This window comes from Actinomyces graevenitzii C83 (assembly GCF_000239695.1).
GTDB lineage: Bacteria > Actinomycetota > Actinomycetes > Actinomycetales > Actinomycetaceae > Actinomyces > Actinomyces graevenitzii.
In genome coordinates, this window is record NZ_JH470338.1 from 750,385 (window position 1) to 803,100 (window position 52,716).

Here is a 52,716-nt window from a genome sequence, read left to right on the forward strand (position 1 = left end):
ATGGTGGACCACCAGGCCCACCAGCGCCCAGCGCACCGCCGAGTGTGAGAGCTTGGCGCGTGGATCGGCCGCTTGGCTCATGTTTTGACGCCACACGTGAGCACACGTCTGGCAGCGGTAGCGGCGCACGCTCACGTGCAAGATCGTGGGGTGCCACCCGTAGGCTACGTGAGCCAAGCGCCTGATCACCGTGTCGCGTACGACGCCTTCGCCCCCACACTGTCGGCACCACCGGTCCTCACCCACTACCTTGCAGGCCAAGATGGTCCGATCGCCTCCTACACGCTGGCCCGTCACTTCCAGGCCCAGGTCATCCAGGCGTGTGAAGGTGCTCAGGTCAGGGCGATCAAAGGTAGTATTAGGCATGTCGAGGTCTTTCGGATGGACGGTGTAGGAACCCCCATCATCGGAAGACCTCGACCCCTACCCGGCCACGACACGCCGAACCCCGCATACCACCCCCACACCCTCAATTATGAAGAGCCGCTTTGCTTTGGCTGTGGTTATCTTTTACGGCATCTGGTCTTCTATTGGTTTTAACGTGATTATTCTCAGCGCAGGCTTAAAGTCGATCCCGCATGAGCTCTATGAGGCTGCTGCTATCGACGGCGCCGGGCGGGTAAAGCAGTTCACGGCTATCACTATTCCGCTACTGACTCCCTCAATTTTCCTATTAGCCATTGTCACTACTATTGGTGGCCTGCAATTATTCGATTCTCTATTTGCCATTGTGGGCACGGCTAACCCGGCTATGAAGGATACCCGTTCACTGGTGTATCTGTTCTACAACACCGCATTTGAGAATAACGATAAGGGCGGCGCCGCTGCGATTGCAGTAATTATTCTAGTTATGGTGGCCCTGGTAACCCTGTTCCAGTTCGTTATGCAAAAGAAGTGGGTGCGTTATGTCTAAGCCTCAACGCACGCCTTTAAAGCGTGTGCTACGTACACAGTTGCATTTAGCTCCAGCCCATGTGCTACTGCTGTTTTTTGGGCTATTTATGGTATTTCCGTTTGTGTGGCAGATTATTATGTCGCTGTCGACAAACGCGGAAGTGCGTTCGGTGCCGCCAACTTTTTGGCCTGAGGTTTTGCAGTGGCATAACTACGCCGATGTGTTTGCCAAGCTACCTTTTATGCAAAACTTTTGGATTTCAGTGCTGATCACGGTGATTCGCACACTGGCGCAGCTGCTGTTTTGCTCCATGGCTGGCTATGCTTTTGCGCGGATGCAGTTTAGTGGCCGGGGTATTCTTTTTGGCGCGGTGCTGCTGATTTTGATGGTTCCCAGTCAGGTTTACCTGATCCCCCAGTACCAGATTGTGCAGGGGCTTGGGCTACTGGAGACTCCCTGGGGGATTGTGCTGCCGGGTTTGTTTAGCGCCTTTGGTACTTTCTTGATGCGCCAAACTTTCCTAAGTTTGCCGCGTGAAATGGAGGAGGCTGCGCGCTTAGATGGCTGCTCGCAGTGGCAGACTTTCACCAAGGTAATGCTGCCCCTGGCGGCGCCGGGCTTATCTGCAGTGGCGATTACTACGGTGCTGTGGTCTTGGAATGATTTGCTATGGCCACTGATTGTGACTACGCGCGAAGACAAAATGCCACTAAGCGTTGGTATTGCCACTCTAGCTGGCGAGCACTCCACCGATTACAGCATGATGATGGCTGCCTCGATCATGTCTATGGCGCCGATCTTCATCTTGTTCTTCTCTATGCAACGCCGGGTAATTAGCGGCCTGGCTAGCTCTGGCTTGAAGGGCTAGGCCAGCTTTTAGGCTACTTTTAGGGGCGACGTCGAAGCGCAGCGCGCGCTTGGGCGTCGCCTAGGCGCCTTCTTTAATGGCCTCGTGGTGGCGGATAACTTCACTGACAATGAAGTTAAAGAACTTCTGGGCAAACACCGGATCTAGACCCGAGTCCTGAGCTAGTGCCTCTAGGCGGGCAATCTGCTGGGCTTCACGCTGATGGTCAGCAGCTGGCAAGTCTAGGTCGCGTTTAAGTTCACCAACCTGGCGGGTACACTTAAAACGCTCCGCCAATACATGCACCAGCACCGCATCGAGGTTATCGATAGTGGCGCGCAGCGCCACCAACTGAGGTGGTGTGGGTGCAGGTTGGGCTAAAGTGGCTTCACTAGATCTAGCCGAATTCAAGCTAGCGTCTTCATGCTGGTGAGCAGGGCTCATAAGTTCAGGCGCTCTTCGAGCGAGCTTTTTTTGGGCTCTTAAGCGTGCTGGTTAGCGCCCCCGAGCCGGCGTCGTAAGTGGGCTTAGCTAGCCCGCGCACCACGTCAGCATTAATCTGTACGCGCCCAATCTCCGGGTGTGAGGGCACCTCAAACATGACGTCTCCCAGCACCTCTTCAACAATGGCAGACAGGCCACGAGCACCGGTTTCACGCTCCAGGGCCAGCTTAGCGATCTCTGCTACCGCGTCGTCGCTAATTTCTAGCTCTACCCCATCCAAGCTCAGCAGGTACTTATACTGGCTGATCAGTGAGTTCTTAGGCTCAGTCATGACCCGCACCAGATCTTCTTGACCCAAAGCCTGCACGGTGGCAATCACCGGCAGACGGCCAATGAACTCTGGGATTAGCCCGAATTTACGCAGGTCTTCAGGGCGCACGCGCATATCGAAAGCGGCGTCGTCGCGCTCAGAGCCAACCAGTGAGGAGCCGAAACCAACCACCTGAGCGCCGGTTTCTTTACGCTGGCGAGCCCGCAAAATTTCCTCAATACCGGCAAAAGACCCAGCCGCAATAAACAGGATGTTGGAAGTGTCAATCTCCATGAACTCCTGGTGGGGGTGCTTGCGACCGCCTGAGGGCGGCACTGAAGCCACTGTGCCCTCAATGATCTTTAGCAGCGCCTGCTGTACACCTTCACCCGAAACATCGCGCGTAATTGAGGGGTTCTCGTTTTTGCGCCCGATCTTGTCGATCTCGTCAATGTAAATAATTCCGTGCTCAGCGCGTTTAATGTCACCATCAGCGGCCTGAATCAGCTTAAGCAGGATGTTTTCTACATCCTCACCCACATATCCGGCTTCAGTTAAGGCGGTGGCATCTACCAGAGCGAAGGGCACATCCAGCAGCTTAGCCAGGGTGCGGGCCAGGTGGGTTTTCCCAGTACCAGTGGGGCCCAGCAGCAAAATATTTGATTTATTTAGCTGCACCGCTTCTTGTTCAGTTAGTGAAGTTTCGCGAACCTTTACACGTTTATAGTGGTTGTAAACAGCTACCGACAATGCGCGCTTAGCTGCGTCTTGACCAATAACGTGCTGGCATAAAAAGTCGTAAATCTCTTTAGGCTTAGGAAGTTCAAAGCTGAATTCGCTTGCGTCAGCGTTGATCTCTTCTTCAATGATCTCAACACATAGCTCGATACACTCATCGCAGATGTATACGCCAGGACCAGCGATTAACTTCTTGACCTGCTTCTGACTCTTCCCACAGAATGAACACTTGAGAAGATCTACACTCTCAGCGCGAGCCACAGACGCACTCCTTTATGTCGAGCGACGCTTTTCTACGAGATAACTCTACGGCGTATTCAGATAAAAATCAGCTAAACGGGAGCGTGTCGCACCGCTCCCGTTTAAAAATTGCTGATTTTCAGGGCAATTTAAAGTGTTTTGGCCCTAAAGTCACACCGAGTGTACTGCCGGAGCAGACTTACGCGAGTTGAGCACCTGGTCGACGATGCCGTATTCCTTGGCGGCGGTGGCCGTGAGGATCTTGTCGCGTTCTAGATCGCGGTGCACTAGTTCACGGTCGCGGCCGGTGTGGAAGGCTAGGGTGTCTTCCAGCCAAGCGCGCATACGGTCAATTTCGTTGGCCACGATCTCAATGTCGCTAGCCTGCCCCTGGATACCCTCCATAGCGGGCTGGTGAATCAGCACGCGGGCGTTAGGCAGCGCTAGGCGCTTACCCTTGGCACCGGCAGCCAGTAGCACTGCGGCGGCAGAGGCAGCCTGGCCCAGGCACACCGTCTGCACCTGCGGCTTAATGTACTGCATGGTGTCATAGATGGCGGTCAGCGCGGTGAAGGAACCACCGGGGCTGTTGATGTACATGGTGATTAGGCCGTCAGGGTCCTGCGACTCTAGCACCAGCAGCTGGGCCATAATGTCGTCAGCGCTGGTGTCATCCACCTGCACCCCCATGAACACGATGCGGTCTTCAAACAGCTTGGCGTAGGGGTCTTGGCGCTTAAACCCGTAAGCGGTGCGCTCCTCAAACTGAGGTAGCACGTAGCGGGCAGAAGGCATGGCGGCACTGGCCTCTACCTGGCGGGCGATCGCATCAAAATAGGGGCGAGTGCTCATCAGTTGTCTCCGTTCTGCTTGCTGATTTCGCTAGCGGACTTAACGATGTGGTCTACGAAGCCGTATTCGAGAGCTTCCTGAGCGGTGTACCAGTGGTCACGGTCGCCGTCGGCAATAATCTGCTCAACGCTGTGACCAGTGTTAGCCGCCGTGATCTCAGCTAGCTGCTGCTTCATGGAGATAATCAGGTCCGCGTTGATACGGATTTCAGTGGCGCTACCGCCGGCGCCGCCAAGGGGCTGGTGCATCAGCACGCGGGCGTGGGGGGTGATGTAACGCTTGCCCTTGGCGCCAGAAGAGAGCAGGAACTGACCCATGGAGGCAGCCATACCGGTGGCCACAGTTACCACGTCGGGCTGTACATACTGCATGGTGTCGTAGATGGCCATGCCGGCAGTTACTGAGCCACCGGGGCTGTTGATGTAGAGGTAAATGTCTGCCTCAGGGTCTTCGGCAGCAAGTAGTAGCATCTGTGCGCAGATGGCGTTGGCGTTATCGTCACGCACCTCAGAGCCCAGCCAAATGATGCGCTCTTTAAGCAGGCGGTTGTAGATGGAATCAGTCAGCGCCATACCGTTAGCGTTATCGCCGGCTGCGCTGGGGTTGACATCGCTCACGCGCTTATCCCTCCTTGAAAGGTTTTTCTGCATCAGACAATAGCCTGTTTTAACTGCCAAGGCACGAAAATCGCTTAGTTTTCGCTTTGGGCCGCTAGTTGAGTCAACCCCGCGCAGCTATGGATTCACTTAGCTTGCGGTTTTTTAGCCACTAGCACGTAGCCGCCCATGAGGCGCCCTTGCACCTTGAAAGCTTTACGCATGGTGCGTAGACGCTCTTTAGCTCCAGGCATCTTACGGGCATTGTTCCAAAAACGCAGCGCACCTAGCAAACCCTCATCGCGGATTAAGCGGGTGGGCTCTAGTAGGCGTAGTGGCGCTTTGGCGCTGAAGACCACCTCTAGCCCGGCGTCTTCCATGAGCTGGCGCCAGCCATCCTCGGTTAGCGGGCGGGCGCCTACCTTGATGGTGCGCGAGAGTTCTTTGCGAGCCGCTTCAAACTCCTCCTGGCTATATCCGCTAGATACCGCCATTTCGTGGATGGCGTAGCGACCTCCGGGAGCTAGTAGGCGGGCAGCTTCTTTCACAATAGCGGCCTTGGCTTGGGGCGACTGGATGGTAAGCATGGCTTCACCCACCACCAGATCGGCGCTAGCCTCGGGCAGGCCGGTGCAGGCGGCGTCGGCCACCACATACTGGGCCTGAGCGTAGGGGGCGATCACCTTGGCAACGGCTTGGCGGCCTTGCGGATTTGGGTCGACGCCGGCGTAGGACTTGGGGTTTGCCTTTAGTAGCAGCCGCGCAGTGGCGCCCACGCCAGGGCCAAACTCAACAATGCGGTCTTGGCTGGTGGGGGCGGCTGCGGCGAGCATTTTGCGGGTTAGGGCAATGCCGCCGGGGCGCAAAATCTTTTTGCCTAGCGTGGCTAGCAGCCAGTGTCCTTGCATCCGGGAGGCCTCGGGGGCTTGGCGTAGGCCCTTGCGCTCCCCTTGCTCGACGGCGCCGGATTGCTTTTCGCTGTTCTCGACGGCGCCGCCTTGGTCAGCTGCGCCACTCTGGGCTGGGGCGCTCTGTAAATCCTTGCTCATGGCCTACTCCTAGACGTTAACCATGACTAGGCGCATACGGCAGGGGGTAACGGCGCGCAGCGCGTGACGCTCGCCGGGAGCCAGGTAGATCATGCCGCCGTCACTTAGTAGCGTGGTTTCGCCGGCCACATCAAATTCCATTTCACCTTCTAGCAGGGTGACTACCACTGCCTTAGGTGAGGCGTGCTCGGTTAGTAGCTGGCCGGCGTCGAAAACAAAGTCGACCACCCGCAACACATCATTGTTAACCACTACCCGCGAGGTGGTGGCTTCCTTCAAAATCGGCAGGTCAGCGCTGACACTGGCGATAGAAATGGACTGTTCGACAGCAGTTGAGGCCATTTGTTCCCCTTAAAACCGTGTTAAATGCTTGAGGCTTTAGGTTAGGCCACACTGCCTTATTTACGCAAGCAAGCGGTCACTAAATAAAATTTGCAAATCGCTTACAAAATAAACCAAGGGGCCGGCAGCTTACGCTACCGGCCCCTTTAAGTTAGAGAGCTAGGCTCACTCGTAAAGAGCTAGGCTCACTCGGCGTCTTCAGCCGGAGCGTCCTCAGCGCCCTCAGCGGCGGACTCTTCGCCCTCCTCGTTGGTGCCGATGAACTCGCTCAGGTCAACTACGTTGCCCTCAGAGTCCTTGACGGTAACCTCACGTAGGGCTACAGCCAGGGACTTGTTGCGAGCGATTTCCTGGGCGAAGGCCGGGATCTGGCCAGCCTGCTGGGCGCCCTGCAGGAACTGGCCGGGCTCCATGCCGTACTGCTGGGCAGTCTGCAGCAGGAAGTCGAACAGCTCGTCCTGGGTCACGGCCACATCCAGCTTCTCAGCCAGAACGTCTAGCAGCAGCTGCTCAACCACGGCCTTCTCAGCGTCAGGACGGATTTCCTTGGCGTGCTCTTCGTCGCCTTCCTTACCCTCAGCGGCTAGGTGCTGGCTAATCTGAGCCTCAACCACAGCCTCGGGCACCGGGAACTCCACTACAGACTTTAGGTGCTCTAGCAGCGCGTCGCGGGCGGCGATGGCCTGGTCAGCGGTCTTTCGGTCGGCTACCTGCTTGCGCAGGTCCTCGCGCAGCTCTTCGATGGTGTCGAACTCGGAAGCCATCTGAGCGAAGTCGTCGTCAGCCTCGGGCAGCTCACGCTGCTTGGCGGCGGTGACCTTAACGGTAACCTCGGCCTCTTCACCAGCGTGCTCGCCACCAGCCAGGGTGGTGGTGAAGGTGGCGCTCTCGTCGGTCTTTAGACCGCGCAGAGCGGTGTCTAGGCCCTTAAGCAGGTTTCCCTTGCCGATTTCGTAGGAAATACCGGAAACCGAGTCAACCTCCTGGCCGTCAATCTCAGCCTTTAGGTCGATGGTTAGGAAGTCACCGGTCTTGGCCTTGCGCTTGATGGGCTTTAGGGAACCGAAACGGGCGCGTAGGTTGTCCAGCTCGGCGTCAACGTCTTCATCGCTAACGGTGGTGGCGTCAACGGTCAGCTCGGTGCCTTCTAGGGAAGGAATCTCGAACTCGGGACGCACGGTTACGGTGGCGGTGAAGGAGAACTGGCCGGAGATGGGGCCATTTACAGCCGGAATCTCAACGATCTCAATTTCGGGCTGCAGCAGCGGAACGCGGCCAGAGTCAACCATGGCGTCACGGTAGAGGTCAGGCAGGGCAGCGTTGATGGCCTGCTCAATTACAGTGCCACGGCCGACGCGCTGGTCGATTACGCGGGCGGGAACGTGGCCGCGTCGGAAGCCGGGAACCTGAATCTGGGAGCCGATCTCCTTGTAGGCGGCGTCGAGCTGGCTCCCCAGCTCCTCGTGGGGAACCTCCACGGTCAGCTTGACGGAGGTGGGATCTAGAATCTCGACAGAGCTCTTCACGGGCGTGTACTCCAATAAATGGATGGTATGAGGGCACCGGCATGCCGGCGGGTGTACTTTTTTGACACCTTTAACCGTCCCAGTCTAGGGGACAAATCCTTAATTTGCACTTTGCGCCCGCCACGGCGTAGCTACTTCAGCCGGTAAGTTGGTGCTTTTTGAGCGCTTAGCAGCCTTTATATGGCCGGTCACAAAGCTTTAAGGGGGCAGTTACGCTTTAAAAATAAGCCAACAGGGTCTCTAGAGTGCGCCCAATCTCGCGCTCATAGTGTTCCTGGATCCGCTCATCGTCATGCACCTGTGCCGCATTTAGAATGTTTACACGGTATTTGCGTAGGGAAGCGCGAACCGTGCGGCGCAGGGGACCTAAACCGCTTACACCTTCATGCTCATCGAGAGCCACCGCAGCGCTTTCAAAGTGTGCGGCTAGGGCGTCTTGGGAGCAGTTGGCTAGCTGATCGGATAGGTCGAACAAAAGGCGAACCGCGCCAGCCTTGTCACCCATAAGCTTCATCGCGGTCATGGCCATAGTTTGGGAACCTTCCTGCGAAATTTCATGGCTGGGTTAATTGTATGAAATCGCGTCGAGCATACATAGCCTGTCACCTCAGTTGTCAGCAAGCACACTAATATAACGAACAGATATCTATCAGTAACTGTAGGCTATGTAAGGCTATGTCTGGACTAAGCGCTGCGACGGCAAGTTCTGCTTGGCGGCGACTAGAGATTTTACGCCCACTTGCAAGTTTAGGTGCTTAGTTGAGTAATTAAATGGCCACGGTGCCAAGTTTTTGGTCGGGGTGACAGGATTTGAACCTGCGACCCTCTGCTCCCAAAGCAGATGCGCTACCAAGCTGCGCTACACCCCGGTGGCTCACATATCGGTGTAAACCTTATGCTCGCTTCGAGCGGGTGACGGGAATCGAACCCGCGCAATCTGCTTGGAAGGCAGAGGCTCTACCATTGAGCTACACCCGCGCGGATGCGCTAAATGCACATCACTACCTGCTTAACCCGGCAGGCTCGGGACGCTACCGTAGACTTATCAGTCCTCGACTAGGCCGAGCTTGTAAGCCTTTGCTAGACGACGAGGAATCTTGACCTCGCGTCCGGCAATGCGCAAGTTGTCCAGCTGAGTCAGCTCAGCCTTCCACTGGGCGCGACGGTTGCGGGTGTTGCTACGGGACATCTTCCGCTTCGGAACTGCCATGATCCCGCTCCTCTCGTATAGAAAACAAACCTGAACCGACGTGTAACCTTACCCGGTGCACGCTGATCTAGCCAATCTATAATGCACAGATGCGGGTGTGAGTTCCATCGCCTCAAACAACTTAAGCAACTTTACTAGCCTTAGTCCCCTTAAGTCGAGGCACTAATAAATAGGCGTTACTCACAATTGACTCATGCCACAATTAGCTTATGAGTTCACTAGCACCAGCTGGCGTGCTGGTTCCGGCAGATACTAGCGCTAGCGAGATTGACTTAGAAATTAAACGCTCACACTTTCTGGGTTTAGCGGCGCGCACCACTAGTGAGGCCCAGGCCCGTGAGTTTATTGCCAGCCGACGTGCCCTCTACCCTGACGCGCGTCACCATTGCAGCGCTTTTATTATCGCTAACCCTGGCGCCACTCCCACGGAACGCTCTAACGACGACGGCGAACCCTCGGGTACCGCTGGTAAGCCCATGCTTGAGGTGTTGCGTGGCAGCCAGATTTTTGATGTAACCGTGGTGGTCACCCGCTACTTTGGTGGCACCCTGCTGGGCACGGGCGGGCTGGTGCGCGCCTATTCGCAAGCCACCGCCCAAGCTTTAGAACAGTTAAGCCTGTGTAGGCGCAGCCAACAGTATTTATGGCAGCTGCGCGCACCGGTGGCCGAGGCTGGTCGCATCGAGGCTGAGCTGCGCGCCGGCGGCGCCAATATTGTGCAAACCCGCTGGGAAAGCCAGGCAACTATCGAACTGGCCAGCGCCGTCGCCAATCCCACAGAACTAGCCGCGCTAGTAGCTAACGTGACCCGAGGCCAAGGCCAGCTAGAAGCTGCCGGCACCAAAATCCTTGAGCTGCCCCTCTAATCCCTTAATAGTCCCTAATCCGCTCACTGCGAAGCTGAGGTATTTAGCGCTTTTTAGATAGTGAAAAACTGTTGTACTTACGCCAGTTAGCGTTGTACAGTGACTGGCGGCTGGCCAACACTTGGCCAGCAAGATTTTTGAGCGCGAAAGGAGACACAGCCATGATGAATATGGCGCTGATGATGTCCTTCGCGCAGTGCATGTGTCTGTAGCACGTCAGGCCTCGAATTAGTGCGTCGCCTGCGCATGCCTGGCGTCTATTTGCCCTTGGCCAGACAGGCCCTGGCCCCAACTCAAGTTTTTCCTACCGTTTGCGTACCCATCGAAGCGCTGCGGGCCCAAAAAATTTACTTAGGGAGATTTACATGACTGACATTGCTAACTCTATTGCTGACCTGGTTGGTTCCACCCCACTGGTACGCATTAACCGCGTTATTGACGCCCCGGCCACGGTACTAGCCAAGTTTGAGGCCCTAAACCCCGGCCACTCGGTTAAAGACCGCATTGCCCTAAACATCATTCGCGCCGCTGAAGCCTCCGGCGCCCTCAAGCCCGGCGGCACCATTGTGGAAGCCACCAGCGGCAACACCGGCGTGGGCCTATCTGCTATCGGCGCGGCGCTAGGCTACCGCGTGATCATCACCATGCCTGACACCATGAGCAAGGAACGCCGCGCCATTATGCGCGCATTTGGCGCAGAGCTAGTGCTAACCAGCGTTAACGGCGTGCAGGGTGCAGCTGACAAGGCCCGTGAAATCCAGGCGGCCACCCCCAACTCGATTCTGGCCTCCCAGTTCACCAATGAGGCTAACCCTGCCGCCCACCGCGCCGGCACCGCCCTGGAAATCTGGGAACAGTCCGGCGGCCAGGTTGACGCCTTCGTAGCCGGCATCGGCACCGGCGGCACCCTCACTGGTGTAGGCCAAGTGCTGCGCGAAAAGAACCCCAACGTCAAGATTTTCGGTATCGAACCGGCTGAGTCTCCCCTGCTAAGCGAAGGTCACGCCGGCCCGCACAAGATCCAGGGTATTGGCGCCAACATTGTGCCCGAGGTGCTTGACCAGAACATTTGGGATGAGCTGCTGCACATTGAGTCTGAAGCTGCGCTAACCTACGCCCGCCGTGCCGCCGCTGAGGAAGGCCTGCTGGTAGGTATCTCCTCCGGCGCTGCCCTGGCCGCCGCCGACCAGCTAGCCCACCGCCCCGAGTTTGCCGGTAAGACCATTGTCACCCTGCTGCCCGACACCGGTGAGCGTTACCTGTCCACTCCCCTGTACTCGGCTTATTTGGACTGAAAGCAAAAGACTGTGACAGTTAAGACCACACCCGCCCCAGCTAGCCAGTTATCTGCCGCTAAGGCCGACCTGGTTATGGGCGACGTGCACAGCGAAGCCACTGAGGCGCCAGCTAGCCCATGTTGTTCTAGCCCCTCTGACCGTAAAGGCATGGGCCTGCTAGCACTGATCCGCGAGGACATTAAAACTGCCCGCGACCGTGACCCAGCAGCGCGTTCAACCGCCGAAGTGGCCCTGCTCTACCCAGGTTTACACGCGGTGTGGGCTTACCGAGTAGCCAACCGGCTGTGGTCTAAAGGCCACCATTTCTCCGCCCGGGCCCTGTCTCAGGCAGCCCGCGCAGCCACCGGCGTGGAGATTCACCCTGGCGCCACCATTGGTCGACGTTTCTTTATCGACCACGGCATGGGGGTAGTTATCGGTGAAACCACCACAGTTGGCGACGACGTCCTGCTCTTTCACGGGGTAACCCTCGGTGGGGTGTCAATGACCCCGGGCAAACGTCACCCCACCATTGGCAACCACGTCACGGTGGGGGCTGGGGCTAAGGTTTTGGGTCCGGTTACGGTTTACGACGGCGGCGTTATTGGCGCCAACGCGGTGCTGGTTAAAAACCTGCCTGAAGGGCATGTTGCCGTGGGGGTACCCTCCAAAGTTCGCGACCCACGCACCGACCCGGAGCTGATGATAGACCCGACCATCTACATCTAAGCCCTACAGCTAATAAAGCTTAAGCTGCTTTAGAAAATGGCCGGCTGTCACAGTCTTAAATGGCCTTAAGCGCTAAGAAGGGACCCCAGTGGGGTCCCTTCTTATTTCTTAGCGCTATCTAGGAGTCAGCAGATGTCAACTTAGCAGCTGCCACCTGGTGCTTACCTAGAACACCGGCTTTGCGGCAGCTGGCACTGTTAGCGCAGCACCTTACCGGTGGCCAGCTCATGCAGGCGGGCAAACACCGCTCCCCCACTGGCGCGTACCCCGTTGTGCTCATACTCGCTGGTCACCCAGGTTTGCAGGCCGGGGACCAAAGCTGCGGTTTCCAGCGAGAACTGTACGGGCACATAAGCATCACGGAAGTACACTGCCGCCGCGCCCTTAACCTGGCTGGCACGCATGGCCTGGGGCGAATACAGCTGCGGCCAGGGGTACTCAGCTAGCGCCTGGGCCACGTCAGCCCAGTCACGCAGCAGCGAGTCTTCCTCAAAGAACTTGGGGCTAACGTGCTCACCGGTTAGCAAGGTGGGGTCTGACTTAAAATCTTCCGGCAGGGTGCGCACCGCCGCCCAGTTAGTTACCTGCCCATCAGCCCAGCAAGACTCGTGGATGAAGGCATACAGCGGGTTGCGGGCACTAAAGGCCAGCTGCTCACCAATATCCCAGCGCTGACGCCAAGAACCAGGCTCCTGACTGAGCAGGTTGTGCAGCACATCCGCGCCGCCACTAGCCCCTAGCAGCATACCCAGGCTACGCAGGCGGGTAACCCCGATAACGTCACCATGCACGGTGTGTAGCTTGCCGGCGTCGGCCATTTCTAGCAGGTTAGACATGCGCTCGCGGTCGCCAGGGAAACGGGCATAGAACTGCTCGGACTTTTCGCGCATAGCCGCGTAGGTGGCCGTGTAAACCTCATCCAAGCTGTGGCCCACTGCCGGCAGGCCACCGGTGAGGTAGACGTGGTGCAGGCTTTCGCTGTGTGCGCTGACGTAGCGGGTTACGCAAAAACCACCAAAAGACTGGCCTATTAGGCTCCAGCGTTCAATACCCAGGGCCTGGCGCAAAGCCTCGGCGTCTTCCACAATGGAATCTGAACGCAGGTGGGTTAGGTACTCCACCATGGTCTGCGTGTCAGCCCAGGGCCGGCCCACCGGAGTGGAGTTACCGGTGCCGCGCTGGTCTAGCAAAATCAGGCGGTAGTGCTTAAGCGGCTCAGCTAGCCAACCCAGGCCGCCGTCGACATAGGGGTAGGGAGCCTCAAAGCCGGGCCCCCCTTGCAGATAAACCAGGGCCTCACGATCGGTTGCCCCAGCCATGGCTACTTCGCGCGCATACACCGTAATGGTGCGCTTGTCGCTGGCGTCGCCGTGAACTAGCGGCACCTGTAGGCGGTGCTCGCGGGTAAGCACCCCGCTAGCGTCTTTAGTCCAAGTAGTTGATTGCAGCTTAGCCATTTATGCTCCTTTGTTGCGCTTAAATTTGCATTGATTTTTGTACTGATTTTGGAGCCTTGGTTAGCTCCCTTAGCGCTTTTAAGGCCGTCTAGCCTTTAAGTGCACTCATTGCTGCCGAGCCTAATGCCACAGCGGCGCACCCATTAGCGCCCCTGGCAGCGCGGACACCAAAACAGGGTACGACCCTGCATCATGTCGCCAGCAATTGGGGTGCCGCAGCGTAGGCAGGGCCGCCCGGTGCGGTGGTAGACATACCAGCGTCCAGCCTCAGGGTCATCGGGGGGTAAGGGTTCAGGCACGTCATCGGAGTTAACGGTGGTAATTAGACCGGTAGCTACCCCGTGCGCCATTAGCGCAGCGTTGTCATCCCATAGTTTGCTCAGGCGCTGCGCACTGATATTGACGCCTTGGCGGCGTGGACTGATGCCAGCCCGGAAAAGCGATTCGGCCCGGTAAATGTTGCCCACCCCGGCTATTACCGACTGGTCCATCAGTAGCTCTCCAATGGCCCGACGGCGCCGGCGTACGTTAGCGATAAAGGTTGTTTTCCCTTCGGCTGTTTCTCCCGGGGCTAGCGGGTCTGGACCCAGGCGTGCCTCAACCGCTTTAACGCCCTCTAAATCCAACAGTTCGCAGGTGGTGGGGCCCGATAGATCAGCCACCCCATGCTTACTAACTAGACGTAGACGCACCGCACCTTTAGGGGGCGCAGGTTGCCACTGTCCAGGAGCTAGTTTGCCCTCGGGGAGCTTCAAATCTGGGCGTGGTTTGCCAGAGCCAACGGTGGCGGCAACCCCTTCGGGCTGACTTAAAGCCTCACGGGTAGACACTGTCAGGCCCGCGAGCGCGCTGCCGCCAGAGTGTCCACCTAGTTCTTTAATGCCTGGCAGGCCGCTGCGTGAACCTACTTCTAAGGCAGGGGCGTCGAAGACTTTGGGCACAACGAAGGTAGTGTCGCCGTCGAAGTTCCAGGCCCCGTATAGACCCAGGTGGGTGTGTAGCCAGGTGATGGCGGGTGAGTCTAGGGCGACGTCGGCGGCGGGGGCGAAAGCTGCCAGTAGGTGTTTGCCGTGGGCGTAGGAGCTGATAAAAACTTGTCCATCTAGGCGGGCGGCTCCCTGGGAGAAGCGACCTTGGGGGCTAGATGCTTGCAGCTGGCGGTCCCCAAACAGGATGTTTAGGGACTTTGCCAGCCGGTGAATTGTGTGTCCTTCAGGCATCAGGCCTCAAGGTCAGCGAGGATCTCGATGCGGCGCTGGTGGCGCGGCTCGTTGCTGTAGGGCTCGGCTAGGAAGGCGTCGATGATTTCTAGGGCTTCTTCGCTGGTGTGCATGCGGGCGCCGATACCAACCACATTGGCGTTGTTGTGCTCACGGGCTAGGCGGGCGGTTTGCAGGTTCCAGGCTAGGGCGGCGCGGGCGCCACGGACCTTGTTGGCGGCGATTTGCTCGCCGTTGCCCGAGCCACCAATTACGATGCCTAGACTGCCGGGGTCGTTAACAGTGGCCTGGGCGGCTTCAAAGCAGAAGGAAGGGTAGTCGTCTTGGGGGTCGTAGGTTAATGCGCCGTGGTCAATAACCTCATGTCCGTTGTTTTCTAGGTGAGTGATGGCGATGGCTTTGAGTTCGTAACCTGCATGGTCTGCAGCAATATGTACGCGCATGTAACCAATTGTGCCCGGTTATTGGCGTAAAGAAAACTAAGTCAAAGCGCTAAGGGCAGCGGCTAAGATAGTTTTATGACGAATGAAAATACTGCCCAGCTAGTTGCGGGTGTGCTGAACCCTGCAGATATGGATACTAGTGTGCGGGCGCAAGATGACCTGTACCGCTATGTAAACGGCACTTGGCTGCGCACCGTTAAGATTCCCGATGATCGTCCTTCTGCCGGCTCTTTTATGGAGCTGCGCGACGGCGCTGAGCTGGCTTGCCGCCAGATTATTGAGGACTGCGCTAAGCAGACTGAGGCCGGTCAGGCTAGCGGTGAGGCTTATCAGATCGGTGCGCTGTATAAGTCTTTTATGGATGAGGCTGCGGTTAATGCGGCCGGTGTGGCTCCGCTGGAAGCTGATGTAGCCGAGCTGTTTAGCGCCTCCAGCAAGGATGAGCTGGCTAGCGTTATGGGCGCTAAGCTGTTTGCGATTTTCCATGGCCCGATTGGAGCTGGGGTTGAGGTTGACCTTAATGACCCTGAGCGTTACACCGTGTGGGTTTCCCAGGCTGGTTTGGGCCTGCCTGATGAGGCTTACTACCGTGAAGAGGATAAGGCGGCGCTGCGCCAGGCTTATACCGCTCACATCGCTAACATGTTCACTTTAAGTGGCTATGACCAGCGTTTGGGCCGCCAGGGTGCGGAGATCGCCCAGGCCGTTATGAAGCTGGAGACGGCGCTCGCGGCCGGGCACTGGGATGCGGTGCGGTGCCGTGACATTGAGGCTATGAATAACCCCATGAACTGGGCTGATGTGGTCTCTAGCGCGCAAGGTTTGCCGCTTGAGGTCTGGTCTAGTGCGGCCGCTAAGGTGGTGGGTGAGGGCTTCTTTAACCGTGAGGTTATTGTGGGCCAGCCTGACTACCTGCCTAAGGCCGCTAAGGTGTGGCAGGAAAGCGACCTTGAGGATGTGCGTGCCTGGATTATTTGGCATGTGCTGCACTCGCGCGCAGGGCTGCTGAGCCAGGAGATTTCCACCGAAAGCTTTGATTTCTACTCGCGTAAGCTGCAGGGCATTGATGCCCAGCGTCCACGTTGGAAGCGTGGGGTGAGCCTGGTTGAGGGCACTTTGGGTGAGGCCCTGGGCAAGCTTTACGTGCACCGCCATTTCCCGGCCGCCAATAAGGAAGCTATGGATGTGCTGGTGGCGGACCTACTGGAGGCTTACCGTGGCTCTATTAGCCAGCTGGAGTGGATGAGCCCGGCTACCCGCCAAGAGGCTTTGGCTAAGCTGGAGCAGTTCACGGTTAAGATTGGCTACCCCACTAAGTGGCGCGACTACAGCTCTTTGCAGCTAAGCGCCACCGATTTGGTAGGTAATGTGCGCGCCGCTGAGGCTTTTGAAACCGCCTATGAGGCAGGCAAGCTGGGTAAGCCGGTGGACCGCGACGAGTGGCACATGACGCCGCAGACCGTCAACGCCTACTACAACCCGGTGATGAATGAGATTGTTTTCCCGGCAGCTATTTTGCAGGCGCCTTTCTTTGATTTAGAGGCCGACGACGCCGTTAACTACGCTGGTATCGGCGCGGTTATTGGTCATGAGATCGGCCACGGTTTTGATGACCAGGGCTCCACTTTTGATGGCACCGGTGCGGTGCGTGACTGGTGGACTGAGGCTGACCGTAAGGCTTTTGAGGAGCGTACCGGCGCCCTAATTGCCCAGTATGACGCGTATGTGCCCGCAGATGTGGCTGCCCACTATGAGCAGTTGGGCCAGGCGGCTCCCCATGTTAAGGGCGCGCTGACTATTGGTGAGAACATTGGTGACCTGGGTGGTTTGGGTATTGCCCTAAAGGCCTACAAGCTGGCTTTGGCCCGTAAGGGCGTTGAGTCTTTTGACCAGGCCCCGGTGATTGATGGTTTGAGCGCTTTGGAGCGGTTCTTCTACTCTTGGGCCCGCATCTGGCAGCAAAAGAGCCGCCTGGAGCGTGCTGAGCTGCTGCTGGCCACCGACCCGCACTCGCCTAACGAATTCCGTTGCAACGGTATTGTGCGCAACCTGGATGAGTTCTATGAGACCTTCAATGTGGTCCCCGGCGATGAGCTGTACCTGGATCCTGACCAGCGCGTAACTATCTGGTAAGCCCAGCTGGCTAGTTCCAGGCAGCTAGCTGCCACCAAAGCACTAGGTAACTAGCACGGCTAACTAGCCAGATCCAGGCAGCCAGCCACCACCTGTTAAACCTTGACCCGCTTAGCCTGACGGCTAAGCGGGTCAAAGCTTTCACTTTAGTTCGCGTAAGATAAGCAGCACTACTACTAGTATTTTTAGGAGAGTCAATGCCCGGCATTAACCTCACGCGAGTGGAGGCCAGCGAGCGCGCTGCCATCATCACTACTCGCGAGTACGCCGTCGACCTGGACCTAACCCAGGGCGAGGAGACCTTCCGCTCTGTTACCGTGGCGCGTTTTGACGCCAAGGCCGGGGCGAGCACCTTTATTGACCTAATTGCCCCCGCCGTTCATTCGATCAAGCTTAACGGGGTTGACCTGGACCCGCTGGCCGTCTACCACGACAGCCGCATTGCTCTAGAGAACCTAGCTGAGCACAATGAGCTGGAAGTAGTGGCTGACTGCGCCTACATGCACACCGGTGAGGGTCTACACCGCTTTGTTGACCCCGCTGATGGGCTCACCTACCTTTACAGCCAGTTTGAGGTGCCCGACAGCCGCCGCGTTTTCACTGTCTTTGAGCAGCCTGACCTTAAGGCTTCTTTCACTTTCACCGTTAAGACCCCTGAGAGCTGGACGGTATTTTCTAACTCCCCCACCCCACCCCGGTAGCTGAGCAGGCGGGCACCCACACCTTCCACTTCGCCCCCACTCGTCCGCTCTCGTCTTATGTGACTGCGATTGTGGCCGGCCCCTATGTGGGCGCCACCGACACCTACGTGGCTGGCGATGGCCGCCAGGTTGAGCTGGGTACCTACTGCCGCCGCTCCCTGGCTGAGCACATGGACAGCGAGGAAATCCTCAACCTGACCAAGGCTGGCTTTGAGTACTTCGAGCAGCTGTTTGGCACCGCCTACCCCTTCGAAAAGTACGACCAGATCTTTGTGCCTGAATTCAATGCCGGTGCCATGGAGAACGCTGGCTGCGTCACCCACCGTGACGACTACATTTTCCGCTCTCGCCCCATTGAGGCTCTGGTTGAGCGCCGCGCGGTAACCATTTTGCACGAGCTGGCCCACATGTGGTTTGGTGACATGGTCACCATGAAGTGGTGGAATGACCTGTGGCTAAACGAGTCTTTCGCCGAGTACACCTCCACCCTGGCGGTAGCTGAAGCCACCCGCTGGAGCGACGCTTGGACCACCTTCCAGACCATTGAGAAGGGCTGGGCTTACAACCAGGATCAGCTCTCCTCCACCCACCCGGTGGCCGCAGAGATCAAGGACCTGCACGACGTCGAAGTTAACTTTGACGGCATCACCTACGCCAAGGGCGCCTCCGTACTGGCCGCGCTAGTGGGTTACGTAGGCCGCGACAAGTTCTTCGCAGGCATTAAGAACTACCTGGCTGCCCACGCCTACGCCAACGCCGAGTTTGACGACCTGCTGCGTGAGCTGGAGGCCACCAGCGGCCGCGACCTATCCACCTGGGCTCGCCTATGGCTGCAGGAAGCTGGGGTTACTACCCTGCGTCCGCGCCTAGAGGTAGATGAGCAGGGCGTTATCACCAGCTTCGTGCTTGACCAGGAGATCCCCGCTGGCTCGCCCGCCTCACTGCGTCCCCACCGCGTAGCTATTGGTGGTTACGCCATGGATGCTAACGGCAAGCTAGAGCGCAGCGTTCGCATTGAGATCGACGTCGACGGCGCCAGCACCGTGGTCAGCGAGCTGGTGGGCTCGCCTCGCCCGGATGTAATCCTGATTAACGACGACGACCTAACCTACGCCAAGGTGCGTCTGGATGAGGCTTCGGCGGACTTTGCGCTCAAGCACATCACCGCATTTACCGCTTCGCTGCCGCGTTCCATCGCGCTAGCTAGCGCCTGGGACATGGTGCGTGACGCCGAGATCAGCGCCGCCCAGTTCCTGCCGGCCGCTTTGGAGGCCCTGAGCGTAGAGACTCACTCTTCCGTGGTGCGTGGCCTGATCGCCAAGGTGGCTACGGTGGTGGGCCTGTACCTGCCCCCGGCCCAGCGCCTGGAGTACATTGAGCACGCTGCCCGCGCCCTGGCCCAGCTGGCCCAGGAGGCCGCCCCCGGTAGCGACACCCAGCTGCAGCTGGCTAAGGCCGCCGCTGCCCACGCCCTAACCGGTGAGCAGATTGAGCGCGTGGTGGGCTGGTTTGATGGCTCAGCCCCACTTGAGGGCCTGGTTGTGGATCAGGATCTGCGTTGGGAGCTGCTGATCAGCCTGGTGGCCGCCGGCCGCTTTGGTGAGGCTGAGATTGCCGCTGAGGCTGAGCGTGACGTGACCACCACTGGTCGCGAGCGTGCCTCGGAGGCTCGCTGCGCCCTGCCTTCGCCGCAGGCTAAGGCCCAGGCTTGGGAAAAGCTGGTCACTGACGCCTCAATTCCTAACGAAACCCTGGCTAAGTCTTTGCGTGGTTTCCTCAATGTCACTCGCCACCCGCAGCTGCTAGCCCCCTTCGTGGAGGCTTATGGGCAGATCGTTGAGCAGGTGTGGAGCTCGCGTACCTTCCACATGGCTGAGTCGATCCTGGCCGGTATCTTCCCGCTGCCGGCAGTTGGTTTGGACGACGTCGACGCCCAGGGCGTGCTGGAGCAGTGGCTGCAAACCCACACTGACTCCCCCGCCGCCTTGCAGCGTATTGTGCGTGAAAACCTCGACGACGTTAAGCGCGTACTAGGCGCGCAGGCCGTAGCCTGAGTTTAAACGCTAGTGGGGGCCCAGTTCCTTGGAACTGGGCCCCCACTGTATTTGCCAGGACTTGCCTTGGCTTAGCCAAGACTTGTGCCGCTTAGTCAAGATCTGCCCTGGATTCGCCAAGATTTGTGCCGGCTTTTAGTGGCAGTTTTGGCTGGAGCGCGCTAGTTGACGCTTAGCAGCTTATCCCCCGTATTTACTGCGGTACCGGGCTGTGGTAGAGCTAAGTTCTCTTCAGCTACTTCCATAGTGATCACTGGGCAAATCGGGTTGAATCCCAAGGCCTCAATGGCAGTGGGGTTCCAGGTGACAACCGGGTCACCAACACTGACCTGGCTGCCTTCTTTGGCATGCAATTCGAAGCCCTTACCTTGCAGGGTCACTGTGTCTAGCCCCAGGTGGACTAGTACACCTACGCCTGCTTCGGTAAGGATCACGAAGGCGTGAGGATGAATCTTAGCTAGCTTGCCGCTTACGGGGGCTAGCACGGTTACGTCCTGACCATTGCGGATAGGGTCGACGGCGACCCCGGGTCCCACAAACTTTTGGGCAAAGACTGCGTCCGGAACATCCTCAATGGCAACCACTGTGCCGGGAAGGGGAGTTAGGACTGACAGGCTCACCGTAGGTCCTCAATGTCCTCACTGATATTGTCAGCGTTGGGGCCGACGATTACCTGCACAGTGTCACCCATGACCAGCACCCCGTGGGCGCCGGCACTCTTGAGAGCTGCCTCATCTACTACGCTGGCGTCCTCCAGCTCACAGCGCAGACGGGTAATGCACGGCTCAATTTCAACAATGTTGTCAAAACCGCCGAGGGCGTCAACAATCTGCTGTGCCTGAGACATATTGGCTCCTTTTAGGATCGCGGTAGCTAAAAACCACCTATTGTTAAAACCTTGGCGACCACGCCAAAGTCAAGCTGCACCTAAGGCGAGCTCTGGTTACATGATAACGGAAAATGTTGGTTTCAATGTGGTAAAACTTTGGTTTGCTTGCGAAATAGTGAGTAACATAAGTGGTGGTGAGAATAGTTTTCTGTGGGAAGCTGTTCGACCTTGTGTGTTTTTGTTGACGCTGCTATGCAGGAGTGTTTCAATTACACACATCAGGGGCTTGCCCCCGGTAGGCACCAGTCATCCCCCGTGACTGGTTTTAGTGTGCACGGCATTGTTGCTGTGCCGATTCTCTGGAGAACACTGTGACTACAAAGAAGAAGGGTTCTGGTTTCGCCGCATTGCAGCGTATGGGCCGCTCCCTTATGCTCCCCATTGCCACGCTGCCCGCAGCTGGTTTACTCCTGCGTTTAGGCCAAGCCGATGTGCTCGGCGCCGACGGCCTATCCAAGCACGTCGGCTGGATGCAGCCGGTTGCTGATGTGCTGGCCGCCGCCGGTGGCGCGGTATTTGACAACCTGCCGCTGATCTTCGCGGTGGGTGTGGCCGTAGGTTTCGCTAAGAAGTCTGACGGCTCTACGGCTGTGGCCGGCCTGTTTGGTTTCCTGGTCTTTAAGGGCGTGCTTGACGCCCTAGCAAAGTTCTGGGGTGCCCCGGCAGGCCCCGACGCCAAGATCAACTATGGCGTACTCGGCGGTATCATCATCGGTATTACCGCTGCTCTGCTATGGCAGCGTTTCTACCGTATTAAGCTACCGGACTGGCTGGCTTTCTTCGGTGGGCGCCGCTTTGTACCGATTATCACCTCTGGCGCAGCAGTTCTGATTGCTACCGTAATGGGTGCCATTTACCCGGCCTTCAACTGGCTCATTAACGAAAAGTTTGGTGGCTGGCTAATGCATGCTGGGGCCCACGGCGGCATCGGCGGCTCGGTAGCTTACTTCGTTTACGGTGTGGTTAACCGCCTGCTCATCCCCTTCGGCCTACACCACCTGTGGAACTCCCTGCCTTGGTTCCAGCTAGGTAACTGCCAGAGCCTGACCAAGCAGGGCGAGACCCTGCACGGTGACCTGACCTGCTTCTTCCAGGGCACTCCTGAAACCAACGCCTGGACCGGTAACTTCATGACCGGTTTCTTCCCGATCATGATGTTTGCTCTGCCTGCGGCCGCCCTGGCCATGTGGCGCTCGGCCTACCCGGCTAAGAAGAAGGCTACTGGCGCCCTGATGATCTCTGTGGCCCTAACTGCCTTCCTCACCGGTGTTACTGAGCCCCTGGAATACGCCTTCGCTTACGTAGCCTTCCCACTGTACGTAGTACACGCTATCTTGACCGGTACCGCACTGGTGGTGGTTAATGCGCTTGGCATTAAGGATGGCTTCTCCTTCTCGGCAGGTTTCATCGACTACGTAATCAACTTCGGTAAGTCTGCTGACCTATCTGGTGGTGTCTTCCAAGGCCCGATCCTGCTGGTTATCATCGGCCTGATCTACGCGGTGATCTACTACTTCCTGTTCAGCTTCCTGATCAAGAAGTTCAACTTCCACACTCCTGGTCGTGAGGAAGAAGAGGGTGCTGACGCCTTTGCTAGCGCCCAGAGCGAGGCCGCTGAGCGTACTGGTAAGAACGCTGAGGCTGCTCGTAAGGCCTGATCTAGACCATATTTCTGGCTGAATCATTTCGAAGTAGGGGTGGGGCTTAGCCCCCGCCCCTACTTTTTCTTTAGCTATCCAAAAATCGCTCATCTGCTCAAAAGCAGCTGCTAACAATTAAAACTTGTGCAGCTAGCGCTTGCAGATTTGATTATTAGTGCTGGTAGCCAGCTTTTAAATAGGGAGTCTGCTCCCTAAAGTGGTGGTTCCATGTGACCGCAAAAGATATGATATTGGTCAATAGTTAGCCAACAGGGAGGAGACAGAATGACTCAGGCTCAGCAGATTATCGATGCGCTTGGTGGCAGTGACAACATCACCGACCTAGAAGCCTGCATCACTCGCCTACGTTCACAACTGGTCGATCCCGCACTGGTAGATGAAGAGGCCTTGAGCAAGGCTGGTACTTTCGGTGTCGTAACCGTCGGTAAGACTGTACAGGTGATCGTTGGCCCCAGCGCTGAGAAGGTGGCTGAGGAAATCAACAAGCTTCGTTAAAACTCGCTACTACGAGAAAATGGTCCCTGGCCAAAAGCCAGGGACCATTTTTGCTATGCGTTAGTTAACGCGCTTGGACTCACTTGTGAGACCAGAAACGGATCAGGGCTGCTTCCCCATTGTCGTTCTGGCTCTTGTCGAGCTTAACTTCGCCCTCGTACTTGTAGTCCTGAACAAACTTGGTTGAGTTTTCAGGCAGGTACTGGGGAATGTCACCAGCGGTGAAGTTGTAGACCTTCAAGTTACCCTGCTTAGAGTAGGTCATGTCCTTGGTTACGTGGATGGCCTTAACCTTGGAACGCCAGTAGCGCACGGTGGTGCCGTTGCTGGCCTGGTCGTGGCTGTAGTAGTACAGCTTCCAGTTGCTGTTTTCCTTCAGGGTAGCGCCAGTGTCGATATCCTTGTTGACCACCTGCTTAGCATTTGAGCTAGCCGGAGCCGATTCGGGTACGTACTTTGCGTAAACAGTGTTGTTGGCAATCTTGTTAGCGCCATTAGACAGATCAAAGTTAGCGGTCTCGGCGGTTACAAAAGGAGCCACGATCTTGTTGCCGGTAAAAGCAATGCCCTTAATGTCGGCGCGGTCGCGTTCGAAGTCCACTGAGCCACGCACCTTGCCATAGAAATCGTCAGAGGTGCCGGTGCGGATGAGCATATTGTCGTGGATAGCAATACCGGAGGTGTTCAGGTCGAAGTTGTGACCCTCAAATACCGTGTTTACGCGGATACCAGCGCCGGAGAACACGTCTTTAATCAGGTTTCCGGACACCTCGTGGCCCTTACCACCAAAGAAACCTACGCCGGCTGCACGCCAGCCCAGCTCAATGGTGTTGTTAAGGAACTTGTTGTTCTCAGTGATAGGTGCCTTAGTGCGGTCATCCGTGCTGGCCCATGAAGCCAGAGAGTCATCACCATTACCGCGTACGCTGGAGTTGATCACCTTAGAGTTGATCGTACCCTGAGCGAAGTTAACTCCGTCAGCCAGGTTGTTGCGGATGCGGGAGTTTTCGATTACCAGGTTGTTGGTGTCCTTGCGGTCAGCAGCAGCTGCGTAGTCACCAATCCAGGCGGCGCATTCAAAGTGCTCGATCCACAGGTTTTTAACCTTAGAGTCTTTACCAAGTGAGCCAGCAATTGCCTTGTACTGGGCTTTTTCCTTGGTTTCGTCGTAGCGGTTGGTCAGCTCCGAGCTCATATAGAAGTCGGAAAGCACAATGTTGTTGCTGTTGTGGTCAAAGTCGAAGCCACCGCCGTATTGCTTGTCAGCAGTAAAGTGCACGTGGCTGTACCACATACCGGCACCAACAATTTTAATGTCCTGACCATTTACACCCAGCTTGCCATTAAAGTCATACTGGCCGGCGGGGATGTAAACAGTTTTGGCTTCAGTCTTTTTAGCCTCTTCTAGGGCGCTGTTAAAGGCGGCGGTGTCATCTGCGCCGTCGTTAGCCTTTGCACCCTTGTCAGCGATGCTGATTGCTCCGGCAGGCTTAGCGATAGCTGCGCCGGCTTCTTCAAGTTCAATGAAGTCAATTCCGCAAGCGGTTGAGTTGTCAGAGACATTAACCAAGGAAATGGTGTCGCCAGCTTTAACTTTGGTGCCCAGCAAAGTGTGCACCTCATCAAAGCGGAAACGAGCCTTAGAATTGGCGGTCTTGTAGTTGTGGGCAACACTACCGTCCACGTACTGCCAAGCGTGCTTGGAAGTTAAATCTAGGGTAGACACTGTCTTGCCATTTACCTTAACGGCCAGCTTGCCGTTAGCGCCGTCAGGAAGAGTGAAACGCACGGTAAGTGCGTCAGCTGCTTCAGCTACCTTAAAAGTAACTGCAGAGTCTTTGCTAGACAGCTCAACATAAGACTGGTTTGAGGCCTCAATAGCGGTAGATTCCAAACCGGTAGAATCTACCCGCTTGGCATTAGTTAGCTTAGCGTTAGTGGCTTCATAGCGAGAGTAGGCCACTTTGGCCCCATATTTGGCTGCTTCAGCAGCAGTTACAGACTTGTCTGAGGTGGTCAAACCGTAGTTAGTTGCCTGCGGGGCAGGCGCGGCATAAGCCAGCGGAGTGGCAGCGAAAGTGGCTAATGCTGCCGTAACGGTAAGTAACCGTTTAACATTCATAATACGAAATTCCCTTTCAGATATGACTTAACATATCGATATAAATTATATCACATGCCACTTATGTTGTCAATCTGTTATGCCTTTGTTTCGCTTTTTAGATTCAATAAAGAGAACATTCAGGAAACCTTAAGGAAGGCTATTCGTTAATCACTTTTTAAAGTAATTTAGACAGTATCAAAACTAGTAATTATTTATAGCCATTTATTGAAAAACAATTGCCCCCTTACTGCTGTGAACTGCGTCCCGGAACTTGGACGCTTTAAATGGTAGCCGTTATGCGGCTTCCCGCAGGGCCTGATCCCGGTATTCTGCCGGGGTCAGGCCCTTGAGCTTTACTTGGCGTCTTGTTGTGTTCCAGTGCGTGATGTAGGCATCGAGGTCGGCTTTGAAGCTCTCGAAGGTTTGCCAGTCTCGGCCGCGGAAGAATTCGTCCTTGAGGTGCCCGAAGACCTGTTCGGTGGCGCCATTGTCGATGCAGTTGCCTTTGCGTGACATGCTCTGGATGAAACCGTTATCGGCGAGCGTTCTGATATAGGTCTCGTGTTGGTACTGCCAACCCATGTCCGAGTGCAAGATCGGCTCGGCCCCTGCGGGTTTGGCCTCCATGAGCATCTGGAGCATCTCTTGTTGCTGAGCGAGGTTGGGGCGCATGGAGATGGAGTGGGCAACGATCTCTTTGCTGGCAAAATCGTAGACCGGAGCGAGGTAGGCCTTACCGAAGGAGAGCTTGAACTCGGTGACGTCGGTACCCAATTTCTGCCAGGGCCCATCGGCTGTGAAGTCGCGGCCGATGATGTTGTCGAAGCTTTGCCCCACGGATCCCTTGTAGGAGTTGTACCTGTGGTAGGCCCTCTCGCGGCATATGCCGCAGCGCAACCCCATCTCGCGCATTATCTTCAAGACCGTCTTGTCAGCAATGCGTTCCCCTTCCTCAGCGCGCAGGCACATGGCTACCTGCCTGTGACCGCACCCGTTGGGGGTACGCGAAAAGATCTGGGCGACCTTGGGACGTAGCTGCGCTCTAGTTGGCTGCTGAGGGTGAGCCAGCGCGTAGTAGTAGCTCGACCTGGCAAGGCCGGCCGCCTCGAGGAGATCACGCACCGCGTGTCCATGCCCTGAAAGCTCGGCGACCACTAGGGCTTTGTCCCGGTTTGGGAGCGCCTGTGCGCCTTCAGGGCAATCGATTTTTTTAGGTACGCCACCTGCGCCTCAAGCTTGCGCACGCGCTCGGCGAGTTCCTCCTCGCGCGTTGGTGGCACCGCCCCCATACCTGATCCCTTTGGCCTGCCCTTGGGCTTGGGCATCAGGGCCTGCGCGCCGCCCTCACGGTACAGCCTGCACCACTGCTTCAACGATGTCGCACTCGCAATACCGAAACGCGTCATCGCCTCAGGCTTACTCATCCCACCATCAACCACGGCCCTCGCTGCGGCGACCTTGGTCTCATAGTCGTATCTGGCGTGCTTAACTCCCATGGCAAGAAGCCCGTCCTTCCCAATTACGCGGTACGTCTTCTGCCACCCTCTCACAGTCTCGGCAGACACACCCAGTCTCCTGGCGGTCAAACTTATAGCTAAAGCCCCTTTCAAACATCTCCACCGCCTGCTCCCGAAGCAAACGATCATGCCTCAACCGCAAACCCGCAGACATGAAAAGCCTCCCATTCCCTGGACTTCAATTTCGATGTCCAAGAAACGGGAGGCAGTTCACTGAGCAGTAAGGGGGCAAAGTTTAATCTGGTCAGTGTCTACTTAACTACACCAGCGCGAGCCACTGCCAAGAGGCTTAGCAGGCGAGCATTGTTGGGCAGATCTTCCACCAGTACCGGATCGCCACTGCCATCACACAAAGGCATCTTCCAGTTGGGGTACTCGTCCTCACCAGTGCCAGGCAGGTTCTGGGTGCGACGCTCACCTACGCCGTCGACCAAAGACACACCCACCAAACGTGAGGGAGTCTGCAAAACGTAGGCATAGAGGGCCTCAATAACCTCACGCTCAGTGGGGTCATCGCTTAGCAGACCGTATTCACGCAGGCGAATCAGCATCTTTTCGCGTTCTTCACGCGAGTCACGCAGCGCAACTTCCTTATCGCAGTCAAGCAGGCCCAGACGTGAACGCAAAGCCACGTGCTCATCAGCCAGGTAACCCGGGGTGGGCGGCAGGTCGTGGGTGTTAACCGTAGAAAGTGCATCTACGCGGTAGCGGTCGGCATATAGCGGCCAATCGCCTTCCATCTTTTCAAACCACAACACGCTGGTGCCTAGCACTCCGCGCTCAGCCAGGTGCGCGCGTACCCAAGGCTCAACCGTGCCCAGGTCTTCACCAATCACCAGGGCCCCAGCGCGCTGCACCTCTAGCAGCACTACGCCGATCATGGCCTCATAGTCGTAGTAAACGTAGGCACCTTCCTTGGGGCTGTGACCTTCAGGAATCCACCAGAGCCTAAAGAAGCCCATCACGTGGTCTAGGCGCAGCGCACCCGCGTGACGCAGCACTGTGCGTACCATGTCGCGCAGCGGTGCGTAGCCAGCCTTAGCCAGGCCGGTGGGGCTAAAGGGCGGCGGAGACCAGTTCTGGCCCAGCGGTGAATACATGTCCGGCGGGGCACCTACGCTCACGCCAGCAGCAAATACCTCCGGACTGGTCCACACATCAGCCCCGTGCGGGTTAATACCAACCGCCAGGTCATGCATGATACCCAAAGACATACCTGAGGCCTTAGCTTCAGCCTGGGCGCGCTGTAGCTGCTCATCAGCAATCCACTGCAGCCAAGCATAGAAGTCAATGCGGCCAGCCAAAGCGTGAGCTTCATTAGCCACAAAAGCACTGTTAGCGTCATGCAGACGCTCAGGCCAAGACTTCATCGGCCCGTACTTTTCACAAAGCGCACACCAAAGCGCAAAACGCTCTAAGCCCTCGCCTTGTTCAGCACGGAAACGCTCAAAGTCGCGCTGACGTGAACGTGAACGGCCGGCGTCGTAAATAACCTCGAAAGCCTCACGCTTAGCCTTAAACACTACGTTGCGGTCAATGGGGGCAGCAGAAGTGTTTAGCGGGCGCAACTCATCTAGACCCCAGTGCAGCAAGGAACGCTGCGGGCCGCTTAGACGTGCTACCTCAGCAATGTTTTCCGGGCGAATGTAAATCGGGTTAACAAAGCGACGCGTCACCGGTAGGTAAGGTGAGTCAGTCAGTGGCGAAACCACCTCACCGGCGTGTAGCGGGTTAATCAGGATAAAGTCAGCGCCCTCATCACCTAAGAAGCTAGCTAGCTCGGTTAGATCATCCAGGTCGCCAATGCCCCAGGAATCCTTTGAACGCACTGAGTACAGCTGGGTCATCACGCCGTAGCTGTGCTTACCCAAGGCGGCAGGCAGTTCTAGCTTGTCGGGCACAACTGCCATCGGGGCGCGCACGCCCTGGGCGTCGTCACCCACATAAGCCACTAGCTCATGCCAGCCCAGCGGTAAATCGGTGGGTAGGCCAAAGGAGGCCTGGCCAGTAAATACGCCGTCAATCCAGCGTGGAGGTTCCCAGTCATCTACCTGTTCAAGCGCAACAGTGCCGCCAGTTTCCAGCACCACGTCTACGCGCACGCTAGAGCCATCGGGAACATGCACCGGTACATGCTTCCAATGCCCCTGACGTACCACGGTGAAACCGGGCAGAGTTTGGCGCCAAAAACCCAGGTGCGCATCCTCCAGTGAACGCGCAATTGCTTCGTCGCTAGAAACGTCTACCCCAAGTGCAGTTAAAACTGCCAACAGAGTCTGACGGGAAGGATTGGCCTGATTGCCGTAGTAGTCCCAATACTCGGTGCCCACACCGTGGGCTTGGGCTAGTTCAATTACGGCCGGCTCAGGCTGTTGCCATTCGAAATTTTCGCTCATGCAGCGGCTGCCTAATCGGTTGTATGGACTCGTTACGGTGATGTTAACGCAACAAGTCCATGCTGGTCGACTACCTAATACAGAAATTTTCCGCAAGAGGTTTCGCCCGTCACTAAAAAGACATACGATAACCACAGCAAACGGCGTTACCTACGTTACCAATCCGGTGACGACGTGAGGTGCCGTAGCCCCCAATCGCAGCAAGGAGACAGCAATGACCGCAGCGGAAAACTCCACTCTAACCCTGCACGGTATCGGCGTAAGCCCGGGCCGTGTAGGCGGTCCGGTGGCACGGATGGCCCCCGGAATTGAGGAGCCCGCAGTCGCCAACCTACCCGCCGGCGCCGACGTCGACGCCGAAGCCGAGCGTATCGCCGCCGCCGCGCTTAAGGTTAAGAAGGGCCTGGAACTATCTGCCGCAGAAGCCAAGGATGAGGGCCGCACTCTACTTGAGACCACTGCCCAGATGGCCGCAGACCCCACCCTAACCTCTTCAGCTCAGGCGCTAGTGCGCGACCGTGGCATCACCCCCGAGCGCGCTGTGTGGGAGGCCGCCGACTCGCTAGCCACCATGCTTGAGTCCCTGGGTGGTTACATGGCTGAGCGTTCTCGCGACGTACGCGACGTACGCGACCGTATCGTGGCCGTGCTAACCGACGCCCCCATGCCCGGTATTCCTACCCGCCCCGAGCCTTTCATCCTAGTTGCTGCTGACCTAGCCCCGGCTGACACTGCACTGCTAGACCCCGACAAGGTAATCGGTTTCGTAACCAGCGAGGGCGGCCCCACCTCCCACACCGCCATTTTGGCTCGCGCCCTGGGCATCCCGGCCATCGTTGGTACCGGTGAAGAAGTAGCCAAGCAGCTAATTGAAGGCGAAATCGTGCTGCTAGACGGCACCAAGGGCGAAATCTTCCTCGACCCCAGCGAGGAGCAGCTACGTAAGGCCCGTGAGCTGGCCAGTGTGGTGCGTGAATTCCACGGCGACGGCGCCACCGCTGACGGCATCGAGGTGCAGCTGCTAGCTAACGTTGGTGACGCTGAAGACGCCCGCAAGGCTGCCGCCGCTGGCGCCATGGGTATCGGCCTGTTCCGTACCGAGTTCTGCTTCCTGGACCAGCCCGAAGAGCCTTCGGTTGAAGACCAGTACAACTCCTACCGCCCGGTCTTTGAAGCCTTCCCCGGTAAGAAGGTTGTAGTACGTACCCTCGACGCCGGCGCTGACAAGCCGCTGCCCTTCCTAACCGACACCTCCGAGGCCAACCCGGCTCTGGGTGTACGCGCTTACCGTACCGCCCGCCGCAGCCCCGAGGTGCTAGAGCACCAGCTAGAGGCTCTAGCCAAGGCTGCCGCCGACACTGACGCCAAGGTGTGGGTCATGGCCCCCATGATCTCCACCCCTGCTGAGGCCAAGGCCTTCACCGAGAAGGCCCGCTCCTACGGCCTAGACTTCGCCGGCATGATGATTGAGGTCCCCTCAGCTGCGGCTATGGCTGACCACATGTTCAAGTACGCCGACTTCGCTTCGGTGGGCACCAACGACCTGACCCAGTACGTGATGGCCGCTGACCGTATGCTCGGTTCTCTAGCTGACCTGAACACCCCCTGGCAGCCTGCCGTGCTGCGTCTGCTAAAGATCGCTTGCGACGGCGCCGCCGCCAGCGAGAAGAAGTCCCCGGTGGGTGTGTGTGGTGAAGCCGCTGCTGACCCGGCCCTGGCCGTAGTGCTGGTGGGTCTGGGCGTAGCCTCGCTGTCCATGACCTCTCGCGCCCTGGCCGACGTTGACGCCGTACTCAAGAGCGTCACCCGTGAGGACTGCAAGCGCCTAGCTGACATCGCCCTGGCTTGCGCCGAGGCTGAGGAAGCCCGCGCCGCTGTCCGCGCCGAGCTGCCGATCCTTGAGGAACTTGGTCTGTGATTGAACCGTATCCGGTTCCACTAGCGCACGAAGAGCCTTTGGCTGGGGTCACCCGGTCTCTGGCGCTTCGTGCGCTTGAGTTTTGGGACCCTGAAGAGAGCGATTTAGAGGCTTGTGCCCGGCTCGACGGCGTCGGTGGGGACACTGAGGGCTTCCCACCTGGCACCGTGATGGGGCGCTTTGAGGGCGATTCCCTCCCCCAGCTGTCGGGGCGCATCTATGGCGGTCAGGTCCTTGGCCAGGCGGTGCTGGCGGCAGCTGCCTGCTTTGACACCACCCCAGGTGATAGCTATGAGCGTCAGTTGCACGCTTTGCACACCTATTTTGTGGGTGGCGGTAATCCGGAAAGAGCGGTGCAGTATGAGGTTGAGGCGCTTCGTGATGGGCGCTCATTCTCTCAGCGCCAGGTGCGTGCCAGTCAGGATGGACGCAATATGGCCACCGTTATCGCTTCTTTCCAAAAGCGCCAAGATGGCGTTGATTTGTATGAGCCAATGCCTAAGGTGCCCGGACCTGAAGAGCTAGTTAGTGCCCTGGCTATTTTCCGTAACGTGGATCATCCCGTGGCGCGGTTCTTGGGGCGCACAGCGGCCTTTGATGTGCGTCATGTGGAAGGCAATCTGTATCTGCAGCCTCCCAAGCAGCCTGACAGCCACCAGCATGTGTGGATTAAGGTGCGCGGAGCGGTGCCGGCCAGTGCCACCCAGATGGTACACCGGGCTATTTTGGCTTATGTGTGTGACCAGATCATGCTGGAACCAGCGCTGCGTAGTCAGGGCCTGTCGTGGCGTAGCCCAGGCATGAGCCTAGCTACCCTCGACCATGCTCAATGGTTCCACCGTGATGTTAACGTCAACGACTGGCTACTGTTTGTGCAGGATTCACCTAGTTCTAGTGGTGGGCGCGCCGCCGCCCGGGCCCTGGTGTATAACCAGGCTGGCCAGTTGGTTTCCTCAATTAGCCAGGAAGGCATGATTCGCATTCCGCGTGAGGGCCAAAAATCCAGTGGTAACTGGGCCGTGCAACTAGACGGCTAAAGCCGGTCATAGCGCAAGCCAACACGAGTCGTAAGACAAATAAAAGGTTGTTGCCGCCGCACTAAGTGCGGCGGCAACAACCTTTCTCTAGCTTTGTTTGACCAGGTCTAGATTTGTTTGGTCAGACCCAGCTGCTTAGTCGCGGGTGAGCTTACGGTAGGTGACCGCGTGCGGACGGGCGGCGTCGGGGCCTAGACGCTCAACCTTGTTCTTCTCGTAAGCTTCGAAGTTACCCTCGAACCAGTACCAGTTGTCGGGGTGCTCGTCGGTGCCTTCCCAAGCCAGAATGTGGGTGGCTACGCGGTCGAGGAACCAACGGTCGTGGGTGATAACCACGGCGCAACCGGGGAATGCCAGCAGGGCGTTTTCCAGGCTGGAGAGGGTTTCCACGTCTAGGTCGTTGGTGGGCTCGTCCAGCAGCAGCAGGTTACCGCCCTGCTTGAGGGTAAGGGCCAGGTTCAAGCGGTTACGCTCACCACCGGAAAGCACGCCGGCGGGCTTTTGCTGGTCTGCACCCTTGAAACCGAAAGCGGCCACGTAGGCGCGTGAAGGCATCTCCACATTGCCTACCTGAATGTAGTCCAGACCGTCAGAAACAACTTCCCACAGGGTCTTGTTGGGGTCGATACCGGCGCGGTTCTGGTCTACATAGGACAGCTTCACGGTGGAGCCAACCTTGAGCTCTCCCCCATCGAGAGGCTCTAGGCCCACAATGGTCTTGAACAGGGTGGTCTTACCAACACCGTTAGGGCCGATCACACCCACAATACCGTTACGCGGCAGGGTGAAGGACAGGCCGTTGATTAGGCTGCGGCCGTCAAAGCCCTTTTGCAGGTTAGTAGCTTCAAGTACCACCGAGCCCAGGCGCGGGCCCGGGGGAATCTGGATTTCTTCAAAGTCGAGCTTGCGGGTGCGCTCGGCTTCAGCGGCCATTTCCTCATAGCGGGCCAGACGGGCCTTGGACTTGGTTTGGCGACCCTTGGCGGAGGAACGTACCCACTCCAGCTCGTCCTTAAGGCGCTTGGCTAGCTTGGCGTCCTTCTTACCCTGGACTTCTAGACGCTTTTCCTTGGTTTCCAGGTAGGTGGAGTAGTTGCCCTCATAGGGGTAGAGGTGACCACGGTCTACCTCAGCGATCCACTGGGCTACGTGGTCTAGGAAGTAACGGTCGTGGGTGATGGCGATAACCGCACCCTTGTAGGTTGATAGGTGCTGCTCCAACCAGAGCACGGACTCGGCGTCCAGGTGGTTGGTGGGCTCATCTAGTAGTAGGAGGTCGGGGGCTTCTAGCAGTAGCTTGCATAGGGCCACACGACGGCGCTCACCACCGGAGAGGTTCTTTACCATGGCGTCTGCCGGGGGGCAGCGTAGGGCATCCATAGCCTGGGCCAGCTGGGAGTCTAGATCCCAGGCGTTGGCGGCGTCGAGCTGGTCTTGCAGCTTACCCATTTCTTCAAGCAGGGCGTCAAAGTCTGCATCCGGATCTGCCATCTGGGCGCTGACTTCGTTGTAGCGGTCAAGCTTGCCTTTAATGTCGGCGACGCCTTCTTCTACGTTACCCAGTACGGTTTTTTCCTCGTTGAGGATCGGCTCCTGCATGAGGATACCTACCGTGTAACCGGGGCTGAGGCGAGCTTCGCCGTTGGAGGGCTGATCTAGACCAGCCATGATCTTTAGGATCGAGGATTTACCGGCACCGTTGGGGCCGACCATACCGATCTTGGCTCCGGGGAAGAAAGCCATGGTGACGTCGTCGAGAATGACCTTGTCACCAATGGTCTTGCGGGCCTTGATCATCTGGTAGATGTACTCTGCCACGTTAGCCTTTCGCTTGAATATGCACGCCTGAGCGCAAAACAATCCAGGGCTATTTTACCCGTGGCGCCAGTCAATTTCAGCTCCCGCGCCGACGACGCTTAGTCTGCCAGCTGAGCTTTAAGGATCTCGGTGTTGGTCCCCAGAGCCATCAGCTGCCAGTTGACAGGCCAGCGCCTCAAAACAGTGCGCAGTAAAAACAGTGCAGGGCAAAACACAAGTGGCCAGGTCCTAAAAGGACCCGGCCACCGGTTAATCAGCTAAGGTTAACTAGCTAATGATCACTTGGCTGCGCTGGGGTGGGTCATGTCGGCGGGCACAACCCAAGCGTCAAACTCGGCGTCGGTTAGGAAGCCTAGCTCCAGGGCGGATTCGCGCAGCGAAATACCCTTGTGGTGAGCGTTCTTGGCGATCTTGGAGGCCTTGTCGTAGCCAATGTGGCGGTTAAGCGCGGTTACCTGCATCAAGTTGATGTCTAGGTTGTGCTTGATCTTGGCGTAGTTGGGCTCAATGCCGTAGGCGCAGTGCACGTCGAAGGAGACGCAAGCGTCGCCTAGCAGGCGGATGGACTCCAGTACGTTCCAGGCCATAACCGGCTTGAACACGTTGAGCTGGAAGTTACCCTGAGAACCAGCGAAACCAACGGCGGCGTCGTTACCAAATACCTGCACGGCCACCATAGTCATAGCCTCACACTGAGTGGGGTTGACCTTACCGGGCATGATGGAGGAGCCGGGCTCGTTTTCGGGGATGATCAGCTCGCCGATACCGTTACGCGGGCCGGAGGCGTACCAGCGCACGTCGTTGGCGATCTTCATCAGGGCGTCACCAAGCACACGCAGGGAGCCAGAGACCAGCACCAGGGCGTCGTGGGCGCTTAGAGCGGCGAATAGGTTGTCGGCCTGCTTGAACTCGATACCGGTTTCTTCACTGATCTTCTTAGCGGTCAGCGCGCCGAAGTCGGGGTGGGCGTTGAGGCCGGTGCCCACAGCGGTACCACCGATGGCCAGTTCGCGAGCGCGCGAGTCGGCGTAGCGGATGCCGTCTAGGGCGAAGTCAATCTGGGCAACCCAACCGGAAATTACCTGCCCTAGGGTGATGGGGGTGGCATCCTGCAGGTGGGTGCGGCCAACCATGACGACGTCGGCGTATTACTTCGACTTCTTGTCCAAGGTGTTGCGCAGCTGCTCAACGCGCGGGTACATCGCCTGAAGCTCCTGGACCACAGCAATGTGCATCGCGGTGGGGAAGGTGTCATTTGAGGACTGGCCACGGTTGACGTGATCATTCGGGTGAACGGGAGTCTTGGATCCCATGACGCCACCCACTCGTTCCAGATGCGGATCCCGTTGTCCTGGAGCCAGGACACGTTCGACGACCCCGACAGGAACCACAGGAGCTCGCCGACCACCGATTTGAAGTGCACGCGCTTCGTCGTGATCAGCGGGAAGCCCTTGGACAGGTCGTAGCGCAGCTGCGCCCCGAACAAGGAACGCGTGCCCGTGCCGGTACGGTCACCCTTGGGGGTGCCCTCGCGCATAATGCGCGCCAGCAGGTCCTCGTACTGGCGGTCGACGGCGCTCACGTCAGTCGATCCGCTCGTTGGTCCAGGTGCGCGAGGCCGGCAGGGCCTGGTCGACGACCGAGTGCTCGATCGTGCAGTTGCGCCCGATGGCGGACTCTGCGCGTCGCAGCAGGTCAGCGATCTCGTCCTCACTCAGCGCGGACATGTCCTGGACCAGCTCAACGTCCACGTGCGTGAAGCGGTCGCCCGCCTGGTCGTAGTCAGCGGACACGCCGACGAACTGCTCGAAGTCATCGCCGAGGCGGGCAGCCAGGCGCGCGTCCGAGCTCATTGCGTTGCAGCCCGCGATCGCGAGCTTGAGCAGGTCGCCGGGGGAGAAGAGGCCGGGGCCGTGGACGATACGGATCTCGGCGCCGTCCTGGTTGCGGGCGACGTACTGACGCACGCCCGTACGCTGCATGTACAGAGACTTAGGGGTATCACTCATGGGGTCTATTGTGTCCCCTCGTTGTCCCGTCTGTCGTCTGGGCACACCAACATCACTCCTGGCGGATGCGCGGCCTCGGGATGCTGGCCTTCTGCTGTATGCTTATGTGATATCTGTCAGCTGTTCTCAAGGGAGCGATCAGGAAAGCATGCAAGCTGGAGCAGTGGGGCTCGGTGGTATTACTCCCGGGACGCGTCTCTCGGGTTTAGTTGGTCGAGAAAACGTTGAAGTAATTTCCGTGCATGCTGTAGGGGAATCCGCGTCGGAAGTGATTTTCCGCGATGGTACCGGCGCCATCGATTCGCGCGTTTTGTCGGCGGATGATCTGGATCATATCATGATTGCTGATGCTGACGGTCAACAGACGAAATATGATGCGGATCCCCGTGAATTTATGTTGGCAGCAGAGGCTCTGCGTATAAAAAATGCAGCGTTGTACGACCCGATGGCTGCGGTGTCTTCTTCGAATATCGAGCCGCTTCCCCACCAGATTCGTGCCGTTTATGAGCATATGCTCCCGCAGGTCCCGTTGCGATTCTTGCTGGCGGATGATCCTGGTGCTGGGAAAACTATCATGGCGGGGCTGTACTTGAAAGAAATGATGCTACGCTCCGACTGCGAACGTGCGCTTATCGTGTCGCCCGGTGGCTTGGCTGATCAATGGCACGAAGAGCTGCAGACGAAGTTTGGACTCTCTTTTGATGTTTTGACAATGTCAATGGTCGAGTCTGCCCGGGGCAATGTGTTTGACGACCACCCGTACCTGATTGTTCGGATGGACCAGGTCTCACGTAACGAGCAACTGATAGATCAGCTGCGTGAAGTGAGCTGGGACGTTGCGATTGTCGATGAGGCCCACCGGATGAGCGCTCACTACACATCGTGGAATGGGGAAGTGAAAACCACCAAGCGGTTCACGTTGGGCAGAGTGCTGTCTCAGCGGGCGCAGCATTTCCTTCTGATGACCGCAACACCGCATGCGGGGAAAGAAGAGGACTTCCAGCTTTTTCTGACATTGCTGGATCGGGATCGTTTCGAGGGGCCTTATCGTTCAGAGAGGCATCGGACTGATACCCGTGGCCTGATGCGGAGGATGGTGAAGGAAGACCTGTTGACCTTTGAGGGGAAACCGCTTTTCCCAGAGCGTCGTGCATATACCGTTGGGTATGACCTGTCGGATGCTGAGCAAGAACTGTATAACCGGGTTAGCGAATATGTCCGTACAGAGATGGGGCGTGCGGATCGAATAGGGGAGCAAGGACAGTCACGTCGGCGTAATTCCGTCGGCTTTGCATTGACCGTTCTGCAGCGTCGTCTGGCCTCTAGTCCAGAGGCGATTACTCGCTCCCTTGAGCGTCGCGTGGAGCGACTTCGGCAGCGTCTGAATGAGATCGATCGCGTAGGCACCCGGGCCATCGGAGGCACTTCGCCGGGAGCGGATGAGCAGTTCTTCGATCCCTATGACCACGCGTATGCGACCATGGCTGACCTTGATGACTTCGACGATGCTGACGGCGACATGTCAGAAGCAGAACGCGCGCGTTTTGAGGAACGGATGGAACAGGTTGTCGACTCCGCGACTGCCGCATTAACGAAGGAAGAACTTGCTCGAGAAATTGGTGTTCTCGAGGAACTCGTCGCGCTGTCCAAATCGGTGTGGAACGCCAGTGATGACAGGAAGTGGAACGAGCTGCGTCAGATTCTGTCCGAGCAGCTTCTGACAGATCCAGACGGAGTGCCTCGCAAGATCATTGTGTTTACGGAGCATCGGGATACGATCAACTATCTCCAGCGTAGAATAGCCGCACATATTGGAAAATCCGAGGCAGTAGAAGTCATCCACGGTGGGACCTCCCGTGCCGCACGGTTGGCGATTCGTGAGCAATTTACGCACAACCCCAGTGTGCGGGTCTTGTTGGCCACGGACGCTGCCGGGGAAGGCCTAAACCTGCAACGCGCGCACCTCATGGTCAACTATGACCTGCCGTGGAATCCTAATCGCATTGAGCAGCGCTTCGGGCGCATCCATCGAATTGGACAGTCGGAAGTGTGCCATCTGTGGAACCTGGTGGCCAAAGGGACGCGCGAGGGTGATGTTTTCCTTACCTTGCTGTCGAAGATCGACCAGATGGATCAGGCATATATGGGAAAGCTGTTCCATGTGCTGGGCGGCGGGACTATCTTCGACAACAAGCCGCTGCGTGAGCTTCTTGTGGAAGCCATTCGCTATGGTGATCTGCCAGAGGTGCGCGAGCGCTTGGGTAGCGTCATTGATGAGTCTGTGTCCCACGGTCTCCAGGCTCTCATCGATGAAAGAGCGCTTGTTCGAGACATGTCGACAGAGTCAAACGTGGAGGCTATCCGGGAGCTCATGGAGCGTGCCCGTGTTCGCCGACTGCAACCGGGTTACATCGAGGCGTTTACGCGATCTGCCCTGTGGCGTCTTGGTGTGCGCCTTGAAGCACGTGAACCAGGGAGATTCGAAATTCACCGCGTTCCCCCGCGGGTGATGCGAGCCGCGCGGATCCTGAATCCGGCTGCCCCGTTGCCGAAGCGTTATGAGCGAGTAACCTTCGTGCCTACTGGAGCATCGGACCCGAAGCTTGAAATCTCGCTCATCGCACTGGGGCATCCATTGCTCGATGCACTTATCGCAGTCACGTTAGAGGATCTATCGCACATACTTGAGCGAGGAACAGTTCTTGTTGATCGCCGTGGCCTGGTCAATGAGCCAACGCTACTCGGCATTGTGGAAGAAACGATCACGGACGGGCTGCGCCATGTCGTGTCGCGCCACTTCGACTACGTTCTGTCGGGTACTACGGAAACTGTTAGCGAGATTCCCCCTTACTTGGATTGCGATGCACCCCGATCCGACGAGGTAGAGAATGCTCGGGCCTGCGAGGTTCCTGATCAGCATGGTCGGTTGGAACTGATCCGCTCTGCAGCATATGAGAAGGGTGTTCGGGTACGCATGAAGGAGATCCATGCGCAGCGCGATCATGAGATCGAGCGCACCCGCACTCAAGTCAAGGATCGTCTGAATGCTGAGGCTCAGCTGTGGTACGACCGTGCTGCTATGTCACACGACGAAGAATTGGCCGGAAGGACGCCGAGGACAAGTTCAGCATCAGCACAGCGACATGCTCGTGAGATGGAAGAGCGTTTGGAACGCAGGATCGGTGAGCTTGATGCTGCAGCTAAGTTGACAGCGAAATCGCCGCGTCTGTGCGCTCGCGCGCTGATTGTTCCTGAGGCCCTTGTAGGTGGACAGTCTGCACTCTTCGCGCGTGATACTGCAGAAGTGGATCAACGCGCTGTCGCAGCGGTGATGAAGGCAGAGCAGATGCTTGGGCGTAGCCCTCGAGAGATGCCGCACTCGAACCCGGGATTCGACATCTCCACGACTGATGCAGAAGGTAAACAGATGTTTATTGAGGTGAAGGGGCGTATCGAAGGTGCTTCCACCTTCACTGTGACAGCGAATGAGGTGGCTTTTGCTCGTACGCAACAGGAGCACCACGTGCTGGCGCTCGTGAGTGTCAGCCCACGGGGACCCGCCCATGATCAACTTCGGTATGTGTACGACCCGTTCGCGCACATCGATCCGGCCGTGACGACGCTCTCGTACAATGAGCGGTGGGACAAGTATTGGCAGCGTGGGACACAACCCGCGTGAGTATCAAGTCGTAGAGAAATCTGTATTGCTATGAAGAAGAAACTGATCGAGACGTCGCTGCCTCTTGAGGCGATCAACGAAGCGTCAGCGAGGGAAAAGTCGATCCGTCACGGGCATCCGTCCACACTGCATCTGTACTGGTCGCGTAAGCCGCTCGCGACGGCTCGTGCCATCCTGTTCGCACAACTTGTCGATGATCCTTCATCGCGTCCCGAAGAATTCCCTACCACGGAAGAACAGGATGCTGAGCGTGCACGTTTGCACGAGCTAATGAGTCGGTTAATCGTATGGGAAAATAGCGCTGATAAAGCTCTGATGGACCAGGCACGCGCGGAGATTCGTCGTTCCAATGGGGGGAACATTCCTGCCATCGTCGACCCTTTCGCGGGGGGCGGGTCCATCCCCCTGGAGGCGCAGAGGCTCGGATGTCATGCTGAGGCGTCGGACCTCAATCCGCTGGCAGTTCTTATCAATAAAGCGCTGATCGATATTCCTCCACGATTTCGAGGAGGTGCCCCCGTTCATCCGGGGATCGCAGACCAGCACGGATACCAGGGTGCAGAGGGACTCGCGGAGGATATTCGATACTATGGAAAGGAGATGCGGGACGAAGCGGAGCGCCGCATCGGGCACCTCTACCCAAAGGTCAAAGCGCCAGGGGGCACGGAACACACCGTGATCGCCTGGAAATGGGCGCGTACCGTTACCAGCCCAAACCCTGCCAATCCGATCGAAGTGCCACTGGTGAACTCCTGGTGGCTGTCAAAGAAGAAAGGGAAAGAAGCATGGATTCGCGCGACAGTTCGTGACGGCCAGGTCCACTACGAGGTTGTCCACGACGCAAATGGACCGAGAGGGGATGATGACTGGACCATTCGTTTCCGGAAAGGCGCGAAAGCAATCGGTGATGGCACGCCATTCGATTACGACTATGTGCGCTCTGAAGGAAAGCGTGGACGTATTGGTTGTCATTTGCTTGCAGTTGTTGCAGAAAAGGGAAATGGGGATAAGGAGCGAATTTACGTATCCGCGTCTGACGAGCAACGGAATGCCGCCGATATTGAGCGTCCGATAGTTGATATAGATGGCAATATGGCGGATAATCCTCGTTGGTTCTCTCCGCCTGCATATGGGATGAAACAATTTTCAGATCTGTTCACAAATCGGCAGCTGGTTGCACTCACAACCTTCTCGAACCTGGTGGGTGAGATGCGCCAGTGTGCTCTTTCTGACGCGCTCGCCTCGGGTATGGATGAAGGTGAATCGTTGGAGGCTGGAGGGTCTGGTGCTCGCGCTTACGCAGATGCAGTTGCGATGTACCTAGCTTTGAGCGTTAGTCGTTGTGCGGACTACTGGTCGTCGATCTGTAGCTGGCATAACACCGGAGAAAAAATGCGCAATGTTTTTTCAAGACAGGCAATTTCAATGGTTTGGGACTATGCAGAGGCCAATCCGTTTTCTAACTCGTCGGGCAATTTTCTTGGACAACTTAAATGGATTTCTAAAGTGGTTGAGCGCCTCCCTGCCAGTGAATCCGCAAGAGTTCGACAGCTAAGCGCAGATGCGCGAGAATATTCTGGCCTTGTAGTCTCGACCGATCCGCCCTATTACGATAATATTGGGTACTCGGATCTCTCCGATTTTTTCTATGTCTGGTTGAGGCGGTGCTTGCAGGATGTCCACCCGTCATTGGTCTCCACGATGCTCACACCCAAGGCGGAGGAGCTCGTCGCTAACCCGTACCGCCATGATGGGAAAGAGCAAGCTGCTGAGTTCTTTGTCAACGGCTTTAACACAGTATTCGGGCGCATCCGTCAGGGAGCTAATCCGGACGTGCCGATGACCGTCTACTATGCCTATAAGCAGCAGGACAACGGTAAAGAAGGCAAGACGTCGACGGGGTGGCATACCCTGCTCGATGGCCTGATCGGTGCGGGCTGGGAAGTGACAGCCACATGGCCGGTGCGCAGTGAGCTAACCAATCGGATGCTCTCGCAGGGAACCAATGCGCTGGCCTCGTCTATCGTTCTAGCATGTCGCCCGAGGCCTGACGATGCGCCGACCACAACACAGCGTGCCTTCGTGCAGCGTATGAAGGCGGAGCTTCCGGATGCTTTGCGGACCCTGATGCAGGGGGACATTGCCCCCGTTGACTTGGCACAGGCCGCCATCGGGCCGGGCGTTGCCGTCTTCTCCCGCTACGCGCGCGTGCGCTCCGCCAGTGGAAAAGACATCGGGGCACGTGAAGCCCTGGAACTCATCAACCGCACCCTCGACGAGGTCCTCGGGGAACAAGAATCCGATTTCGACCCCGACACGCGCTTCGCCGTGCGGTGGTACCGCCAATACGGGTGGCGGTCCGAACACTCGGGCATCGCTGACCAGTTGGCCAGGACCACACAAACCTCCATTGCGGAACTGCAGCGCGGTGGCATCTTCACCACGGCAGGTGGAAAGGGATGCCTTCTCAGTATCCGCGAGCTCGACGCGGCGTGGGATCCGGAGTCTGACTCACGCTTGTCAATTTGGGAGGCAACGCTCCGTCTCGCGGCACTCCTGGAGTCGGAGGGCATCGAAAAGGTAGCAGGACTCGTCGCGAAATTGCCTGCAGCCATACCGCTCCCCGCTATCAAGGAACTGGGCTTCCTGCTCTTCCACGAGGCCGAGAGGAAGGGAGATGGTGAGGATGCGCAGGCCCTGAATGCCCTCGTCACCTCTTGGGGCGACGTGTCGCTCAAGGCCAGACAGCACCCGTCTACGCCGGCCGGCGTCCAGTCGGCACTCGACATCTGACCTAGGAGGATTTCATGGCACTCACCAACCGTGAGCGCATCGACCGTGGCTTCACGCTGCTGTCCGAAGGGCTTTTCGACCTGGTTGACCCCGTCATGACGGAGGTCTTCGGATCGGAGGACTGGCCAACCCGCATGGCGGAGGTCGATGCCCGCAAGCAAGGCGGAAGAGCGTGGAAACTGACAAAATCGGACCCCCAGGTGCAGCTTCGTGCCATTACCGAGTGGGGCCGTTCCTTCGCTGGTGTGCTCAGTCGCTTCCAACAGGCCTATGCGTCGGAACTGCGTGAGGTCCGCAACTTGTGGGCGCATGGCGAACAATTCAAGAGCGAGCAGGTGCTACGGGCGCTGGATACCATGGGTCTGCTGCTGCGTGCTGCGAACGCCCCCGACTCCGCCGCAGACGTCGAGGCAATCAAGCAAGAACTTCAGCGCACCATGCTGTCCAAGCAAGCGTACAGTGAGTACCGGAGGCGCACCGCCGTCAAACTGGAAGCTGGGGAAGGGCTCACCGCTTGGCGCGACCTCATCCGCCCCCACGAGGAGATCATGCGGGGTTCATTCGCCTCCGCCGAGTTTGCCGCCGACCTGCACACGGTCGCCATCGGCGAGAATCCGAACCGCGAATACGCGGATCCCGTCGCCTTCTTCCAGCGCACCTACCTTACCGAGGGCCTCACCGACCTCCTGGGCCGGGCGCTGCGCAGGATATCCGGCCAGGCAGGAGCAAGCCCGGTCGTCAACCTGCAGACTAACTTTGGCGGCGGTAAAACTCATTCCATGCTCGCGCTCTATCATCTATTCTCAGGGGTTCACGCTGCGCGTTTGCCGCAGTCCATCCAGGACATCATCGACCACTCAGGTGTGGGGACCGAAGTCTTCGATACCCTCGCAGTTCGGCGGGTTGCCATCGTCGGCACAAGTTTGTCTCCGGCTTCGGGTTCCAGGAAAGAGGACGGAACTCAGGTGAATACCATCTGGGGGGAACTCGCGTGGCAGCTCGGTGGGCGCGAGGCCTACGACATGATTGCCGCGGACGACGCCGCTGGAACCAGTCCGGGCGACGGAATCAGGCTTCTGCTCGAACGTTACGGTCCCGTACTCATTCTCATTGACGAATGGGTCGCCTACGCGCGACAGCTGGTTGACCGTGACGTGCCCGCCGGCGACTTTGAAACGCAATTCAGCTTCGCTCAGAGCCTTGCCGAAGCCGTTGCCGCAGTGGACGGATGTATGCTCCTTGTGTCGATCCCTGCCTCGGATGCTGCCGAGGTAGAGGAACAAGCCAACGACCTCGAGGTCGGAGGACGTAACGGGCGCCTCGCCCTGGGACGCCTTCTCAATGTCATCGGCCGTGTCGCCGACCAGTGGCGGCCCTCGACGAAGAATGAGTCCTTCGAGATCGTTCGTCGTCGCGTGTTCCAGGACGTCGCCCCAGAGGCGCACGGGCGCATTGCCATGATTGCTAAAGCCTACGTGCGCCTCTATAGAGACAACCCCGGTGCATTCCCCAAGGAAGCAGCGACCAGCGACTATGAACAGCGGATCCGCGACTCCTACCCGCTGCATCCTGAACTGTTTGACCGCCTCTACGACGACTGGTCCTCCCTGGACCGCTTCCAGCGCACCAGGGGGGTCCTTAATCTCGTGTCCGACATCGTCTACGAACTGTGGAGGGCAGATGACCGTTCCGCGCTCATCCAGCCAGGCAGTGTCTTGGCCTCCGCTTCGCGCATCAACCCTGATCTGACGCAGTACCTGCCCGACTCGTGGAAAGCGATTATCGACAGCGACATCGACGGGCCTGATTCAACACCCGCAGCGATTGATTCCGACCGGCCAAACTTGGGGCACCGACTGATTACACAGCGTCTGGCACGTACTGTCTTTTTCGGCTCCGCACCCAGGAGCGGTGCGAAGGCAAAGGGCCTAGACAAGAAGAACGTGTGGCTGGGTACTGCGGTTCCAGGAGATGCCATCGGCAACTTCCCGACTGCCCTCGAGCAACTGTCGCAGCGCTCCATCCATTTCTACGAGGAGAACGGGCAATACTGGTTCGACACCCAGGCATCCGTTCAAAAGACCGCCAATGAGTACGCCGAGCAGCTGCGCGAAGACACAGAGACCGTGTACGCCGAGGTTCAGCGGCGGCTCCAGCGTGAGTTCGCTTCCCAGCACGGCGACTTCGCCGCCGTGCACGTGGCACCGGAAAATGGGGCGGACGTGCCCGACACTATGGACACACGCCTCGTGGTCGTCCACCCGCGCCACACCTGGCGCAAGAATGACCATGACAAGAGCAGTGCTCACGTATGGATCACGCGAACGTTGACGGGCCAGCGCGCGCAGCGTATGTTCAAGAACACGCTCGTGTTTGTCGCCGCCGACTATGACACCATAGACCGGTTGGAAGCCGCGACACGCCAGTATCTCGGCTGGCGTAGAGTCAGCGATTCCGCCGACTCCCTTGACCTGTCTGCACAGCAATTGAGGCAGGCGAAGGAGAAAACCGACCAGACGGACGCGCTGGTTGCTGCCTTGCTGAGGGAAGCCTATGTGTGGGTAGTCTGCCCCGTGCAGGATGACCCACGTGCTCCCCTGGCGCTCTCAGCATCGAAGATCACTGGAACGGGGCAGATCGCGACGGCTATTTCCGAGAAGCTACGCAGGGAAGAAGCACTGATCCCAGACCTTGACGCCTCCTACCTCGACCATGTGTTGAGCCAGGAGCTCAACGCAGTCTGGGAGCGGGACGGTGATGTGAACGTCAAAACTCTGTGGGAGTGGTTCACGAAGTTCCCCTACATGCTGCGCTTGAAGAACCGCCAGGTCCTCGACGACGCCGTGTCCGGTGCGCTGCTCAGCCTGTCACCAACCTTCGCCGTGGCTAAGGGTAAGAACTCCGAAGGCTCTTACGTAGGGCTTGTCATCCCGCCGGACAATAGCGCACACTTCACCGTCACGGACAACACGCTGCTGGTCTCGCTGGAAAAGGCGCGGAACCAGGTGGAGGCTGAGGAAGCGGCACGCGGACGCGGTGCGGCGGAGCCCGGGGGAACGATCGCGAACGATTCCACGGGAGTCGGCGACTCAGGGAGTGGGCCTACCGGCCCGGTTGACAACACGAGGACGCACCCGGGTGACAATGCGGTCGCACTGTCGCCGCAGCCCGGACCCCGGCGTTACTGGGCTTCCATCGAGCTGGAGGCCTCCGGTTTTAGCAAACAGTTGATCTCCATCAACACGGAGGTCCTGGACCATCTGCGTACTGCCGGCGCTCGGCTGTCAGTACGTCTGGAGATTGAGGCCGAAGCAGATCAAGAATTTGATAGCTCCGTGCGGCGTACCGTGAGTGAAAACTCGGCAAACCTCCGATTCCGCAGCTACGGCTTCGATGAATGATCCCGAAGCAAACGATCATGCCTCAACCGCAGATCCACAGACATGAAAAGCCTCCCATTCCCTAGACTTCAATTTCGATGTCCAAGAAACGGGAGGCAGATCAGGTCCAAACCGGGGCATAAATGCGAGTAATACCTAGTAGGCTTACTTGTCAGCGGCGCTGGGGTGTGTCATGTCGGCGGGCACAACCCAAGCGTCAAACTCGGCGTCGGTTAGGAAACCTAGCTCCAGAGCGGACTCGCGCAGCGAGATGCCCTTGTGGTGAGCGTTCTTGGCGATCTTGGAAGCCTTGTCGTAGCCAATGTGACGGTTAAGCGCGGTCACCTGCATCAGGTTGATGTCCAGGTTGTGCTTGATCTTGGCGTAGTTGGGCTCAATGCCGTAGGCGCAGTGCACGTCGAAGGAGACGCAAGCGTCGCCTAGCAGGCGGATGGACTCCAGTACGTTCCAGGCCATAACCGGCTTGAACACGTTGAGCTGGAAGTTACCCTGAGAGCCAGCGAAACCAACGGCGGCGTCGTTACCAAATACCTGCACGGCCACCATAGTCATAGCCTCACATTGGGTGGGGTTGACCTTACCGGGCATGATGGAGGAGCCGGGCTCGTTTTCGGGGATGATCAGCTCGCCGATACCGTTACGCGGGCCGGAGGCGTACCAGCGCACGTCGTTGGCGATCTTCATCAGGGCGTCACCAAGCACACGCAGGGAGCCAGAGACCAGCACCAGGGCGTCGTGGGCGCTTAGAGCGGCGAATAGGTTGTCGGCCTGCTTGAACTCGATACCGGTTTCTTCACTGATCTTCTTAGCGGTCAGCGCGCCGAAGTCGGGGTGGGCGTTGAGGCCGGTGCCCACAGCGGTACCACCGATGGCCAGTTCGCGAGCGCGCGAGTCGGCGTAGCGGATGCCGTCTAGGGCGAAGTCAATCTGGGCAACCCAACCGGAAATTACCTGCCCTAGGGTGATGGGGGTGGCATCCTGCAGGTGGGTGCGACCCACCATGACCACGTCGGCGTATTCCTTAGCCTTGGCGTCTAGGGTGTCGCGCAGCTGGGTGACCTTGGGGTACATCTCCTGCAGCTCGCTGACCACAGCGATGTGCATGGCGGTGGGGAAAGTGTCGTTGGAGGACTGGCCACGGTTGACGTGGTCGTTGGGGTGCACCGGAGTCTTGGTGCCCATCTGCCCACCGGCCAGCTCAATGGCGCGGTTGGAGATGACCTCGTTGGCGTTCATGTTGGACTGGGTGCCAGAGCCGGTCTGGAACACTACTAGCGGGAATTCGTCATCCAGCTTGCCGGAGATAACCTCGTCGCCGGCCTTGGCGATTAGGTCTGCGATGTCCTGGGGTAGTTCGCCTAGTTCAGCGTTGGCTAGGGCGGCGGACTTCTTTAGTACCCCTAGGGCCTTAACCATGGGACGGCCCCACACGAAGGTGTTGCGACCAATGTCGAAGTTGTGCAGGCTGCGCTCGGTCTGCGCGCCCCAGTAGTGGTCGGCGGGAACTTCAATGGTCCCCATGGAGTCGGACTCGGTACGTGTACTCACGTTTGCTCCTTCATCGCAGTTATCCGTTAACGCAGCTAAGCCTATCCCAGCTGGAGAGCATGAAATAGCACCTTGGCCCCATTAGTGCAGCTTTTCGCCAATAGTTAGGTCATATGCGCGTCTGGACGACGACGACGCCGCTTTGGCACTGATACTTGCGCTGGCACAAGGCTTTGCACCATCGTTTTCAACACTGGCCTAAGAAACGTTTAACGTGAAACTAGCTTGCGTTGGCGCTTTGGGTGGCCAGCCAGGCTTTAGCGATGTCGCGGGCAGAGCGTTGCAGCTTGGTTGATTGGTGGTTCATTTCAATCAGTGCACGTGAAGTTAACATCGCACTGATGCGGTTAATCTCAGTGCCAGCGCGCTCATCTATACGCTCAGAAATAACCGGCACTACCTGGGAGGCGAGGAATAGACTCTTGGGGTCAGCCAGGACCACCAGGTCAGAGCCGGCTAAAACCGGATCTGAGGAGTAGATGTCGGCAAGCTGAATGGAGTTATCGCGTAGTGCCTTAACGGTGAGCGCACCACCGGAATCCTCGATTGGCGAGAATTTAGCGTTAACTCCGTAGATACTTTTGAGCCCTTTGGGCCCATAGGGGCGGGTCTCTAGCTCTGAGTTACCTCCTAGCACCAAGTTTGGCACTGCGCGCAGGTCACCAATCTGTTTTAGGTTGTAACGCTTCGCTAGTTTGGCGCTAACCACATATGAGTCTTGGTCACTAGCGGGAGCTTGGTTAAGGATCCGCAAACCATCAGGTAAAACTTCACGCAGTTGGTTGTAAACTGCCTGCGACGCCGTCACGGTAGCTTTCGGGTTTAAAAACTGCAGCAGGTTACCGGTGTAGTCCGGTAGCAGATCAATGGCGCCAGCTTTAAGCTCAGGCATGTAGATTTCTCGCTGACCAATACGCATTTGGCGGTCAATTTTGTAGCCTAGCTTTTCTAGGCCCTGGGCGTAGATCTCGGCAATGATCTCGTTGGAGTAGTAGTCCTGGCTGCCTATCACCAAAGTATTAGTGTCCCCAGCGGATCCGGCCAGGCTCTGCTCGGTGCCACAGCCGCCCACTAAAGTGCCAATCCCGGCCAATGCTCCGGTTAAAACCGTGCGACGAGTAGCCATATAAGTGGCGGCATGTGCCCGACTAAGTTTGTGCGTTTTCATTTACCCACCTTAGTTGCGCTTAGCTGTCTTTCAATGCGGTGTTGACACAGGCCGAGCAGCCAATCGACCAGCAAAGCTAGGGCCACTACCAGTATGGCGCCGGCAATCATTTGCGGATAGTTGCGGGTTTTCAGGCCTAAGTAAAGCAGACGCCCCAGCCCATAGTTGGCGGTATAGGCAGCTAATGTGGCGGTAGCTATCACCTGCAAACTAGCGCTGCGCAGGCCTGCAACCAGCAAGGGCTGAGCCAGGGGAAGTTCGATTTGGCTAAGAATTTCACTTTCTTTCATACCCAGAGCCCGCGCAGCATCCACTACGCTAGGTGGCGCCCCGGCTACGCCACTGTAGGCTCCAGCTAGCAAAGGTGGAATCGCTAAAGCAACTAGCGCCAACACTGGCGCCGGCAGGCCAATACCGATCCAAAGCCCAAACAGGGTCAGTAAACCCAGCGTAGGTATCGCCCGCACCGCGCCGGTTAGATTAATCAGCCATTTACCTCGCCCGCTGTGACCAATATAGATCCCCAGCGGCAGCGCAATCACCGCACTGATTACTAGCACTAGGGCGCTAACTCCTAAATGCTGTACCAGGCGCCAAGCAATACCGCGTTGACCTAGCCAATTGGCGCCGTCGGCAATCCACGTAGCAGCCGCAAGAATTAAGCTCATGCGCGCCTCCAACCGCTAAGCAACCAGTGAGCTAAAGCCACTAACCCATCTAGTAGCAAAGCCAAAATAATCGTAACTACCAAACCGGTGATCACCTCAGCGCTGATACCACGTTGGAAACCATCAGTAAGCAAAGTACCCAGGCTTGAAATACCAATGAACGCTGCCACCGTAACCAAAGAGATAGTGGAAGTAACCAGTACCCGCGCGGCACTAGCAATCACCGCCAAAGCCAGCGGCAACTCGATTTGCCACCAGCGGCGCAAACGCCCATAGCCACAGGCATCAGCACTTAACAACACTTGTTCAGGCAGGCCACTAAAAGCTTGCACACAGGGGCCAGCCATAATGGCTACCCCGTAAATGCTCAGCACAATCACCATATTGAGGCTAGAGCGCAGTGGGGTACCAATAATGACCGGCACCAAAATAAGTAAGGCCAGTGAAGGCAGCGCATACATTGCTCCAACTACACTGACCAGGCCCCGACCAAAAGCAGAGTTAACCGCCGCCCGCCCTAGTGGAATGGAGATAACTAAGGCGACAACAATCGCGCTTACAGCAATAACTAGATGCTGCCCAAGCAGCTCCAGCACCCAGGCGTAGTTATGAATCAGCCAGTTCATGGGCGCGCCTTGGTCTGTGAGCTGGCTGCTAGTTTGCCTACCGGGACCCCGAGCAAGTCAGTAACTAGACCCGCCTCGTCCACCTGCAATCTACGCGCGGCCTGGGAGCGGCCAATAAAGTCGGACACAAACTGGTTTGCGCTTTGGTTTAGTAGCGTGCGGGCGTCGCCTGCCTGTGCGATTTTAGCGCCAGTTTCTAGCACCACTATCTGGTCACCTAGCTTGAAGGCTTCGTCAACGTCGTGAGTAACCAGCAAAATGGTGGTACCTACTTGATCACGCAGCCAAGCCACCTGCTCTTGCAGCTGGGTGCGCACAATTGGATCTAACGCCCCAAAAGGCTCATCCATCAGTAGGATATCCGTTTTGTTAGCCAGGGCTCTGGCTACCCCTACGCGCTGGCGTTGGCCACCAGAGAGCTGCGCTGGGAAACGGCTAGCATAGTCGCTTTCAAGCCCAACCAGTTCAAGTAGTTCCAGGGCACGCCGGCGGGCTTTAGCGCGGCTGACACCTTCTAGCAGTGGTACCGTGGCAATGTTTTCTAGCACATTACGGTGGGGAAACAGGCCACCGTCTTGGATTACATAACCGATCGAGCGCCGTAGTTTCACTGGGTCACTTTCAGCTACATTCTTACCGCGTACCCATACTTTGCCGCTGGTGGGCCTAACCATGGCGTTTACCATGCGCAGTAGTGAGGTTTTACCGCAGCCTGAGGTGCCCAGCAGCACTGTAGTTGAGTGGTGTTTAACTTCTAGGGAGAAGTTTTTTACTGCAAAAGTAACGCCCTTGTCATAGCTTTTGCTGACATTTTCAAAACGAATCATGGGGCCTCGCTTTGGTGTAAAAAAGACCCAAGGCTAAGCCTTGGGCCAACTCGTAGCGGGGACAGGATTCGAACCTGCGACCTCCGGGTTATGAGCCCGGCGAGCTACCGAACTGCTCCACCCCGCGTCGGTGAAATAAACATTACTAGCCAAGCAGGCACTATGCAAGCCGGCAAGGCATGGCCTTACTCACCCGATGGTAAGGAAGGTCATATTTTACGCTATTTTTAGCGGTAACTCCAGTAAAAATGGTGGATTGACGCGGGTTTTGCGTCAATCCACCATTAAGTTCAGTCTTGTCCTACTGTGTCACCATTACCGTCACCGGGCTGGCCAGGGTCTGGGCTGGGGCTTTCACCGCCGCCGTCGCCACCACCGGTGGGAGCCGGTTCAGGCACTACCGGCTGTGGGGAGGTTACCGGGTCAGGGTGCACCGTGGGCACCACAATCGGTTCAGAGGGAGCCTGGGGCGCCGTCGTAGCTGAGCCGCCACCGTTACCAGAGTCGTTATTAGACCCTCCCCCGGAACCGCCATTGCCAGAGCCGTTGCCCGAGCCACTACCGTTACCAGAGCCGTTATTAGACCCGCCGCCAGAGCCCCCAGAGCCCGAGTTGTTGCTCGAACCACCGGGCTTACTGGCGGAGCCGTTAGAGCCAGTTCCGGAAGAAGAGTTACCGGAGTTGCTACCGCTCTTACTGGTAGTGGTCTTGATGTGCGAGGTGGGCTGCGCGGCCGGAGCTACGCTAGCTGCCTGCTGACGCTCCTTGCGGGCCTCACGGCGACTTTCGCGAGCCGCTACAGCCTGGCGCTCTTCCTCGGTTAGGTCTTCAGTGTTGGCTCCTGCACCCAGGCCTACGCTGTTTAGCACCGCGTCATGAGCTGCCGCCAAGGCATCAAAGGACTTGTCGATACGGCTAGCTGAAGCGCTGACCTTATTGCAGTCAGTGCCGTCATATACCGTCAGCCGCCGCGACTTCTCAATTTCTTGTTCTAATGACTTAATGAGTTTTTCGTCGACTTTGTCGCGCTGACGCTTAACCGTATTTTCAGCATCCTTAATTTCATTCACCAAGGAGCTGTAGGCCGCCAGCTGCTGCGGAGAGTTAGGACACTGGGTGGCCACCGCATTAACTTTAGCTAGGTTGCCATCTAGATCCTGACCTCGGTTCATCGAGGCTACCCCGATGCCGCCAATAATCAGCAAAGCTGCTGCCGAAAGGGCACTAATGCCAGCAACTACATTGCGACGCACGCGAGCTTGCTCTTCAGCCCGTTTAACAGCACCCGCCTGCGAAGCAGTCTCAGATTCAGTCTCAGCTGCCTGGGCGAGAGTGTCTTCCTGGGTAGCCTGGGCATCTTCACTGCGCGCTGCTGTAGTGTCAGCGCCGGCACCACTGGCGAGCTGACTCATATCAATAGGTTCAGTAATAGATTCTTCCAAAGCATTCTCCAATCCAACGCAAGGTTAACACGCCGTTGAAAAAGATTTCAGGATATTTGACTCACAAATTCTTTTAATCAGTAGTAACCAACTACTAGTTAGAATGATTAGTAATTTAATACTTACAATTAACCATGATGTTACTTAACATTCAGGCTAGTTTTAGAGTCTCTCCAGCACCCCAACATCATACTCCCAGCTGGGCATATGCTACATGGGGTTAAGTCCCCTAAGGCAGCATTTAAGTCATAGTTCACAGCTGCACTATGACGACCGACATATAACAAATAAAACTGTGGGCATCGTGACCACAATTCAAAATTAACCCGGCTTAAAGGGGTTAAAGGACAAAAAGAGTTGGTGGAGGGTTAGTCCCAGTTGTTTCGGTGGGGGCTTGTGTGGTGGAGGTCGTGCCAGGCGATAGCGTCGCCCCATCTGGGGATGACACCGGCTGCGGGGTGTGTGCGCGAGGCGTGTTCCCATTGGGCTTCAATCTGGGTGTCTGTGGGCATGATTTTGAGGATCTGGGCTGGTGGGAGCGGGTTTTCGGTGTGCATGTAGCACCACCAGAAGATCGCTTTGATCCGGCGGGTCAGCCGCATTCCCCGGTGGTCGCGCAACAGTTGACGCAAGGGCGCGTTGGTCGCGCCTTCGATCTGGTTGTTCATCGCCGGCAACGCCCCCTCAAACTGGGGGTCGTGTAGGTGAACAACACCTCGGCTCCGATGAGCCGGTTCACACTGTTGCGGGCCCGCACGAGTCGTTCGTGCGTGTATGCCCACCGCCATCGT

At 57.5% G+C, this 52,716-nt stretch carries 41 protein-coding genes, 3 tRNA genes and 4 pseudogenes; 14 read left to right on the top strand and 34 right to left on the bottom strand.

All coding sequences use genetic code 11. From position 1 onward, the window contains the following. Positions 1-366: pseudogene (locus HMPREF0045_RS10920) on the bottom strand (ISL3 family transposase); the annotation flags it as partial. A gap of 109 nt (positions 367-475) precedes the next feature. Here HMPREF0045_RS10920 and HMPREF0045_RS03295 point away from each other — a divergent pair. Next, on the top strand, positions 476-913 hold the full coding sequence (locus HMPREF0045_RS03295) for a carbohydrate ABC transporter permease (protein ID WP_005985482.1): 438 nt from the start codon (positions 476-478) through the stop codon (positions 911-913). 118 nt (positions 914-1,031) lie between these two features. Continuing rightward, positions 1,032-1,763 carry a carbohydrate ABC transporter permease gene (locus HMPREF0045_RS03300; RefSeq protein ID WP_231196670.1) on the top strand — a complete coding sequence of 244 codons (732 nt, stop codon included), beginning with the start codon at positions 1,032-1,034 and terminating at the stop codon, positions 1,761-1,763. 60 nt (positions 1,764-1,823) lie between these two features. Here the strand turns inward: HMPREF0045_RS03300 and HMPREF0045_RS03305 are convergent, their stop codons facing one another. The 11 genes from HMPREF0045_RS03305 to rpmF form a co-directional block, all read right to left on the bottom strand. Beyond that, on the bottom strand, positions 1,824-2,186 hold the full coding sequence (locus tag HMPREF0045_RS03305) for a chorismate mutase (RefSeq protein ID WP_005985486.1): 363 nt from the start codon (positions 2,184-2,186) through the stop codon (positions 1,824-1,826). 4 nt (positions 2,187-2,190) lie between these two features. Next, the gene (gene clpX / locus HMPREF0045_RS03310; RefSeq protein ID WP_005985488.1) at positions 2,191-3,495 is read right to left on the bottom strand and encodes an ATP-dependent Clp protease ATP-binding subunit ClpX; all 1,305 of its coding nucleotides are present in this window, start codon (positions 3,493-3,495) and stop codon (positions 2,191-2,193) included. 150 nt (positions 3,496-3,645) lie between these two features. Further along, complete coding sequence (locus tag HMPREF0045_RS03315) at positions 3,646-4,326, bottom strand: ATP-dependent Clp protease proteolytic subunit (RefSeq protein ID WP_005985490.1); 681 nt, start codon at positions 4,324-4,326, stop codon at positions 3,646-3,648. After that, a complete protein-coding gene (locus HMPREF0045_RS03320) occupies positions 4,326-4,976 on the bottom strand; it encodes an ATP-dependent Clp protease proteolytic subunit (RefSeq protein WP_050807425.1) in 651 nt (216 codons plus the stop codon). Before HMPREF0045_RS03320 ends, HMPREF0045_RS03315 begins: the two co-directional genes overlap by 1 nt. 92 nt (positions 4,977-5,068) lie before the next feature. Then, entirely contained in the window at positions 5,069-5,971 is a 903-nt protein-coding gene (locus HMPREF0045_RS03325; protein ID WP_005985495.1) for a class I SAM-dependent methyltransferase, read from the bottom strand. Between the two features lie 9 nt (positions 5,972-5,980). Next, positions 5,981-6,313 (bottom strand): cupin domain-containing protein, encoded by a 333-nt coding sequence (locus tag HMPREF0045_RS03330; RefSeq protein WP_005985497.1) that lies wholly within the window; start codon positions 6,311-6,313, stop codon positions 5,981-5,983. A gap of 185 nt (positions 6,314-6,498) precedes the next feature. Further along, positions 6,499-7,839, bottom strand: coding sequence for a trigger factor (gene tig / locus HMPREF0045_RS03335; RefSeq protein ID WP_005985499.1), 1,341 nt, complete (start codon positions 7,837-7,839; stop codon positions 6,499-6,501). A gap of 217 nt (positions 7,840-8,056) precedes the next feature. Next, positions 8,057-8,362, bottom strand: a complete 306-nt coding sequence (locus tag HMPREF0045_RS03340) for a hypothetical protein (protein WP_155813081.1) — start codon at positions 8,360-8,362, stop codon at positions 8,057-8,059. A 269-nt stretch (positions 8,363-8,631) separates the two neighbouring features. Continuing rightward, positions 8,632-8,708 (bottom strand) — tRNA-Pro (locus tag HMPREF0045_RS03345). A gap of 38 nt (positions 8,709-8,746) precedes the next feature. Continuing rightward, positions 8,747-8,817 (bottom strand) — tRNA-Gly (locus HMPREF0045_RS03350). A gap of 67 nt (positions 8,818-8,884) precedes the next feature. After that, positions 8,885-9,049: a 50S ribosomal protein L32 gene (gene rpmF, locus HMPREF0045_RS03355; RefSeq protein WP_005985504.1), complete on the bottom strand. Its 165-nt coding sequence runs from the start codon at positions 9,047-9,049 to the stop codon at positions 8,885-8,887. A gap of 209 nt (positions 9,050-9,258) precedes the next feature. Between rpmF and HMPREF0045_RS03360 the strand changes: the two genes are divergently transcribed. Then, complete coding sequence (locus HMPREF0045_RS03360) at positions 9,259-9,915, top strand: IMPACT family protein (RefSeq protein WP_005985506.1); 657 nt, start codon at positions 9,259-9,261, stop codon at positions 9,913-9,915. A 43-nt stretch (positions 9,916-9,958) separates the two neighbouring features. Here HMPREF0045_RS03360 and HMPREF0045_RS10925 read toward each other — a convergent pair whose 3' ends face one another. Beyond that, entirely contained in the window at positions 9,959-10,117 is a 159-nt protein-coding gene (locus HMPREF0045_RS10925; protein WP_005985508.1) for a hypothetical protein, read from the bottom strand. Positions 10,118-10,280: 163 nt separating this feature from the next. Between HMPREF0045_RS10925 and cysK the strand changes: the two genes are divergently transcribed. Together cysK and epsC are read left to right on the top strand one after the other, a co-directional pair. Beyond that, complete coding sequence (cysK, locus tag HMPREF0045_RS03365; RefSeq protein WP_005985510.1) at positions 10,281-11,210, top strand: cysteine synthase A; 930 nt, start codon at positions 10,281-10,283, stop codon at positions 11,208-11,210. Between the two features lie 150 nt (positions 11,211-11,360). Further along, the gene (gene epsC, locus HMPREF0045_RS03370; RefSeq protein WP_040315963.1) at positions 11,361-11,921 is read left to right on the top strand and encodes a serine O-acetyltransferase EpsC; all 561 of its coding nucleotides are present in this window, start codon (positions 11,361-11,363) and stop codon (positions 11,919-11,921) included. A gap of 197 nt (positions 11,922-12,118) precedes the next feature. Here epsC and HMPREF0045_RS03375 read toward each other — a convergent pair whose 3' ends face one another. From HMPREF0045_RS03375 to HMPREF0045_RS03385, 3 genes are all read right to left on the bottom strand, one after another. Then, entirely contained in the window at positions 12,119-13,378 is a 1,260-nt protein-coding gene (locus HMPREF0045_RS03375) for an alpha/beta fold hydrolase (RefSeq protein ID WP_005985514.1), read from the bottom strand. Positions 13,379-13,521: 143 nt separating this feature from the next. Then, positions 13,522-14,598, bottom strand: coding sequence for an Fpg/Nei family DNA glycosylase (locus HMPREF0045_RS03380; RefSeq protein WP_005985516.1), 1,077 nt, complete (start codon positions 14,596-14,598; stop codon positions 13,522-13,524). Then, on the bottom strand, positions 14,598-15,041 hold the full coding sequence (locus HMPREF0045_RS03385; protein ID WP_005985518.1) for a ribose-5-phosphate isomerase: 444 nt from the start codon (positions 15,039-15,041) through the stop codon (positions 14,598-14,600). The genes HMPREF0045_RS03380 and HMPREF0045_RS03385 overlap by 1 nt, the downstream gene beginning before the upstream one ends. Before the next feature lie 75 nt (positions 15,042-15,116). Between HMPREF0045_RS03385 and HMPREF0045_RS03390 the strand changes: the two genes are divergently transcribed. Next, on the top strand, positions 15,117-17,174 hold the full coding sequence (locus tag HMPREF0045_RS03390; protein ID WP_005985520.1) for a M13 family metallopeptidase: 2,058 nt from the start codon (positions 15,117-15,119) through the stop codon (positions 17,172-17,174). 197 nt (positions 17,175-17,371) lie between these two features. Next, positions 17,372-19,929: pseudogene (gene pepN / locus HMPREF0045_RS03395) on the top strand (aminopeptidase N). Between the two features lie 161 nt (positions 19,930-20,090). Here pepN and HMPREF0045_RS03400 read toward each other — a convergent pair. Further along, complete coding sequence (locus HMPREF0045_RS03400; RefSeq protein WP_005985526.1) at positions 20,091-20,549, bottom strand: PTS sugar transporter subunit IIA; 459 nt, start codon at positions 20,547-20,549, stop codon at positions 20,091-20,093. Next, positions 20,546-20,776, bottom strand: a complete 231-nt coding sequence (locus HMPREF0045_RS03405; protein WP_005985528.1) for a glucose PTS transporter subunit EIIB — start codon at positions 20,774-20,776, stop codon at positions 20,546-20,548. Before HMPREF0045_RS03405 ends, HMPREF0045_RS03400 begins: the two co-directional genes overlap by 4 nt. Before the next feature lie 353 nt (positions 20,777-21,129). On the opposite strand from HMPREF0045_RS03405, the gene HMPREF0045_RS03410 reads away from it, so the two are divergent. Together HMPREF0045_RS03410 and HMPREF0045_RS03415 are read left to right on the top strand one after the other, a co-directional pair. Next, complete coding sequence (locus HMPREF0045_RS03410) at positions 21,130-22,476, top strand: PTS transporter subunit EIIC (RefSeq protein ID WP_005985530.1); 1,347 nt, start codon at positions 21,130-21,132, stop codon at positions 22,474-22,476. 267 nt (positions 22,477-22,743) lie between these two features. Then, positions 22,744-22,974: a glucose PTS transporter subunit EIIB gene (locus tag HMPREF0045_RS03415; RefSeq protein WP_005985532.1), complete on the top strand. Its 231-nt coding sequence runs from the start codon at positions 22,744-22,746 to the stop codon at positions 22,972-22,974. Positions 22,975-23,053: 79 nt separating this feature from the next. Here HMPREF0045_RS03415 and HMPREF0045_RS03420 read toward each other — a convergent pair whose 3' ends face one another. From HMPREF0045_RS03420 to malQ, 4 genes are all read right to left on the bottom strand, one after another. Further along, positions 23,054-25,096, bottom strand: a complete 2,043-nt coding sequence (locus HMPREF0045_RS03420) for a glycosyl hydrolase family 28-related protein (protein ID WP_005985534.1) — start codon at positions 25,094-25,096, stop codon at positions 23,054-23,056. 276 nt (positions 25,097-25,372) lie between these two features. After that, a complete protein-coding gene (locus HMPREF0045_RS03425) occupies positions 25,373-26,233 on the bottom strand; it encodes an IS3 family transposase (protein ID WP_005985536.1) in 861 nt (286 codons plus the stop codon). Then, complete coding sequence (locus HMPREF0045_RS03430) at positions 26,233-26,643, bottom strand: helix-turn-helix domain-containing protein (RefSeq protein ID WP_005985538.1); 411 nt, start codon at positions 26,641-26,643, stop codon at positions 26,233-26,235. Before HMPREF0045_RS03430 ends, HMPREF0045_RS03425 begins: the two co-directional genes overlap by 1 nt. Before the next feature lie 203 nt (positions 26,644-26,846). Continuing rightward, entirely contained in the window at positions 26,847-28,991 is a 2,145-nt protein-coding gene (gene malQ, locus HMPREF0045_RS03435; protein ID WP_005985540.1) for a 4-alpha-glucanotransferase, read from the bottom strand. 214 nt (positions 28,992-29,205) lie between these two features. Between malQ and ptsP the strand changes: the two genes are divergently transcribed. Together ptsP and HMPREF0045_RS03445 are read left to right on the top strand one after the other, a co-directional pair. Further along, positions 29,206-30,909: a phosphoenolpyruvate--protein phosphotransferase gene (ptsP, locus tag HMPREF0045_RS03440; protein WP_005985542.1), complete on the top strand. Its 1,704-nt coding sequence runs from the start codon at positions 29,206-29,208 to the stop codon at positions 30,907-30,909. Further along, positions 30,906-31,946 carry an acyl-CoA thioesterase gene (locus HMPREF0045_RS03445; RefSeq protein WP_005985544.1) on the top strand — a complete coding sequence of 347 codons (1,041 nt, stop codon included), beginning with the start codon at positions 30,906-30,908 and terminating at the stop codon, positions 31,944-31,946. Before ptsP ends, HMPREF0045_RS03445 begins: the two co-directional genes overlap by 4 nt. Before the next feature lie 135 nt (positions 31,947-32,081). Here HMPREF0045_RS03445 and ettA read toward each other — a convergent pair whose 3' ends face one another. The 4 genes and pseudogenes from ettA to HMPREF0045_RS03465 form a co-directional block, all read right to left on the bottom strand. Next, entirely contained in the window at positions 32,082-33,764 is a 1,683-nt protein-coding gene (ettA, locus tag HMPREF0045_RS03450) for an energy-dependent translational throttle protein EttA (RefSeq protein ID WP_005985546.1), read from the bottom strand. 278 nt (positions 33,765-34,042) lie between these two features. After that, positions 34,043-35,098 (bottom strand): annotated as a pseudogene (locus HMPREF0045_RS03455) (class II fumarate hydratase); the annotation flags it as partial. Continuing rightward, positions 35,086-35,346: pseudogene (thyA, locus tag HMPREF0045_RS10005) on the bottom strand (thymidylate synthase); the annotation flags it as partial. The pseudogenes HMPREF0045_RS03455 and thyA, both read right to left, overlap by 13 nt. A gap of 1 nt (position 35,347) precedes the next feature. Next, the gene (locus HMPREF0045_RS03465; protein WP_034502152.1) at positions 35,348-35,773 is read right to left on the bottom strand and encodes an OsmC family protein; all 426 of its coding nucleotides are present in this window, start codon (positions 35,771-35,773) and stop codon (positions 35,348-35,350) included. A gap of 148 nt (positions 35,774-35,921) precedes the next feature. Here HMPREF0045_RS03465 and HMPREF0045_RS03470 point away from each other — a divergent pair, with 148 nt between their 5' ends. Genes HMPREF0045_RS03470 through HMPREF0045_RS03480 form a run of 3 tightly spaced genes read left to right on the top strand, consistent with a single transcriptional unit; the run spans position 35,922 to position 45,646 of the window. Beyond that, positions 35,922-39,452 (top strand): helicase-related protein, encoded by a 3,531-nt coding sequence (locus tag HMPREF0045_RS03470; RefSeq protein ID WP_005985555.1) that lies wholly within the window; start codon positions 35,922-35,924, stop codon positions 39,450-39,452. A gap of 30 nt (positions 39,453-39,482) precedes the next feature. Continuing rightward, a complete protein-coding gene (locus tag HMPREF0045_RS03475) occupies positions 39,483-42,245 on the top strand; it encodes a DUF1156 domain-containing protein (protein ID WP_005985557.1) in 2,763 nt (920 codons plus the stop codon). Positions 42,246-42,259: 14 nt separating this feature from the next. Beyond that, positions 42,260-45,646 carry a DUF499 domain-containing protein gene (locus HMPREF0045_RS03480; protein ID WP_005985559.1) on the top strand — a complete coding sequence of 1,129 codons (3,387 nt, stop codon included), beginning with the start codon at positions 42,260-42,262 and terminating at the stop codon, positions 45,644-45,646. 144 nt (positions 45,647-45,790) lie between these two features. On the opposite strand, the gene fumC is transcribed toward HMPREF0045_RS03480, so the two are convergent. From fumC to HMPREF0045_RS10930, 8 genes are all read right to left on the bottom strand, one after another. Beyond that, positions 45,791-47,194 carry a class II fumarate hydratase gene (gene fumC / locus HMPREF0045_RS03485; RefSeq protein WP_005985561.1) on the bottom strand — a complete coding sequence of 468 codons (1,404 nt, stop codon included), beginning with the start codon at positions 47,192-47,194 and terminating at the stop codon, positions 45,791-45,793. Positions 47,195-47,414: 220 nt separating this feature from the next. Further along, entirely contained in the window at positions 47,415-48,362 is a 948-nt protein-coding gene (locus HMPREF0045_RS03490) for an ABC transporter substrate-binding protein (protein ID WP_005985563.1), read from the bottom strand. After that, complete coding sequence (locus HMPREF0045_RS03495; RefSeq protein ID WP_005985575.1) at positions 48,359-49,030, bottom strand: ABC transporter permease; 672 nt, start codon at positions 49,028-49,030, stop codon at positions 48,359-48,361. The genes HMPREF0045_RS03490 and HMPREF0045_RS03495 overlap by 4 nt, the downstream gene beginning before the upstream one ends. Next, on the bottom strand, positions 49,027-49,656 hold the full coding sequence (locus HMPREF0045_RS03500; RefSeq protein ID WP_005985577.1) for an ABC transporter permease: 630 nt from the start codon (positions 49,654-49,656) through the stop codon (positions 49,027-49,029). The genes HMPREF0045_RS03495 and HMPREF0045_RS03500 overlap by 4 nt, the downstream gene beginning before the upstream one ends. After that, a complete protein-coding gene (locus HMPREF0045_RS03505) occupies positions 49,653-50,483 on the bottom strand; it encodes an ATP-binding cassette domain-containing protein (RefSeq protein ID WP_005985579.1) in 831 nt (276 codons plus the stop codon). Before HMPREF0045_RS03505 ends, HMPREF0045_RS03500 begins: the two co-directional genes overlap by 4 nt. 53 nt (positions 50,484-50,536) lie before the next feature. After that, positions 50,537-50,610, bottom strand: a tRNA-Met gene (locus tag HMPREF0045_RS03510). A gap of 163 nt (positions 50,611-50,773) precedes the next feature. Beyond that, positions 50,774-51,895: a hypothetical protein gene (locus tag HMPREF0045_RS09520; protein WP_146002402.1), complete on the bottom strand. Its 1,122-nt coding sequence runs from the start codon at positions 51,893-51,895 to the stop codon at positions 50,774-50,776. Between the two features lie 398 nt (positions 51,896-52,293). After that, entirely contained in the window at positions 52,294-52,593 is a 300-nt protein-coding gene (locus tag HMPREF0045_RS10930) for a hypothetical protein (protein ID WP_050807458.1), read from the bottom strand. Positions 52,594-52,716 lie beyond the last annotated feature (123 nt).

Excerpts from the sequence above, each read along its gene's own strand:
- HMPREF0045_RS03385 (WP_005985518.1), bottom strand. The coding sequence starts at position 15,041 with ATGCGCGTACATATTGCTGCAGACCATGCAGGTTACGAACTCAAAGCC.
- HMPREF0045_RS03505 (WP_005985579.1), bottom strand. The coding sequence starts at position 50,483 with ATGATTCGTTTTGAAAATGTCAGCAAAAGCTATGACAAGGGCGTTACT.
- HMPREF0045_RS03415 (WP_005985532.1), top strand. The coding sequence starts at position 22,744 with ATGACTCAGGCTCAGCAGATTATCGATGCGCTTGGTGGCAGTGACAAC.
- HMPREF0045_RS03390 (WP_005985520.1), top strand. The coding sequence starts at position 15,117 with ATGACGAATGAAAATACTGCCCAGCTAGTTGCGGGTGTGCTGAACCCT.
- HMPREF0045_RS03495 (WP_005985575.1), bottom strand. The coding sequence starts at position 49,030 with ATGAGCTTAATTCTTGCGGCTGCTACGTGGATTGCCGACGGCGCCAAT.
- HMPREF0045_RS10925 (WP_005985508.1), bottom strand. The coding sequence starts at position 10,117 with ATGCACTGCGCGAAGGACATCATCAGCGCCATATTCATCATGGCTGTG.
- HMPREF0045_RS03405 (WP_005985528.1), bottom strand. The coding sequence starts at position 20,776 with ATGTCTCAGGCACAGCAGATTGTTGACGCCCTCGGCGGTTTTGACAAC.
- HMPREF0045_RS03470 (WP_005985555.1), top strand. The coding sequence starts at position 35,922 with ATGCAAGCTGGAGCAGTGGGGCTCGGTGGTATTACTCCCGGGACGCGT.
- HMPREF0045_RS03380 (WP_005985516.1), bottom strand. The coding sequence starts at position 14,598 with ATGCCTGAAGGACACACAATTCACCGGCTGGCAAAGTCCCTAAACATC.
- HMPREF0045_RS03330 (WP_005985497.1), bottom strand. The coding sequence starts at position 6,313 with ATGGCCTCAACTGCTGTCGAACAGTCCATTTCTATCGCCAGTGTCAGC.
- HMPREF0045_RS03490 (WP_005985563.1), bottom strand. The coding sequence starts at position 48,362 with ATGAAAACGCACAAACTTAGTCGGGCACATGCCGCCACTTATATGGCT.
- HMPREF0045_RS03420 (WP_005985534.1), bottom strand. The coding sequence starts at position 25,096 with ATGAATGTTAAACGGTTACTTACCGTTACGGCAGCATTAGCCACTTTC.
- HMPREF0045_RS03295 (WP_005985482.1), top strand. The coding sequence starts at position 476 with ATGAAGAGCCGCTTTGCTTTGGCTGTGGTTATCTTTTACGGCATCTGG.
- HMPREF0045_RS03360 (WP_005985506.1), top strand. The coding sequence starts at position 9,259 with ATGAGTTCACTAGCACCAGCTGGCGTGCTGGTTCCGGCAGATACTAGC.
- cysK (WP_005985510.1), top strand. The coding sequence starts at position 10,281 with ATGACTGACATTGCTAACTCTATTGCTGACCTGGTTGGTTCCACCCCA.
- HMPREF0045_RS03375 (WP_005985514.1), bottom strand. The coding sequence starts at position 13,378 with ATGGCTAAGCTGCAATCAACTACTTGGACTAAAGACGCTAGCGGGGTG.
- HMPREF0045_RS03480 (WP_005985559.1), top strand. The coding sequence starts at position 42,260 with ATGGCACTCACCAACCGTGAGCGCATCGACCGTGGCTTCACGCTGCTG.
- epsC (WP_040315963.1), top strand. The coding sequence starts at position 11,361 with ATGGGCCTGCTAGCACTGATCCGCGAGGACATTAAAACTGCCCGCGAC.
- HMPREF0045_RS03320 (WP_050807425.1), bottom strand. The coding sequence starts at position 4,976 with ATGCAGAAAAACCTTTCAAGGAGGGATAAGCGCGTGAGCGATGTCAAC.
- HMPREF0045_RS09520 (WP_146002402.1), bottom strand. The coding sequence starts at position 51,895 with ATGAGTCAGCTCGCCAGTGGTGCCGGCGCTGACACTACAGCAGCGCGC.
- HMPREF0045_RS03475 (WP_005985557.1), top strand. The coding sequence starts at position 39,483 with ATGAAGAAGAAACTGATCGAGACGTCGCTGCCTCTTGAGGCGATCAAC.
- HMPREF0045_RS03315 (WP_005985490.1), bottom strand. The coding sequence starts at position 4,326 with ATGAGCACTCGCCCCTATTTTGATGCGATCGCCCGCCAGGTAGAGGCC.
- HMPREF0045_RS03500 (WP_005985577.1), bottom strand. The coding sequence starts at position 49,656 with ATGAACTGGCTGATTCATAACTACGCCTGGGTGCTGGAGCTGCTTGGG.
- HMPREF0045_RS03465 (WP_034502152.1), bottom strand. The coding sequence starts at position 35,773 with ATGAGTGATACCCCTAAGTCTCTGTACATGCAGCGTACGGGCGTGCGT.
- HMPREF0045_RS03300 (WP_231196670.1), top strand. The coding sequence starts at position 1,032 with ATGTCGCTGTCGACAAACGCGGAAGTGCGTTCGGTGCCGCCAACTTTT.
- malQ (WP_005985540.1), bottom strand. The coding sequence starts at position 28,991 with ATGAGCGAAAATTTCGAATGGCAACAGCCTGAGCCGGCCGTAATTGAA.
- HMPREF0045_RS03340 (WP_155813081.1), bottom strand. The coding sequence starts at position 8,362 with ATGACCGCGATGAAGCTTATGGGTGACAAGGCTGGCGCGGTTCGCCTT.
- HMPREF0045_RS03325 (WP_005985495.1), bottom strand. The coding sequence starts at position 5,971 with ATGAGCAAGGATTTACAGAGCGCCCCAGCCCAGAGTGGCGCAGCTGAC.
- ptsP (WP_005985542.1), top strand. The coding sequence starts at position 29,206 with ATGACCGCAGCGGAAAACTCCACTCTAACCCTGCACGGTATCGGCGTA.
- HMPREF0045_RS03305 (WP_005985486.1), bottom strand. The coding sequence starts at position 2,186 with ATGAGCCCTGCTCACCAGCATGAAGACGCTAGCTTGAATTCGGCTAGA.
- rpmF (WP_005985504.1), bottom strand. The coding sequence starts at position 9,049 with ATGGCAGTTCCGAAGCGGAAGATGTCCCGTAGCAACACCCGCAACCGT.
- HMPREF0045_RS10930 (WP_050807458.1), bottom strand. The coding sequence starts at position 52,593 with ATGAACAACCAGATCGAAGGCGCGACCAACGCGCCCTTGCGTCAACTG.